62 protein-coding genes and 2 pseudogenes (1 of these 64 running past the window's edge) are annotated in these 56,612 nt (G+C 61.9%); 35 read left to right on the top strand and 29 right to left on the bottom strand.

From position 1 onward, the window contains the following. The 5 genes from V3W46_RS08560 to V3W46_RS08545 form a co-directional block, all read right to left on the bottom strand. Window positions 1-124 carry the start of a DUF6325 family protein gene (locus V3W46_RS08560; RefSeq protein WP_331782674.1) on the bottom strand. The gene continues 365 nt to the left of window position 1, outside the view, so 124 of the gene's 489 nt are visible here — the first part of the coding sequence; it begins with the start codon at window positions 122-124; the stop codon falls past the left edge of the window. A 118-nt stretch (window positions 125-242) separates the two neighbouring features. Continuing rightward, a complete protein-coding gene (locus tag V3W46_RS08555) occupies window positions 243-2,456 on the bottom strand; it encodes an arylsulfatase (protein ID WP_331782673.1) in 2,214 nt (737 codons plus the stop codon). Between the two features lie 303 nt (window positions 2,457-2,759). Then, the gene (locus tag V3W46_RS19630; RefSeq protein ID WP_443069958.1) at window positions 2,760-3,251 is read right to left on the bottom strand and encodes an RES domain-containing protein; all 492 of its coding nucleotides are present in this window, start codon (window positions 3,249-3,251) and stop codon (window positions 2,760-2,762) included. Window positions 3,252-3,357: 106 nt separating this feature from the next. Next, the gene (locus tag V3W46_RS08550; RefSeq protein ID WP_331782672.1) at window positions 3,358-3,618 is read right to left on the bottom strand and encodes a hypothetical protein; all 261 of its coding nucleotides are present in this window, start codon (window positions 3,616-3,618) and stop codon (window positions 3,358-3,360) included. 307 nt (window positions 3,619-3,925) lie between these two features. Next, the gene (locus tag V3W46_RS08545; RefSeq protein WP_331782671.1) at window positions 3,926-5,296 is read right to left on the bottom strand and encodes an arylsulfatase; all 1,371 of its coding nucleotides are present in this window, start codon (window positions 5,294-5,296) and stop codon (window positions 3,926-3,928) included. Between the two features lie 497 nt (window positions 5,297-5,793). On the opposite strand from V3W46_RS08545, the gene V3W46_RS08540 reads away from it, so the two are divergent. After that, window positions 5,794-6,051 (top strand): hypothetical protein, encoded by a 258-nt coding sequence (locus V3W46_RS08540; RefSeq protein ID WP_331782670.1) that lies wholly within the window; start codon window positions 5,794-5,796, stop codon window positions 6,049-6,051. A 50-nt stretch (window positions 6,052-6,101) separates the two neighbouring features. Here the strand turns inward: V3W46_RS08540 and V3W46_RS08535 are convergent, their stop codons facing one another. The 9 genes from V3W46_RS08535 to V3W46_RS08495 form a co-directional block, all read right to left on the bottom strand. Then, window positions 6,102-6,440, bottom strand: coding sequence for a DUF7882 family protein (locus V3W46_RS08535; RefSeq protein ID WP_331782669.1), 339 nt, complete (start codon window positions 6,438-6,440; stop codon window positions 6,102-6,104). 120 nt (window positions 6,441-6,560) lie between these two features. Further along, window positions 6,561-6,914 carry a hypothetical protein gene (locus V3W46_RS08530; protein WP_331782668.1) on the bottom strand — a complete coding sequence of 118 codons (354 nt, stop codon included), beginning with the start codon at window positions 6,912-6,914 and terminating at the stop codon, window positions 6,561-6,563. Next, entirely contained in the window at window positions 6,911-7,684 is a 774-nt protein-coding gene (locus tag V3W46_RS08525) for a glycosyltransferase family 2 protein (protein ID WP_331782667.1), read from the bottom strand. The genes V3W46_RS08530 and V3W46_RS08525 overlap by 4 nt, the downstream gene beginning before the upstream one ends. Before the next feature lie 130 nt (window positions 7,685-7,814). Continuing rightward, window positions 7,815-8,696: a manganese catalase family protein gene (locus V3W46_RS08520; RefSeq protein ID WP_331782666.1), complete on the bottom strand. Its 882-nt coding sequence runs from the start codon at window positions 8,694-8,696 to the stop codon at window positions 7,815-7,817. A 35-nt stretch (window positions 8,697-8,731) separates the two neighbouring features. After that, window positions 8,732-9,265, bottom strand: a complete 534-nt coding sequence (locus tag V3W46_RS08515) for a hypothetical protein (protein ID WP_331782665.1) — start codon at window positions 9,263-9,265, stop codon at window positions 8,732-8,734. A gap of 40 nt (window positions 9,266-9,305) precedes the next feature. Further along, window positions 9,306-9,632, bottom strand: coding sequence for a hypothetical protein (locus V3W46_RS08510; RefSeq protein WP_331782664.1), 327 nt, complete (start codon window positions 9,630-9,632; stop codon window positions 9,306-9,308). 112 nt (window positions 9,633-9,744) lie between these two features. Further along, window positions 9,745-10,602, bottom strand: coding sequence for an SDR family oxidoreductase (locus V3W46_RS08505; protein ID WP_331782663.1), 858 nt, complete (start codon window positions 10,600-10,602; stop codon window positions 9,745-9,747). An 80-nt stretch (window positions 10,603-10,682) separates the two neighbouring features. Further along, complete coding sequence (locus V3W46_RS08500; RefSeq protein ID WP_331782662.1) at window positions 10,683-10,829, bottom strand: hypothetical protein; 147 nt, start codon at window positions 10,827-10,829, stop codon at window positions 10,683-10,685. 221 nt (window positions 10,830-11,050) lie between these two features. After that, window positions 11,051-11,278, bottom strand: coding sequence for a hypothetical protein (locus V3W46_RS08495; protein WP_331782661.1), 228 nt, complete (start codon window positions 11,276-11,278; stop codon window positions 11,051-11,053). 270 nt (window positions 11,279-11,548) lie between these two features. Between V3W46_RS08495 and V3W46_RS08490 the strand changes: the two genes are divergently transcribed. From V3W46_RS08490 to V3W46_RS19625, 10 genes are all read left to right on the top strand, one after another. After that, entirely contained in the window at window positions 11,549-12,652 is a 1,104-nt protein-coding gene (locus V3W46_RS08490; protein WP_331782858.1) for a fatty acid desaturase family protein, read from the top strand. A 293-nt stretch (window positions 12,653-12,945) separates the two neighbouring features. After that, entirely contained in the window at window positions 12,946-13,260 is a 315-nt protein-coding gene (locus V3W46_RS08485) for a hypothetical protein (RefSeq protein WP_331782660.1), read from the top strand. Window positions 13,261-13,353: 93 nt separating this feature from the next. After that, complete coding sequence (locus tag V3W46_RS08480) at window positions 13,354-14,070, top strand: esterase/lipase family protein (RefSeq protein WP_331782659.1); 717 nt, start codon at window positions 13,354-13,356, stop codon at window positions 14,068-14,070. Between the two features lie 38 nt (window positions 14,071-14,108). Further along, window positions 14,109-14,408, top strand: a complete 300-nt coding sequence (locus tag V3W46_RS08475; RefSeq protein ID WP_331782658.1) for an alpha/beta fold hydrolase — start codon at window positions 14,109-14,111, stop codon at window positions 14,406-14,408. A 21-nt stretch (window positions 14,409-14,429) separates the two neighbouring features. After that, entirely contained in the window at window positions 14,430-14,852 is a 423-nt protein-coding gene (locus tag V3W46_RS08470; protein ID WP_331782657.1) for an alpha/beta fold hydrolase, read from the top strand. Continuing rightward, window positions 14,849-15,349: a hypothetical protein gene (locus tag V3W46_RS08465; RefSeq protein WP_331782656.1), complete on the top strand. Its 501-nt coding sequence runs from the start codon at window positions 14,849-14,851 to the stop codon at window positions 15,347-15,349. The genes V3W46_RS08470 and V3W46_RS08465 overlap by 4 nt, the downstream gene beginning before the upstream one ends. Continuing rightward, window positions 15,346-15,780, top strand: coding sequence for a hypothetical protein (locus V3W46_RS08460; protein ID WP_331782655.1), 435 nt, complete (start codon window positions 15,346-15,348; stop codon window positions 15,778-15,780). The genes V3W46_RS08465 and V3W46_RS08460 overlap by 4 nt, the downstream gene beginning before the upstream one ends. Further along, window positions 15,780-16,712: an SDR family NAD(P)-dependent oxidoreductase gene (locus V3W46_RS08455; protein ID WP_331782857.1), complete on the top strand. Its 933-nt coding sequence runs from the start codon at window positions 15,780-15,782 to the stop codon at window positions 16,710-16,712. The genes V3W46_RS08460 and V3W46_RS08455 overlap by 1 nt, the downstream gene beginning before the upstream one ends. A 45-nt stretch (window positions 16,713-16,757) precedes the next feature. After that, a complete protein-coding gene (locus V3W46_RS08450) occupies window positions 16,758-16,982 on the top strand; it encodes a hypothetical protein (protein WP_331782654.1) in 225 nt (74 codons plus the stop codon). A gap of 108 nt (window positions 16,983-17,090) precedes the next feature. Further along, window positions 17,091-17,339 carry a zinc-ribbon domain-containing protein gene (locus V3W46_RS19625; RefSeq protein WP_443069957.1) on the top strand — a complete coding sequence of 83 codons (249 nt, stop codon included), beginning with the start codon at window positions 17,091-17,093 and terminating at the stop codon, window positions 17,337-17,339. Window positions 17,340-18,015: 676 nt separating this feature from the next. Here V3W46_RS19625 and paaK read toward each other — a convergent pair. Further along, window positions 18,016-19,335, bottom strand: a complete 1,320-nt coding sequence (paaK, locus tag V3W46_RS08445) for a phenylacetate--CoA ligase PaaK (RefSeq protein ID WP_331782653.1) — start codon at window positions 19,333-19,335, stop codon at window positions 18,016-18,018. Between the two features lie 837 nt (window positions 19,336-20,172). Here paaK and V3W46_RS08440 point away from each other — a divergent pair. After that, complete coding sequence (locus tag V3W46_RS08440) at window positions 20,173-20,298, top strand: hypothetical protein (RefSeq protein ID WP_331782652.1); 126 nt, start codon at window positions 20,173-20,175, stop codon at window positions 20,296-20,298. Between the two features lie 91 nt (window positions 20,299-20,389). Next, window positions 20,390-21,886 carry a phenylacetaldehyde dehydrogenase StyD gene (styD, locus tag V3W46_RS08435; RefSeq protein ID WP_331782651.1) on the top strand — a complete coding sequence of 499 codons (1,497 nt, stop codon included), beginning with the start codon at window positions 20,390-20,392 and terminating at the stop codon, window positions 21,884-21,886. Window positions 21,887-21,923: 37 nt separating this feature from the next. Here styD and V3W46_RS08430 read toward each other — a convergent pair whose 3' ends face one another. Beyond that, the gene (locus V3W46_RS08430; RefSeq protein ID WP_331782650.1) at window positions 21,924-22,940 is read right to left on the bottom strand and encodes a helix-turn-helix domain-containing protein; all 1,017 of its coding nucleotides are present in this window, start codon (window positions 22,938-22,940) and stop codon (window positions 21,924-21,926) included. Window positions 22,941-23,299: 359 nt separating this feature from the next. Between V3W46_RS08430 and V3W46_RS08425 the strand changes: the two genes are divergently transcribed. The 7 genes from V3W46_RS08425 to V3W46_RS08395 all read left to right on the top strand — a co-directional run bounded on the left by V3W46_RS08425 (window position 23,300) and on the right by V3W46_RS08395 (window position 31,505). Continuing rightward, the gene (locus V3W46_RS08425) at window positions 23,300-24,166 is read left to right on the top strand and encodes a sugar ABC transporter substrate-binding protein (protein ID WP_331782649.1); all 867 of its coding nucleotides are present in this window, start codon (window positions 23,300-23,302) and stop codon (window positions 24,164-24,166) included. A 19-nt stretch (window positions 24,167-24,185) separates the two neighbouring features. Continuing rightward, complete coding sequence (locus V3W46_RS08420; RefSeq protein WP_331782648.1) at window positions 24,186-25,781, top strand: sugar ABC transporter ATP-binding protein; 1,596 nt, start codon at window positions 24,186-24,188, stop codon at window positions 25,779-25,781. Window positions 25,782-25,849: 68 nt separating this feature from the next. Then, the gene (locus tag V3W46_RS08415; protein ID WP_331782647.1) at window positions 25,850-26,830 is read left to right on the top strand and encodes an ABC transporter permease; all 981 of its coding nucleotides are present in this window, start codon (window positions 25,850-25,852) and stop codon (window positions 26,828-26,830) included. A 23-nt stretch (window positions 26,831-26,853) separates the two neighbouring features. Continuing rightward, entirely contained in the window at window positions 26,854-28,521 is a 1,668-nt protein-coding gene (locus V3W46_RS08410; protein ID WP_331782646.1) for an amidohydrolase, read from the top strand. Then, complete coding sequence (locus V3W46_RS08405; protein ID WP_331782645.1) at window positions 28,518-29,540, top strand: phosphotransferase enzyme family protein; 1,023 nt, start codon at window positions 28,518-28,520, stop codon at window positions 29,538-29,540. The genes V3W46_RS08410 and V3W46_RS08405 overlap by 4 nt, the downstream gene beginning before the upstream one ends. Beyond that, complete coding sequence (locus tag V3W46_RS08400) at window positions 29,537-30,856, top strand: aspartate aminotransferase family protein (RefSeq protein WP_331782644.1); 1,320 nt, start codon at window positions 29,537-29,539, stop codon at window positions 30,854-30,856. Before V3W46_RS08405 ends, V3W46_RS08400 begins: the two co-directional genes overlap by 4 nt. 28 nt (window positions 30,857-30,884) lie before the next feature. Beyond that, window positions 30,885-31,505: a TetR/AcrR family transcriptional regulator gene (locus V3W46_RS08395; protein WP_331782643.1), complete on the top strand. Its 621-nt coding sequence runs from the start codon at window positions 30,885-30,887 to the stop codon at window positions 31,503-31,505. Window positions 31,506-32,591: 1,086 nt separating this feature from the next. Here V3W46_RS08395 and V3W46_RS08390 read toward each other — a convergent pair. The 3 genes and pseudogenes from V3W46_RS08390 to V3W46_RS08380 form a co-directional block, all read right to left on the bottom strand. Further along, window positions 32,592-32,753 (bottom strand): annotated as a pseudogene (locus V3W46_RS08390) (translation initiation factor IF-2 N-terminal domain-containing protein); the annotation flags it as partial. Window positions 32,754-33,156: 403 nt separating this feature from the next. After that, window positions 33,157-33,618, bottom strand: coding sequence for a hypothetical protein (locus V3W46_RS08385; protein ID WP_331782642.1), 462 nt, complete (start codon window positions 33,616-33,618; stop codon window positions 33,157-33,159). Window positions 33,619-33,814: 196 nt separating this feature from the next. Further along, on the bottom strand, window positions 33,815-34,225 hold the full coding sequence (locus V3W46_RS08380) for a (deoxy)nucleoside triphosphate pyrophosphohydrolase (RefSeq protein WP_331782641.1): 411 nt from the start codon (window positions 34,223-34,225) through the stop codon (window positions 33,815-33,817). Between the two features lie 125 nt (window positions 34,226-34,350). Between V3W46_RS08380 and V3W46_RS08375 the strand changes: the two genes are divergently transcribed. Beyond that, the gene (locus V3W46_RS08375) at window positions 34,351-35,292 is read left to right on the top strand and encodes a thymidylate synthase (protein WP_331782640.1); all 942 of its coding nucleotides are present in this window, start codon (window positions 34,351-34,353) and stop codon (window positions 35,290-35,292) included. Continuing rightward, the gene (locus V3W46_RS08370; RefSeq protein ID WP_331782639.1) at window positions 35,282-36,214 is read left to right on the top strand and encodes an alpha-glutamyl/putrescinyl thymine pyrophosphorylase clade 3 protein; all 933 of its coding nucleotides are present in this window, start codon (window positions 35,282-35,284) and stop codon (window positions 36,212-36,214) included. The genes V3W46_RS08375 and V3W46_RS08370 overlap by 11 nt, the downstream gene beginning before the upstream one ends. Here V3W46_RS08370 and V3W46_RS08365 read toward each other — a convergent pair. Continuing rightward, a complete protein-coding gene (locus V3W46_RS08365; RefSeq protein WP_331782638.1) occupies window positions 36,198-37,298 on the bottom strand; it encodes an ImmA/IrrE family metallo-endopeptidase in 1,101 nt (366 codons plus the stop codon). The genes V3W46_RS08370 and V3W46_RS08365 overlap by 17 nt on opposite strands. After that, on the bottom strand, window positions 37,295-37,606 hold the full coding sequence (locus V3W46_RS08360; RefSeq protein WP_331782637.1) for a hypothetical protein: 312 nt from the start codon (window positions 37,604-37,606) through the stop codon (window positions 37,295-37,297). Before V3W46_RS08360 ends, V3W46_RS08365 begins: the two co-directional genes overlap by 4 nt. A gap of 796 nt (window positions 37,607-38,402) precedes the next feature. Here V3W46_RS08360 and V3W46_RS08355 point away from each other — a divergent pair. The 3 genes from V3W46_RS08355 to V3W46_RS08345 all read left to right on the top strand — a co-directional run bounded on the left by V3W46_RS08355 (window position 38,403) and on the right by V3W46_RS08345 (window position 40,770). Next, window positions 38,403-39,740: a DUF1214 domain-containing protein gene (locus V3W46_RS08355; RefSeq protein WP_331782636.1), complete on the top strand. Its 1,338-nt coding sequence runs from the start codon at window positions 38,403-38,405 to the stop codon at window positions 39,738-39,740. A 173-nt stretch (window positions 39,741-39,913) separates the two neighbouring features. Next, window positions 39,914-40,531, top strand: coding sequence for a recombinase family protein (locus tag V3W46_RS08350; protein ID WP_331782856.1), 618 nt, complete (start codon window positions 39,914-39,916; stop codon window positions 40,529-40,531). Window positions 40,532-40,539: 8 nt separating this feature from the next. Continuing rightward, window positions 40,540-40,770, top strand: a complete 231-nt coding sequence (locus V3W46_RS08345) for a hypothetical protein (RefSeq protein WP_331782635.1) — start codon at window positions 40,540-40,542, stop codon at window positions 40,768-40,770. A 433-nt stretch (window positions 40,771-41,203) separates the two neighbouring features. Here V3W46_RS08345 and V3W46_RS08340 read toward each other — a convergent pair whose 3' ends face one another. Continuing rightward, a complete protein-coding gene (locus tag V3W46_RS08340) occupies window positions 41,204-41,563 on the bottom strand; it encodes a DUF7882 family protein (protein ID WP_331782634.1) in 360 nt (119 codons plus the stop codon). Between the two features lie 736 nt (window positions 41,564-42,299). Between V3W46_RS08340 and V3W46_RS08335 the strand changes: the two genes are divergently transcribed. Then, a complete protein-coding gene (locus tag V3W46_RS08335) occupies window positions 42,300-42,575 on the top strand; it encodes a hypothetical protein (RefSeq protein WP_331782633.1) in 276 nt (91 codons plus the stop codon). An 85-nt stretch (window positions 42,576-42,660) separates the two neighbouring features. On the opposite strand, the gene V3W46_RS08330 is transcribed toward V3W46_RS08335, so the two are convergent. The 3 genes from V3W46_RS08330 to V3W46_RS08320 form a co-directional block, all read right to left on the bottom strand. Beyond that, complete coding sequence (locus V3W46_RS08330) at window positions 42,661-42,951, bottom strand: DUF7882 family protein (protein WP_331782632.1); 291 nt, start codon at window positions 42,949-42,951, stop codon at window positions 42,661-42,663. Window positions 42,952-43,107: 156 nt separating this feature from the next. Beyond that, on the bottom strand, window positions 43,108-43,827 hold the full coding sequence (locus tag V3W46_RS08325; protein WP_331782631.1) for a GAF and ANTAR domain-containing protein: 720 nt from the start codon (window positions 43,825-43,827) through the stop codon (window positions 43,108-43,110). A 39-nt stretch (window positions 43,828-43,866) separates the two neighbouring features. Continuing rightward, entirely contained in the window at window positions 43,867-44,565 is a 699-nt protein-coding gene (locus V3W46_RS08320; RefSeq protein ID WP_331782630.1) for an ANTAR domain-containing protein, read from the bottom strand. Between the two features lie 243 nt (window positions 44,566-44,808). On the opposite strand from V3W46_RS08320, the gene V3W46_RS08315 reads away from it, so the two are divergent. From V3W46_RS08315 to V3W46_RS08290, 6 genes and pseudogenes are all read left to right on the top strand, one after another. Further along, window positions 44,809-45,126, top strand: a complete 318-nt coding sequence (locus tag V3W46_RS08315; RefSeq protein ID WP_331782629.1) for a hypothetical protein — start codon at window positions 44,809-44,811, stop codon at window positions 45,124-45,126. Then, on the top strand, window positions 45,114-45,320 hold the full coding sequence (locus V3W46_RS08310) for a hypothetical protein (protein WP_331782628.1): 207 nt from the start codon (window positions 45,114-45,116) through the stop codon (window positions 45,318-45,320). The genes V3W46_RS08315 and V3W46_RS08310 overlap by 13 nt, the downstream gene beginning before the upstream one ends. 46 nt (window positions 45,321-45,366) lie before the next feature. Then, entirely contained in the window at window positions 45,367-45,870 is a 504-nt protein-coding gene (locus V3W46_RS08305; RefSeq protein ID WP_331782627.1) for a hypothetical protein, read from the top strand. A 103-nt stretch (window positions 45,871-45,973) separates the two neighbouring features. Then, window positions 45,974-46,648, top strand: a complete 675-nt coding sequence (locus V3W46_RS08300) for a hypothetical protein (RefSeq protein WP_331782626.1) — start codon at window positions 45,974-45,976, stop codon at window positions 46,646-46,648. 225 nt (window positions 46,649-46,873) lie between these two features. After that, complete coding sequence (locus tag V3W46_RS08295) at window positions 46,874-47,029, top strand: hypothetical protein (protein ID WP_331782625.1); 156 nt, start codon at window positions 46,874-46,876, stop codon at window positions 47,027-47,029. Window positions 47,030-47,458: 429 nt separating this feature from the next. Next, window positions 47,459-47,824, top strand: a pseudogene (locus V3W46_RS08290) (DUF1214 domain-containing protein). Between the two features lie 25 nt (window positions 47,825-47,849). Here the strand turns inward: V3W46_RS08290 and V3W46_RS08285 are convergent. The 3 genes from V3W46_RS08285 to V3W46_RS08275 all read right to left on the bottom strand — a co-directional run bounded on the left by V3W46_RS08285 (window position 47,850) and on the right by V3W46_RS08275 (window position 51,755). Next, entirely contained in the window at window positions 47,850-49,244 is a 1,395-nt protein-coding gene (locus V3W46_RS08285) for a DUF1254 domain-containing protein (protein ID WP_331782624.1), read from the bottom strand. Between the two features lie 75 nt (window positions 49,245-49,319). Then, complete coding sequence (locus V3W46_RS08280) at window positions 49,320-51,221, bottom strand: alkyl/aryl-sulfatase (RefSeq protein WP_331782623.1); 1,902 nt, start codon at window positions 51,219-51,221, stop codon at window positions 49,320-49,322. 42 nt (window positions 51,222-51,263) lie between these two features. After that, complete coding sequence (locus V3W46_RS08275) at window positions 51,264-51,755, bottom strand: DUF1269 domain-containing protein (RefSeq protein WP_331782622.1); 492 nt, start codon at window positions 51,753-51,755, stop codon at window positions 51,264-51,266. Between the two features lie 236 nt (window positions 51,756-51,991). Here V3W46_RS08275 and V3W46_RS08270 point away from each other — a divergent pair, with 236 nt between their 5' ends. The 3 genes from V3W46_RS08270 (at window position 51,992) to V3W46_RS08260 (ending at window position 55,211) form a co-directional block, all read left to right on the top strand. Then, the gene (locus V3W46_RS08270; protein WP_331782621.1) at window positions 51,992-53,650 is read left to right on the top strand and encodes a SulP family inorganic anion transporter; all 1,659 of its coding nucleotides are present in this window, start codon (window positions 51,992-51,994) and stop codon (window positions 53,648-53,650) included. Next, window positions 53,647-54,315 (top strand): GAP family protein, encoded by a 669-nt coding sequence (locus V3W46_RS08265; RefSeq protein WP_331782620.1) that lies wholly within the window; start codon window positions 53,647-53,649, stop codon window positions 54,313-54,315. The genes V3W46_RS08270 and V3W46_RS08265 overlap by 4 nt, the downstream gene beginning before the upstream one ends. A gap of 128 nt (window positions 54,316-54,443) precedes the next feature. Then, window positions 54,444-55,211 (top strand): alpha/beta fold hydrolase, encoded by a 768-nt coding sequence (locus V3W46_RS08260; RefSeq protein ID WP_331782619.1) that lies wholly within the window; start codon window positions 54,444-54,446, stop codon window positions 55,209-55,211. Between the two features lie 225 nt (window positions 55,212-55,436). Here V3W46_RS08260 and V3W46_RS08255 read toward each other — a convergent pair whose 3' ends face one another. Further along, window positions 55,437-56,117, bottom strand: coding sequence for a hypothetical protein (locus V3W46_RS08255; RefSeq protein ID WP_331782618.1), 681 nt, complete (start codon window positions 56,115-56,117; stop codon window positions 55,437-55,439). Window positions 56,118-56,612 lie beyond the last annotated feature (495 nt).

Here is a 56,612-nt window from a genome sequence, read left to right as displayed (position 1 = left end):
CTCCGGCCTTCACGAGTCTGACGAGTTCCGCAGCCATCTCGCCGGTGAAATTCTGCGCTCCAGCCGGGAATTCGACGATGAGAAAATCGACCGGGCCGAGTTCGTCGAGGGATGTTTCAGTCATTGTGCATCCATTCCATTCATTCTCACGAGCCTGGGGCCAGGGCGTGGTTCTGCGGTACCAAAATATTCATCATGCGGCGGGCCGACATCATCCGATCGGCATGAACTTTAGTGTCGCGCTACGAGGTGTACCGCACGTTGACGGTACTGATCTCGCCGGTGAAGGGAAACGGCGCCTTGTCGTAGTAGTCGAGCGACACGGGGGCGCCGAGGCAGATACCGATGTCGAGGCAATCGTTCGCCGTGAACAGCAGAGGTGCACTGATCGGCACCGTTCCCGACGCAACCTCTGACCCGTCGAGGCTCAACACGACGCTGAGCGGTCCGCCCGGTCGGGGCTCGAGGTAACTAGTCTCGACAACGATCTCGACATCACCGGCTGGCACCCTCTGCCCAGACCGGATCTTTGTGCGCTGAATGATGAACAGGTTGTACTCGTAACAGAGGTACCCGTCTTCCATATACAAAGTGAGGCCGCCGCCCGAGCCTCCCAGCGCATAGAGCACTCCGTCGGCGTTTTCGGGCACGGTCGCCGTGATGGTGACCCGGTTCGCCCGGTTGCCAAGCGCAGGGGCGATGAACTCGGGCATCCGTCGCAGGTCGCCAGTGAAGTCCCAGTTGCGGTACGGCGTCGAAATTCGAAGCTCCGGATGCAGCGCCGGCACCCACAGACCACCACCAACCGGGTAGACGCTGTTCTTCGCCGCCTCCATGGCAAACAGCTCTTTCAGCTGGGCGAGCTTCTCGGGATTCTCGGCGGCGAGGTCGTTCGCCTGCGACCAGTCCTCCGACAGGTTGTAGAGCTCCCACTCGTCGTGGTCGGGTGTCCACTCCTGGATACCCGCCGGCAACCCCGGCACCCACGGTGCCCTCGGGCCGAACGCCGACGCCATCCACCCTTCGTGATAGATCGCCCGGCTACCCATGATCTCGAAATACTGCGTGAGGTGCGTCTCTTTCGCGTCGCCGTCGTTCAGCGCCGTCGCGAAACTCGACCCGTCGATCGGCACCTGCTGAATTCCGTCGACCACACGCGGCGGGGTGATGCCGATGAGGTCGTAGATGGTGGGAACGATATCGGTGCAGTGCACGAACTGAGTTCGCGGCGTGGCATCCGGAGCGATCTTCGCCGGCCAGCGCACCGCCATCGGGTTCCGCGTACCCCCGAGGTGCGAAGCGAGCAGCTTCATGCCCTTGTAGGGAGTGCTGCCGGCCCAGGCCCAGCCCGCGTGATACTGGTTGTCGACCTTCGGGGTGCCCAGAACATCCAGGCCACCGATCTCATTCAGCGCGTTGATGTGCATCGGCACCGTCGTCGGGATGCCGTTCTGCGCGAGCAGTTCACTGATCGTGCCGTTCTGCCCCTCACCCGACGAACCGTTGTCACCCCAGATGTAGAGGATGAGCGTGTTCTCGCCATACCCGAGGTTGTCGATCTCGTCGATCACCCGACCGGCCTGCACGTCGGCATGCTCGGCGAACCCGGCGCACACCTCCATCAGACGCGTCTGAAATGCCCGCTCGTCTTCGGGCACGTCATCCCACGCCGGCATGCGCGGGTCGCGTTCGGTCAGCACGGTATCGCCGGGAATCCAACCCGTCTCCTTCGCTCTGGCGAAGACGCGGTCGCGGTACTCATCCCAGCCGCCATCGAACCGGCCAGCGTACTTGTCGGCCCACTCCTTCATGATGTGGTGCGGCCCATGGATCGCGCCGGTCGCCCAGTACATCAAGAACGGCTTCTCCGGCTGCAACGCCTTCTGGTTGCGCAGCCAGCCGATCGCGTCGTCAGCGAGATCCTCGCTCAGGTGGTAACCCTCCTCAGCCGACTTCGGCGGCAGCACACTCGTCGTATTGCGCACCAGGTTCGGTTCATACTGTGACGCCTCGCCGGCGAGGAAGCCGTAGAAGTACTCGAAACCCAGACCCGTCGGCCAATTGTGGAACGGGCCCGTGACGCCGGTCTCGAGGGCGGGAGTGTTGTGCCATTTACCGAACGCACTCGTCGCGTAGCCGTAGTCTTTCAGCACCTCAGCGACAAGAGCGCTCGACTTCGGGATCTCACCCGCGTAGCCGTCCCAGTCGTTCGCCAGCTCGGCGATCTGGCCATTTCCGATGCGGTGATGGTTGCGGCCCGACAACAGCGACGCGCGGGTCGGCGAACACATCGCGGTCGTATGGAAACGATTGAAACCGACGCCCTCGCCGATGACCTTCGACAGCGTGCCCGTGTGCACATCGCCGCCGAACGTGTCGGGCAACGCCGGCCCGGCATCGTCGATCAGAACGATCAGGATGTTCGGAGCATCCTCAGGCAGCCGCGGCGGTGTCACGCGCTGACCGTACACCGACTCCTGCATCGTACGACCCGCGATACTCGCGGTAGGCGTGGGCGGAAAGGGCAGAACATCCTGAGGATTCAACACGCGTCAGCTTTCGTGAGCAGCAGGCCCCATCGCTGCGACCAGAGGTTGATTGGGCCCCTGCCACGAACGCTAGCACTCAGCCCGACTACCTCCCGGTGTTCCCAGAGAAGTCACCCAAAACGTTTGTGGGTAGCCTGGCACAGCTCATCTTTCTCGTTGTCGATTCGATCGACTGCGGCGAGTGTTACCGCGCACGGCCCATCCGCTGAGCTAACCCGACCGCACACCGATAGCCCTGGTGAGAAGGCGGTCTGGGCCCCGGACGTGCGACGCATCCACGTTCTCTAGCCCTTGCTGGACGAGTACCTTCGCCGCGTTCTCGGTCAAGAAGGTATGTGTGGCGGGTGATTCGATATCGACGAAGGGTAGGGCGCCTGAGACGTGGAAGGTTCGAAGTCGCCTCGAGGAGAACCACTCCCCAGGGACCTGGCCGGGGAGTACGCGCCCCACATCGTTCTCACGCGCAGCGACCGAGCGTCGCATCGATGCTTTCGGGCGGAAACTCGCGAGGGTCTCGGCGTAGGCACCGGTGTCGGTCGTCGCCCCGTAGAGCACCCCCGCACCGGGAACATCAAACCGATTGCCCGCACGCGGGTTGAGCGCATCAATCGGATTCAGGCGAGAAAAACGAAGAGGAGGATCAACGCGCTCAACACGGCTCAACGAGAGAGGTGCGGCGACGACAGCGGGCTCAGCCAGCATTGACGAAGGCGCGAGCCGCGGCCATCACGTCGCGAACGTTCCCCGCGGCGATCTCCTCCGCCGGCGACTCGTCGTTCAACTGCGGGTTCATGCCCATGAACCATCCCTAGCCACTTCGGGCCCTTTCGACCTCGGCGAGGAGCTCAACAACTTGCAGCGTGTCACGGAGCAGCTGCTGGTCATGCGCCGTGGGCCGTGCGTCACCAGCGATCCACCGCGTCACCGTCCGCGGCTGCTTATCGGTGATGATCGAAACAAGGTCACGCCCAAGAACATCCTGCAAACGCGCGACCACAGCCGTCGACGCAGACCGCACCGAGCGGCCATGCGCCACCCTGTCAACCGGACGATCTCCCAGATCAGTCATGATCACCGTCTACGGCATGACATCACAGAGGCACCAAATACGTCACCTATTTTGTCACCCGAAACGGCAGTCATCGGCCCTCGGATCGGATATTTTGTGACGCGACGAAACATTCATTATCGGCGCAAATGCACCTCAGGCCTCTATGCGTTTCTTGCCGTCGTGCTCTATCAGAGCCGCGCGCTGAGGATTGACAACCGAGGTCGTCAATCCGCACCGTGTCCTGGAACGTGGTGAGAAGCATTCAGTCCACTGCTTTCGGTATCGCTAGTGGGCTGTGAGGTCACGATATTGTTCCGAGGCAGATTCAGTAGCCGGTGAATTCTCGTCCGGGTTCGATGTTGGGGTACTCAGCCATGCTGTGCGCGAGCGCGCCGAGTCGTCGGGCGATGGGGGCGATGACCCAAGCGCCCTGAAGCTGCTTTTGCACAAGATCCCATTCCTCGGACGGGTCATCGATGAGGTCGAAGATGAAGGGCCATTGCGGTTTGATGAAGGGACCGCTGGTGCTTTCGGTGTAACGGAATACGACCTTCATCGTGCGCCACTTCACCGACATCAGTTCGGCGTCGGAGCCGTAGTAGATGACGTGGTCTCGGCCCGAGGTCGGTTGTTCGCCGAGGAGGAACGCCGACGTGTCGACGCCGTCGATGGGGCGGTCGGCGGGGATCCGAGCGCTTTCATTGATGAGGTTCGCTAGTGTCGGGAACCATTCGACGGCGGTGACGATTTCGTCGGTGATGCCGGGTGCGATTCTGCCGGGCCAACGAACCATGCCGGGGGCTCGCATGCCACCTTCGAAGCCAGACCCGAAGTGACCTCGCCAGGGCCCGTTTGAGCCGCCGGCAGGTATCCCGCGCGCGGCGGGATTGTCGCTGGTCCAGACCACGATCGTGTTCTCGGCCACCCCGGCCCGTTCGAGGGCGTCAAGAATCTGGCCGGTACGGAAATCGAGTTCCGCGAGGGTATCGGAGTACACGCCTCCGCCAGATTTGCCGGTGAAGTCGGGGTGGTTCAGAACCGGCGGATGAATCTGTGTGAAACCGACGTAGGTGAAGAATGGGGTTCCCGTCGCAGCGTTTCGTTCGATGAACTCCACCGTCGCGTTGGTGATGTTCTCATCAAGGTACGGCCTCGTCTCGGTAGTGAAGTCAGACACCGGTGTCAGCTCGGAGCCCGCAACGCCTTCCCAGATCTGCGGAATCTCGAAGCCCGATTCTGCGAATAGCGGATGCTGCGTGTACAGGGCCTCGTCTGAGGTGTTTTTGATGCCGTATCGCCACTCGTCAAAGCCCTGATCGGTCGGGAGCCTGCCCGCGGTCTCCCCGACATGCCATTTGCCGTACGCGGCGGTCGCGTAGCCGGCATCGGAGAACAGATTCCCGAGGGTGTATTCCCATTGCACGAGCCCGTAGTCGCCCTGACCGGGGAGTGGGATGCTGCAGTTGCCGGTACGGATTGGCAACCGACCAGTCAGCAGCGCCGCCCGGGTCGGGGTGCACTGCGCCTCGGTGTTGTAATTCTTGAATCGCAGACCTTCGGCGGCGAGCTGGTCGATGCGGGGCGTGGGTGCTGTGCCGCCGTAGCAGCCGATGTCGCCCCACCCGATATTGTCGGCGACCAAGAAAACGACGTTGGGGTGCCCGGCCGGGCGGGCCGGCTCCGAGAGATCAGACATGGCTACCACCGTTCACTTCTCCGTGGTGTGCTCACTGTCTGGCCGGCACGACGGAAAAGACGACCGTGCTGTGAGTGCGAGGCCTAACGAAGTCCGGCTTCTTCGCTAACACTAGTGCCGTGCCGGTCGCAGGGTGCCGTGGTTCCAGGCTGAACGGTGTTCCCAGGCGCGACTCTCTCTGAATCAGACTCACTCGAGACGCCGGATTGTGACACTCGGACGCTAGGAACTGCGACCCCAGAGCCGCCCAGGCTTTGCGGGAACGACCCCGCGATTATTATCCCCAGCGGGCGATTCTGAATCCGATGTGACTCATGCGGGTGTCGATCGCCTGGCCGCACCGGGCGGCGGGCCGGTAGCGCTGGGGGTCGATCAGTGGTTGCGGTTGTGTGTTCGGCTTAGCTCATTCGGGGTGTTTGGAAAAGGGGCTTCGCGACGGGTCGCGGTCGTGGTTTGGTGTGATTGGAGGTTCGGTCGTGAAGCGAATAACAATTACTGTGAGTGACACCCCGCATCCGCTGGCCCAAGACCAGAACATTGACACGATTGAGGCGGCGGCACTTGATGCCGTGCGGGGTGGGGGCGACATTGTGCGGGTCACTCTTTATGGGAATCGCGAGCTGGCCATCCTTGTCTCGCCCGGTGTACCGATTACGTTCGAAGTCGCCGATGTGCCCGAAGAAACACGAGACGACGGTGACCTTGAGAGCCCGTTCGAGCCATACTCGGTCTTCGATAACGACTACCTCATGTAGCCAGCCACGGATGTGACCTCGGTAGGACTGGCGTTAGCGTGCCTTCTGTTTCATCGCGTCGCCTTGCTCTTGTTTGGTACGAGGTTCAGCGCTGGGGCTGGTTCTTCGAGTAGTTGCAGCCCGGAGCCGCTGTTTGCCGAGGTGTTCAATATTTCGATCCATGATCTGTTGATCGCTGGCATGGTGTCGGCTTCGTATTCGAACACGAGGCAGTGCGTGGAGTTCAGCCAGATTGTGGATCGGCGTCGGTTGTTTTCCGGGTCGGCTGGCCAGGTGAAGTAGAACGACTCGGCCCGGCGTAGCTTTGCACCGATGACGACCTGGAGATGAGCCAGGGTTCGGTCATCGAATTTCACGTCGACCTTGTCGGAATATGCGAACGTGCCCATCAGATGCTCCCCGCGCAGAATGTCACTTGGCTCAGAACGCCCGAGGTCTAGGGGTTATGCCTAGGGTACTAGCGGTCGCGGGAGGAAGCTACCGGCCCACGTCGATGTGGGCACCTCAGATCAGAGTGTGTCGAGATAGTCGAGGTCGTAATCGCTGAGGTTGGGGATGTCCGTCATCTCTTGGGGCCACGCTGGTCGTGATGGCTGCAGTTCCCTCGTGAGGCGTTCGAGTTCCGCGATCACTCCTGTGTCGACGGGTTCGTCTTGGCTCTCCTCGATCGGTGTGGAGAACAGTTGGCTGTTCGGCCCGAGAAGCAGGTGGGCCAGGGCTTGGCTGCCGCCTTCAGTGATCACTGGAATTGTGACGATATCCGCGGTGCCGTGGTTTGCAAGGGCCCGCGCGTACCGCAGTACCGCTTTACAGGTCAGGTCGGCGACCATCACGTAGCTGCTCGCGAAGTACAGACGTCTCATTGTGTGAACCTTGTTCCCTTGTAGTTGGTGCGAATAGTGCGCTGGCGGTTCAGGAGCTTTCGCCGCCACCGCAGGGTCGATGAGCTCCGTGGCCAGTTACGCAGCAGGGTCCAGAACCCGCGCTGCACTCGCAGCACGAAGCTGCTGGCGTGTGTGAACGGCCGGTATGAGATCCCGACCGTGATGGCCGGGTCGAATGCGATGCGGTGGTTGGGGGTGAGATGGATAGTGAGGTCGAGGTCGTCATGAATGTGCACGCCGGAGCGATGAACAGAAGTCGCGACCGACTGCCACGCTCGCCGTCGGATAAAGAAGTTCGAGCCGAAGAGGGGTGTCTCACCTAGCGTGAGCTTGAAGGTGCCGAAGTAGGCGCCCAGGTATAGGGCTGCAATCGTCCGGGAGCCGCGGCGTGGCCCGTCGTAGAAAGAGCCCGACCCAGTGAGGGCATCTATTCCCGGGTCGGCGGTGAGAATTCGGATGCCGTCTTCGATCCAGGTCGGTGGGGCGACAGAATCTGCGTCGAGCCGGCCGATGACGTCAAATCGTGCAGCGTCGTATCCGGCTGACGCGGCGGCCGGGATGCCGGGCACCGACTCGGTGATGACGCGCGCCCCGAGGCCGCGGGCGACCCGCACCGTCTCATCGCAACTCCCGTTGTAGACGACGATGATCTCGTCTGGAGGCACAGTCTGTACCGCTAGTGCCGCCATGCAGGCCCTCAACGCGACCGCGTCGTTCTTCACTGGAATGACGACCGAGATCGTCAACACCCCCCCGCTCGGCCGTTCGGCCTCATCACTGCTTGACTGCGGCTGCGGCACGCGCCTGTTGCGCGACCGAATCGGGTAAAACCATGGAACTACCTCATCGATCGTGAACAGGGCGTGCCCCTACCTCGAGTCACTCTTGGTTCTTTTTGTCTTTCTTCGCCGCGTCAGCGACTTCCTGCTTATTCGGCCGTGGAGTCGTGCCGAAGTAGCGCGGGTCAGGCACGGTCGGCGCGGGCATCGGTACTCCGGCAGGCGGTGTCTTCACGTAGCTGAACTCGCCCCGACCATCCGGTGTCGGCCCCTTCGCCCACGAACCCTCACCAGCGTGGGCGCCGTCAGAGAAGTTGATGAACTGGTACTCGACCTTCTCGAACTCCTTCTCCCGCGGTAGCTTGTTCGGTACGGGAATGTCTTCGATACCCTCGGCGCGCAGCTCGAGGGCGGCAGCGATCCACTGGTTCTGATGGGCAGTGTCCCGAGCCGTCAGAAAGCCGAGCATGTCGCGAACACCCGGGTCGTTCGTCTGATGCAAGATGCGCGCGACCTGTAGGCGGCCCTGCATCTCAGCGTTCGCATTCGACATGAAATCAGCGAGCAGATTACCGCTGGAGGTGATGTACGACCCCGACCAGGGGTTACCGTTGCTGTCGACCGGGCGCACTCCGGCGCCACCGACGATCGCCGCCTGCACGTCGGTGCCGCCGATGATCGCGGCGACCGCGGGGTCGTTCTGCACGGCCTCCTCGGTCAGGCCGAGCGGGGCTGTTTCGAGAAGTTGCGCGATCATGGTCGCGATCATCTCGACGTGACCCATCTCTTCGGCACCGATGCCGTAAAGCAGGTCACGATATTTGCCGGGCATGTGCGCGTTGATCGCCTGGAATCCGTATTGCATCGCAACGGTGATCTCGCCGTACTGACCACCAAGGATCTCCTGCATCTTGCGGGCATACACCGCGTCGGGTGCAGCGGGTGTCGCGTTGTACTGAAGCTCCTGCTTGTGAAAAAACATGTATCTCTCCTAGATCGTGTTCGGGCTGCGGGTGATTAGCGTTTGAGTAGACCAGCGAAGGGTCGCTGCTGCTCGCCTTGCTGAGCTCCGAGCACGATGAGTGTTCCGGTCAGCACGGGGAGCACCCATTGCAGGATTCGCTGCTTCTTCTGCGCCGCGCTCAGCTCTGCCGAAGCGGTGTTGGCCGGTTCGGTGACGGTTTCGCCGCCTTCGCTGGCATGCAGACCGATGGTGCGGCCGAGGAGCCCGGAATACAGTGACGCGCCACCGGCGATTACGGTGAGGGCGAGCTTGAGTTTCGTGTTGCTGCGGCTCTCAGGCTGGCTGGCGAGGCGTGCCTTGTTCCCGGCGATGAGTCCGACACCGCCGATTCCGTGTACGGCGATCGCTGCGAGTTGTACCGGCGCCCACTTCGCCCAACCCAACGCTGACAGGCTGAGCCGTTCGGTCGGGTCTTTCGCATGTGCGGCGGCACCATTCAGGCCGACGGCTCCCATCAGGGTGCCTCCGAACCAGGCAGCGAGACCAAGGTCGTGCATGCTACGAACGAGGGTGTTGCGTTCAGACATTTGTTTCCTTTCGAGGTGGATGAGGGACCAGCTGCGTCATTCAGGTGATCCATTGCAAGACGCTTCCGACTTGTCCGGCCTCCGTTTTGGCCGCTACGTCGTGAAGGTGGTGCAGGGCTTCGTGCAGGCTGTTGTGGATCGACCATTCGAAGGTGTCGCCGAGGTGCATCACTTCGAAGCCGTCAGCGCGTTCTTCGACGAATCCGAGCAGCAACGGCAATGGCACGTCCGAGCCCTCGGAGACCCGCCAGGCATGATCGGCGATCTGTTCCACGCGCAAACCGAACGTGTCAGCATCCGGGTGCTCGGATTCGGCGGTGATGCCGTGTGGTGCGGCGTGCATTTCGTTGAACATCGTGTCCTCCATGACTGGCGCGTGAATGAGCCGTCACCGCACAGTCCGGAGCAACAAGGCCCACGGTACGCATCGACGGAGAGACCCGGCTAGGCATTGACAGACCCGGCCTCAGGTGCGGGTGTCAGGGTGTGGGTTTCCCGCCGTTGACGCTAAGGGTTTCTCCGATGACGTAATTGGACTCGGGTGAGGCGAGAAAGACGTATGCGGGGGCGAGCTCGGCGGGCTGCCCGATCCGCCCGATGGGTGTGTCTTGGCCAAGCTCTGGGAGTTCTTCTACGACTTGGCCGCCGGCCGTTTGCAGCGGTGTCCAGATCGGGCCGGGCGCGACGATGTTGACGCGGATGCCTTTCGGGGCGAGCTGGCCGGCGAGAGCTTTGGAGAACGTGTTGACAGCTGCTTTGGTGGTCGCGTAGTCGACGAGGTTCTCTGACGGCGTGTAGGCCTGATTGGAGGACGTGTTGATGATCGTCGAACCAGCGCGCAGATGCGGGAGCGCGGTTTTCGTGATCCAGAACGCCGCGTAGATTTTCGTTTTCATCGTGTCGTCGAACTGTTCATCGCTGAGGTCCGTCAGGTTTTCGACGTGCTGCTGTTTCGCGGCGTTGTTGACCAGAATGTCCAACCCGCCAAGCTCCGCGACAGCCCGTTCCATAAGGATCCTGCACTGAGCGGAGTCGATGATGTCGCCGGGGATGCCCACTCCTTTCCGGCCGGCCTGTTCGATGAGGGCGAGGATGGCGTCGGCATCGGGTTGCTCGTCGGGGAGGTAGGAGATGACAACGTCTGCGCCCTCCCGGGGGAAGGCGATCGCTACGGCCGCACCGATGCCGGAGTCACCGCCGGTGATGAGGGCCTTCCTGCCGGTGAGCCGCCCGGTGCCGCGATAACTGGCCTCTCCGTGGTCAGCGCGGTTGTTCAGCTTCGCATCCAGGCCCGCGCCTTTTTGGTACTGCGCGGTCGTATCGATGCCTGAGTACATCGTGGTGGGGTCTTGAAAGTGGTATTGGTCGGACAACGAATCTACCTCGCTAACAAAATCGGAAAATGAGTGTGTGCCGTCTACTCGGGTGCTCCGCCGGAGGCGGTGTCAGCCTCCGAGTCGGATTCTTTGGATGCCCCGGTCGACCCTGAGCCGTCGGGGAGATCTTCGGCAGATGGCGCCGCCCCGTCCGGCTGAGTGATGTCCTCGCTGCTGTTTCTGGTCATGACGAATCCTTACTGTGAATGTCGGGCCGGTTGTGGCAGTAGTTCGTCGCCTATCCGGAGGGGTTCTCGGTGGGGGTGCCGTTAGGGTCGGTGCCTGTTTCCGGGTCGACATGATCAGGGTCGACCGGCTTCACAGTGTCGGGGATCGTTCGGGGATCGTTCATTTTTCGATTTCCTTTCCTGGCGTGCCTGATACTCGGGGCGCCGCGACCGTGCCGTGCTCAATGCGCGAAGGCAAGCGATTCGCCCCGCCGTGTTTGTGAATAATGCTGGAGCCCGGCGTCGGCCAATTTCTGATCCAGGTGCGGTTGCAGGTCATCCCAAGACAGGGTCGGGTGATGATCCTGCACGTCGCTCGTGATGCGGTCTATCGCCGTGTCACGCAGAGACTTCGACGCGGCGATCGCGGCGGCGAGGTCTTCTTCGAAGGTGCTGGTGCGTTTGCTCACGTGCCCCGCTCTCTGACCGGCCCGATGCGCGGTTCGGCAAGCTTACGAAGCCCCGACCGTCCCCGAACGGGGTTGACCTTCGCGAATTCGGGTGGCTACGCCTGCGCGAATAGGGGTTGTGCTGCAGTTGTCAACCACCCGGCGACCACAGCCTTTCAGGGGGTCAAACTCTTATGGTGTGTCGTGGTAGCCCCGGACCTCGGTCACCCCAGATCCGAGGACCCGCCGTGTGCGTTCGTGTTCTCGCCGACATCGCTGAAACGAGAAACCATGAGCGCCGCCACCCCTGCCGTCCCTACGGTCACCTTCACCCGAACGAGACCCGGCGGGAATCGCAGTAATCCGACGACGGAGTACTCGGCACTTCTTCGAACCGTCCGCGATGCCGGGCTACTCCGTCGACGAACCGGGTTCTACTACCTCGTCTTCGGGATACTCACCGCACTGCTGGGCGGAGTGGTCACCGGTTTCGTTCTGCTCGGCGACTCGTGGTACCAGCTCATAGTTGCCGCAGTGCTGGGCGTGATCTTGACCCAGTACGCGTTCCTCGCACACGAGGCATCCCACCGGCAAGTGTTCGAATCGGGCAAGCGAAACGATGCCGCCGGCCGGGTGCTCGCGAACCTGGTCGTTGGCATCAGCTACTCATGGTGGATGACGAAACACAGCCGGCACCACGCCAACCCGAACGTGCTCGGCAAAGACCCCGACATCGCTCGCGACTTCGTCTCATTCACTGAAGAAGACGCCGCATCCTCCCGCGGACTAAACGCCTGGTTCACGAAAAAGCAAGGCCGGCTTTTCTTCCCGATCCTGATCTTCGAAGGCCTGAACCTGCACATCCACGGCTTCCGCACCATCTTCGGGCGCGGCCCCGTAGACAGGCGGCTACTCGAAATGACCATGCTGCTCACTCGCGTCGTTCTCTACCTCGCCATCGTCTTCTTGACACTCCCCACAGGCATTGCGTTCGCGTTCGTCGGGGTGCAGCTCGCAGTGTTCGGGTTGTACATGGGGGCATCTTTCGCGCCGAACCACATCGGCATGCCGCTCCTCCCCCAAGGCTCAAAAGTCGATTTCCTTCGCCGCCAGGTGCTGACGTCTCGAAACATCTCCGGCGGCTGGTTCATCAACGCGTTCATGGGCGGCCTTAACTACCAAGTCGAACACCACCTCTTCCCGAACATGCCAAGACCCGCCCTTCGGAAAGCTCAAACGATCGCCCGCGAATACTGCCGCACCCACCAGGTGCTCTACACGGAGACGACGCTTCCGCAGGCATATCGGGCCATCGTGCTCCATATGAACACGGTCGGGCTCAGTGCCGGCCGGCAGGCGATGATCTGCCCCGCCGCGTCATCACTCGGCCGATAACCGGCCGGACCGGATCGCTCCAGAAGTCAATCCCCCCTCACCTTTCGTTCAAGCCCGCGTTGTGAAGGTAGGTTGATGACGTTGCCCTTGACCCTGGCAGGTATGCCAGCTTTGTCCCACCGAAGCGCTAACTACTAGCGCCGGGCCACATCCCTCGAACGTTCACTTTCGCGGTCTCGTCGTTTCTCACGCGACCGGCTTCCCACGCATTCGCGATGACCAGGCGCACCGGCGCCGCATCTCCCCGATCGCCATCCCGGCGATTTATCCACCCAAGACCTTCAGGAGAAATCATGACTACCTTCAACGAAACCGCAAGCCAGCAGCAGACGACCGCACCCGACCGCACCCGCCGGGTCAGCAACGAGACCAAGCCTGCTTTCAGAACGACCGAGTTCATCCTCTACATCGTCATCGTGGTCGCCGTCATCATCACGTCGATCGCCGTCAACGGAACCACCGTCACGAACAGCGACGGAACGCAAACCAACACGCCCGACCCGTTCGACGCCGCCCAGGCCGTGCAGTACATCGTGTTCCTCACGATCGGCTACATGATCGCCCGCGGCCTCGCCAAGTCGGGCAGCCGCAACAGCCACACCGAGTAACGAACCCCCGAAATACGACCACGAACACCAAACGATCACGGCCCACACCCATGCCGTGATCGTCTTGGCATTCCGCTGAGGTACGCCTTCACAATGAACCAGATCCCAGCGCCCGTAACGCGTAGACCGACCGCGCGCCGGTTAGCTAGGTACGCCCGGTGGTGGGCCGCGGACTACGTTTACGCCGTCTACTGGCAGGTACGATCGCTCGGCAGGTCGCATGCCGGACGATATCAAACGGGCCACCTCAACCCGGTCGTCGTGATTCCGGGCATCTGGGAGACGTGGGCGTTCATGCGCCCGCTTGTTGAGCGAGTGCATGCCGCCGGGCATCCGGTGTTCGTTCTCACCTCGCTGGGCTACAACAGTCGGCCCGTCGCGGCGTCAGCCGAGGTGGTGAGCCGGTTCATCGCCTCGAACGAGTTACGCGACGCACTGATCGTCGCGCACAGCAAAGGCGGACTCATCGGAAAGTACGCCATGGCCCGGCTCGACGATTCGCGCCTCATCTCCGGCATGGTCGCCATCTGCACACCGTTCTCCGGATCCCGGTATGCACCGTTTTTGCTGCTGCCGGCATTGCGTGCGTTCTCGCCGCGCGACAAAACGACCGTCATGCTCGCCCAGAACCTCGCCGTCAACTCGCGCATCGTGTCGGTGTACCCGGAGTTTGACCCACACATCCCGGGCAGCAGCGAACTACCCGGCGCCCGCAACATCCAACTCCCGACCGGAGGGCACTTTCGCATCCTCGCTCAACCGCAGACACTCGAAATTGTGCTCGGCCGATACGAATCCGCCGCGACGTGACGCGCGCACAGGGGCTCAGCACGGTGACAGGCTCGTCAGTGCCTGACGAATACCGCATGTTCCGGATGCCCGCCGGCGCGGGGAGAGGCCGGCCTCCGTATCTCCTGCTTCGCGGTGTCGGCCTCTCGCACCGGTCGTATACCCGAGCGGCGAAGTTGCTCTCCCGTTCGGCCGAGGTGATCGCCATCGACCTCCCCGGATTTGGCGGTACCCGCCGACCGGAACACCCCCGCTCGGTCGAGCAGTACGCGGGGGGTATCGCCGAGCTACTCGACCGGGCCGATGTCGGGCCGGTTGTCGTCGTCGGGCACTCGATGGGCGCCCAGTTCGCCCTGTAACTGGCCTTGACGCGCCCCGACTTGGTCGCCGGCGTGGTGATGATCGGGCCGGTCGTCGACCCTCGCGCGCGCACACTTCTACGGCAGGGCGCCGGCCTCATACGCGACGCGGCGCCGGAGCCGTTGCGCACGAACCTGATGGTCGCGTTCGACTACGCCCGGTGCGGCCCTTCCTGGTTCCTCGCCGAGACCCGCGCCATGCTGGCATACCCGACGCACGAACGAATCACCGCACTCACGCAGCCTCTGCTCGTGATCAGGGGCGCCCATGACTCGATTGCCCGGCCGAACTGGGCGGGCCGGCTCAGCAGCCAGGTCACCCGCGGGAGCGTGGAAACTACGGCCGGGCATCGCCACAACGTCGTTCACTCCCTCCCCTCGGAGGTTGCCCTGCGCATCGGCCGTTTCGCCGACACCCTGCCCGACATGGTGCGCCGCCCATGATCTGGAGGGCTTGGCGTGCGACCGAACCGATTCGCAGTCTGTCGCTGAGAACCGTGCTGAAAATAGACGCTGCCCATGTCACCGCACTGACTGGTCTCGCGGTGGCGGCGAGACTGAGCGGGCGCCAGACGTCGAGCCGTACGGCGGATGGGCTGCTCGGCTGCGCGATCGTCGCCGTACTGGGATTCGCACTTGCCGTGATCGCCGTGCAGGCAACTGAACGACGGCGCGACGGACGCGTGTCGTCGTCGACTTGGGCGGGATCAACATTGCCTGTGAAGCTGATCGTTGTCGGTGGTCTTATCAACACACTTGGGTCTGCGGGCGTTGTTGTCGTTCACCGGGGCGATCGGCTCGTCACCGTTACTGCAGCTGTTCTCCTTCTCGGCGGCGACGTGTTGACCGCCCTGTACCTCACACAGCTGCGAGGCGGCGGGCCTTCGCGCGAAGGCAAGCCCTTGAATGGCGAACGGGAACGGGGTCGAATCACCTTATGACGAAGCAATCATCCGAACAGACACACGAGCGTCCGGCCGGTGTCACCGATGAAACAGTGACGGCTCTGGGCAAGTTGTCGGAAGCGCTCGAAATAGTGGAACAGGCACGCGGTTACCTCTACGGCTATCACCGGCTCACGGGCATGGCCGATCTCGCGCTCGGCGAAGCGGTTGCACTTCTCCGGAAGGCAGGGCATACAGAAATTGCGGCGTCGATCGACGAAAACATCGTGGGTCGCAACGTGATTGAGGGCCGTTGGACCTTCCAAATCGTCGAAGACTACGACGCGAACTACTACGACAGCTTCAAACAGGCCGAGGCGGATGCCCGATCCGAGCTCGCCGAGGGCCGAAGCCACCTCTTCGAGGCCGAGATGAAAGAACAACGCCGCACCCACGGCCGCCGGCACCACGAAGAAGGGCCGCAGTGATGAGTGCAGAACAAAACGTCGCAGGGAAAACCGTCGTCATCACGGGCGCGACGAGCGGATTCGGCCGGGGCGCCGCGCATCGGCTCGCTGAACTTGGAGCGAACGTGGTCATCGCCGCACGAAGAATAGACGTGCTCGAGCAGTTCCAGGCAGACATCACAGCCGCAGGGGGCGTCGCCGTCGCCGTTGAAACCGATGTCAGCGACCCAGAAGCCATCGCCCATCTCGCAACTGTCGCGCTGGAGCGGTTCGGTCGCATCGACGTGTGGGTGAATAACGTCGGTATCGGCGCGCTGGGGCTGTTTTGGGACATCCCGATCGAAGTTCACGCCCGCGTGATCGATGTGAATCTGAAGGGACTCATCTACGGCGCTCACACGGCCCTTCGGCAATTTCTCGAGCAGGGAGCGGGGATTCTCGTGAACGTCGGTTCGGTCGACAGCGTTGTACCGCTCGCCTATCAAGCCTCCTACGCCGCATCGAAAGCAGGAGTGTTGAGCCTTGGCCGCTCGCTCAACGAAGAACTCCGCCTCGCCGGGATGGCCGACACCATCAAAGTCGGCACCATCATGCCGTGGGCCGTAGACACGCCGTGGTGGACACACGCAGCGAACTACAGCGGCCACACCGCCCGAATGGCAGCAATGGACGACCCCCAGATCGTCGTCGATGCCATCGTCGCCGCATGCACCCACCCCATTCAAGAGCAACCCGTCGGCGCAAAAGCACGCACCTCAGACGTCTCGCACCGCCTGTTTCCCGAACTCACCGAGCGACTCAGCGGAAAACTCGCCGACGCAGAGGTCAAGAAGGGCGCACGGCTACCCAACACCACCGGGTCGATCTACCAACCAATGTCTGACGGCACAGCGGTCGACGGGGGCATCCGTGCCCGCATGAAGCAAGAAGATATCGACACTAATCCCGCCTGAATTCGACCAAACCGCCCTGACACAACCCTCGTAAAGGAACATCAAGTGACCGAAGTACAGACCTATACCGCACAACTCGTCAACAACGACGGCACGCAAACCCACGAACTCGAGACCATCGCCGGCCTTCCACAGAAATCGTTCATCCTACCCACCGAACGCAACGGCACGACCGTCGACGTGGTCTGGGAACTCGACCCCGACAGCGAAGACAATACCTACCGCCCCACCTCCGGCGACGGCTACGGCGAAGGCGGCATCACCTCCTAGAAAGTGGAAGCCCGGCGCGAATCCTCCCTTCAGATCAGGGCACACCCGAGACGCCACATAGCGAACTTATGACGCCAACGCTGAAACTGTTACCAACAGAGGAACTCAATGCTCTTGATCTTCGGATCCACCCTGAGTGAAACACTCATCAACGTCGTCACTCTCATCTGCGGATACTGCAATGTCAACGCTCCACAGAATGTTCTAAAACGCCGAAACCGCCTCACCCTTTTCTTCGTCCCCTTATTCGCACTGTCAACGAAGTACGTGAACCAATGCACCAACTGCGGCGCCCAAACCAGCCTCAGCGCAGACCAGGCCCAACACTCCCTCGCCTGGTCGCAGACCCACCGCTGAGCAGTTCCCAACCGCCGGTCGGCTCTGCGCTGACGACGTAATTGTCGATAGCGGATCGCGCGTACGGACCTGGGGTCACGCAGGATGCCCTCCGGGCGACAAAAGTGGCACATCAACTCGAGACTATTGCGACAACCTCATGCGCACGTGGCGGCTCGACGCTTACGGGACATAGATTATCAGCGCACATATACCTCTGGCTTGTGGGCTTTGTTGAGATGCTTCGGGCTGCCTGAGACAACACACTCGTCATTCGTACAAGGGAGACCGTCCGACTAGCCACTTCTTTACCCCCCTACTCATGTTGTTTGCGCGCGAAGCGCCGAAAAAGAACGATGAAAAGTTCACGCCGTCCGCGATGGCGATTCGCCTGGCATGCGAACTCTTCAGCGTCTGAGGGCGCGGTATGCGAGGTGGACGGCGAGGAGTCATTCAGGGTTGCCAACCTCTAGGCCCAGAGATTTCCTAGCTCGTGCAACGCGCGTAAACCCGGTGTTGCGGTGGGCGCTCTACGTGTCGGCGTAGTTGCAATCCCGGACTCGTGGTCAAGTTGAGCGTGTCATGTAGTTCGGGTTGCGAATCCTTGCTGTTCTGTCTCCCGAGGACACCAGCGAGCGGCGGCAATTGGCGCAGGTGGAAGCGTTCGTCGAGCGGCTCTAGAAGCAGAGCTCTTGGGTCAGCGGTTGTCGTGGACGCGCTTCAGCTTGCCGCCAGAGCGTTCGAGCGAGCCGGGGGCGGCGAGCTCGACAGTGACGCTTGAGCCGATTCGGGTTTTAATATCGCGGATGAGGGTGGCTGAGGCGCGTTCGCCATCGGCGGCACTGAGGCCCGGGGTGGGTTCGATGCGCACGGTCATGCAGTCCATGCGGCCCTGCTTGGTCAGTTCGAGTTCGAAGTGCGGCGACAGCCCGTCGATCGTCAAGGCGATCTCTTCGATCTGGGTGGGAAAGAGGTTCACGCCGCGCAGGATGATCATGTCGTCGTTTCGGCCGGTGATTTTCATGATGCGGCGCATGTTGGGCCTCGCAGTGCCGGGCAGCAGGGTTGATATGTCGTGGGTTCGGTACCGGATGATCGGCAAGGCTTCTTTGATCAAAGTGGTGAAGACGAGCTCGCCTTGCTGACCATCCGGTACCGCCTGCCCTAAGGCGTCGACGATCTCGGGGCGGAAGTGGTCTTCCCAGATGTGCGGCCCGTCTTTGCTTTCGATGCATTCGCTGCCGACGCCCGGGCCCATGACCTCGCTGAGGCCGTAGATGTCGAGCGCGTCGATGCCGAAACTGGCCTCGATGGTGGTGCGCATCTTATTGGTCCAGGGTTCGGCGCCGAGTACACCGACCTTGACGGTGCTGTCGCGGGGGTCGATGCCGCTTTGCCGGAGGGCATCGATGAGGGTGAGGAGGTAGGTGGGGGTGCACATGATGGCGTCGGGTTCGAAGTCGCGGATGAGTTGTACTTGTTTGAGTGTATTTCCGCCTGACATGGGTACGACGGTGCAGCCGAGCTTCTCGATGCCGGCGTGCGCGCCGAGACCGCCGGTGAAGAGGCCGTAGCCGTAGGCGTTGTGCACCATCTGGCCGGGGCGGATACCGGCGGCCCTGAGGGAGCGGGCCACGAGCCCGGCCCACCGATCGAGGTCGCCCTGGGTGTAGCCCACGACGGTCGGTAGTCCGGTGGTTCCTGACGAAGCGTGGATGCGGGCGACATTGGCGCGGGGTACGGCGAACATGCCGAACGGGTAGGTCTCGCGGAGGTCGTCTTTCGTGGTGAACGGCAGTTTTTCAAGGTCAGCGAGTTCGCGGATGTCATCGGGATGCACCCCGGCGGCGTCGAACTTGCGGGTGTAGATCGGCACGTTCTCGTACGCGCGGCGCACGGTCTGCTGCAGACGCACGAGCTGCACGGCCTCGAGCTCATCACGCGACATCCGCTCTTCGGCGTCGAGCTCGGCGGCCGCGGGAGCGTGCGCGCGGACTTTGTTCGTGAGTGATGACATAAAGCCCTCCAGTTTGGTGTTTGAGCGGTTGTGGTGAAAGCGGTTGGTCAGTGCGTGCGCGCACGTTCGGGCAGGTTCGTCGTGCGGATCCTGCCACCAAACTCGGCGGTGACTTGCCTGTCAGATGTGCCGCGCCGGAGCTCGTGACCGCGCTTCTCGGCGGTGACGTTTGGCGCCTTGCCGAGCCGGGCAGCGCCAGGAACGAGGTCTCCGTGTCGGCCGTGACCGAGACCGCGTCGCATTCGTAGGAGATCGCGGAGGGGGTGTCGGCGACCGAGAGGTGTCCTCTGTGCACGAGGTCGACGCCATTGAGCATGACTTGGCGGCTAGCCATCGAGACCGTACCGCGACCAGGTGGAGCGAAGAACACACGTATTCCGAGAGCCGCTGACGCTCGGTCGCGGGCGAACATCGAGGTCGCTCCGAGGAGGCCCATGTGGGGCGGGGGCCGGTGCCGACCTTCTCACTAATGTTCCTATCCTCATCGAGACTGTCGTCGTTTCATCGAGACTGTCGTCGCTGACCCTACTACGCCGACTGAACGTACGGTAAGCGCGCACGGAGGTGTGCGCATTCGGCACAGTGTTGTGCGTTTGGAGCGATGCCGACAGCTGCGATGGGGCGGATGCTCGAACCACCGGCCTCACACCCACTGAATGGTCGGTCAGACATGTTCGTGAAGGAGCAAAATGCAAGTGGACTACATCGTCGGTGCAGACTCAGCCCGCAGTGTTGATGCCCGGTGGCTCATCGAGGCCGGACACCCGGGCACGTGATCGAGGCAGCGATGGCCGACACCGATCCGAAAACCCGCAGTCCGCCGACCCGAACCTCCGTGTGCACGGAATCGACGACTTCCGGATGGCCGCCTCGTCGATCACGCCGCGCAACTCAGGCGACAACACGAATGCTCGGTCCGCCGTGATTGACGCGACACTCGCCGACATCCTCGGCGGCAAATGAGTCGTAGAAAATTCCCTTCAAGCCGACATCCTCGGCGGCGCCCTCAACACACCACCAACTCCGATATCAACATCAACGCAAGGAAATCCACATGACAATCGACAGCAACATCAGCCGCACTGACAGCGAACACGGCAGCTCGGACGAGCCCGTCTTCACCACCGGTCTTCTCATCAATGGAATCTGGCGTCAAGCGGACTCGACCTTCACCGACCTCAACCCGGCGACCGGGCAGCCGCTCGCCGAGGTGTCCGACGGGTCCGCCGCCGACATCGACGAGGCGGTCGCGGCCGCTCGAGCCGCTTTGAACGGCGAGTGGAAGACCACCCCGGGAGCCGTTCGCGGGCAACTCCTGAACCGCATCGCCGATCTCATTGAACGCGATGGGGCCTACCTCGCCCGCCTCGAGGCCCTCGACATCGGCAAACCCCTCGCCCAGCCTGGAATGCTCGACGTCCCGAATGCCGCAGCGACGTTCCGGCATTTTGCGGGCTGGGCCGACAAGGTCCAGGGCACCACGATCCCGACCGGGGGCGCGATGGGCCGCCCGACGCTCTCATACACGGTGCGGGAGCCGGTGGGTGTCATCGGCGCAATCGTGCCGTGGAACACTCCGCTGATGATCGCAGCATGGAAGATCGCGCCCGCCCTCGCGACGGGCAACACGATGGTCGTGAAGCCGGCAGAGGATGCTCCGCTCTCGATCTTGCACCTGGCGACGCTGATCGTCGAAGCGGGCGTGCCCGCGGGAGTGTTCAACGTCGTGCCCGGTTCGGGCCGGGTGGCCGGCGCGTCGCTGGTCGAGCATCCCGATGTCGACAAGATCAGCTTCACCGGCAGCCCCGAGGTTGGCCGGCACATTCAGATCTCTGCGGCCCAGACCTTCAAGCGGGTCACGCTCGAGCTCGGTGGTAAAACCCCGCAGATCATCTTCGCCGACGCCAATCTGGATGCCGCGATCGGCGGCTCGGCGATGGGACTGTTTTTCAACCAGGGTGAGGTATGTGCCGCAGGCACGCGCATTTTGGCGCATCGATCGGTGTACGAGCAGGTCGTTGACGGACTCGCGGGAGCCGCCACCGCCCAGGTGCTCGGCGACCCCTTCGATGGCGCGACCACAGTCGGGGCGCTGATCAACGAGAAGCAGCAGAAGAGCGTGCAGGCCTACATCGAGAAGGGCAAGGCCGAGGGTGCCCGGTTGGTGGCGGGTGGAGAGACGGGCAAATCCGAGGGCTTCTTTGTGCGCCCAACGATCTTCGCCGACGTCGACAACAGCATGGCGATTGCTCAGGAGGAGATCTTCGGCCCAGTCGGTGTCGTTATCCCTTTCGACACCGAGGAGGAGGCGATCCGCATTGCGAACGCCACTCCCTATGGGCTTGCGGCGAGTATTTGGACGTCAGATGTATCCATCGCGCATCGCGTAGCGGCGGAGGTGCGCGCGGGTGCCGTCTGGATCAACGGCTGGGCGGCCATCGATCCTGCGTTGCCGTGGGGTGGCATGAAGACGTCCGGCATCGGCCGCGAACTCGGCTACGCCGGCATCCTCGCGAACACCGAGGAGAAGGTCATCACCGTCGTCATGTAGCTATGTCGCTCTGCCAGCAAAAGCTCACCCCGCCGGATCACCTGGCGGGGTGAGCTGCCGCCCGGAAGTCGCTCGGCGAGAGCCCAAACTCGCTCCGGAATGCGCGGGAGAACCCCGCGGCATCCGCGAATCCCCGGGAGGCGCCAATCGCTGAAACGGATCGCTCCAACTGCGCGGGGTTGCCGAGGTCGCGGCGGGCCTGGTCCAGCCGCCGATGCCGGATCCAGCCGCTCACCGTCTCGTGGCGTCGTTCGAACAGCTTTTGTAAGTAACGCACCGATACATGGTGCGCGTCGGCGATCGAAGAGACAGTGAGGCTGGCATCGCCCAGATGCTCGACGATGTAAGACTCGATCTGCATCAGCAGGGCGCGGCGGCGACTCGCCTCGTCGGTGGCGACTGCCAGGCCGAGACGTTCGGCCAGTGTGGCAGTGACTAGATCGAGCACCGCGTCCGACAAGGGTATGCCGCCCGAGAGCGGCTGCGAGTCCAGCTGCCGGCTCATCTCGCGGAGAAAGCTCGAGGTGACGGCGCCTAAGCCGCGGCGACCGGAGAAGCGGGAGGCGGTGAGGGTGGACAGCGTTCCCCGGTCCAATCGCAGCAGCTCGGCCGGGAACATTACGACGAACATCGCGAACGACTGGTCAAAGTCGAGCACGTAGGGGCGAGTGGTGTCGTAGATGGCGAAGTCCCCAGGTGCCAGCGCGGCATCCCGGTCATCTTGTGAAATCACGCTGTAGCCGCGCAATTGCAGACCCAGCTTGATGAACCCCGGGTTGTTGCGGGCGATCGAGCGTACCGTGCGGCGCACAGAGACGGCGGAACCTGCAACGGTGTTGATCTCCGCCTGACCGAGCGACTGCGAAACAAGAGAACCGGAAAAGCCCGGCCCATCAGCCGATTCCTTAAGTTCGACGGTGAGTGGTACAAAGCTTTGACTGACTGCCTCCGTCCAGGCGTCGAAGCGATCGGGAGCGGAAAGAACCGAGCAGTCGAGCACGGCGCGGGAATAGGCACCATGCCCCTCAAGGGAGACAACAACCTCGTTCGTCATGCCTCTCAGTAACGCACACTTCAGAGTTGGCGGCCACTCCCGGCCCGCGACGCTCATGCAGACCAACGATCACGTTGGGCTCCGCGTCACGAGAGCAGGTCACCGGTCGACGAATATTTCATGTATGTAAAACTACACACGGAGTGTAGATATTTTACAGCGTGAGTGCTTATATGAACTAACTCGGTGTCCGCCGGGCCTCATACCACTTCATAGCAAGGACGATTATGCGTACCGAATCTCGACGTACCGCACGACTGGCCGTCGTCGCCTCCGCGGTGGCTCTGGTCGCGACCACTGCACTCAGCGGATGTTCGATGGCAAGCAGCGCGAGCACCCAAACCACAGGAACGGCCACAGTGCCGAAGACGATCGTCTTCGACTACCCGTACACGACGCTCCCGGTCTACCCAGTAATCTTGGCGGCGGCCAAGGCAAAGGCCGAAAGCCTCGGCTATGAGGTTCTCACCACCGACGATGGTGGCTCACTCGACAACCAGGTGGCAAATCTGACGACGATGGTCAACAAGGGCGTCGGCGCCATCGTCACATTCCCCATTGAATCGAGCGCCCTGACCTCGGTGCAGCAATCCGCTCAGGCCGCCGGCACGAAGTGGATCACCTACGGAGCCAACATGGACGGCGAAGACGGGTCGATCGATCTCGCCAACCAGGCATCGGGTTCGCAGATCGCACAGGCCCTTGGCGCCTACCTATCCGCAAAGAACATCACGACTGGCACGGTTCTCGTTCTCGGCAACGACACGGTAGAACTCGGTCGACAGCGCACCAGCGGCATGATCTCGGGACTCAAACAGTACGCGCCAGGCCTCACCGTCGTGCAAGATCTCGCGCTGGGTTCCGACGAGGGCGCTTCGGTGACCCAAGCCAAACTGGTCAGCGATCCGAGCATCGACTATGTGCTGGCTGTGAACGACGACACTGCCCTCGGTGCCGCGATCGCGTTTCAAGAAGCAGGCAAGTCGCTCGACACGAGCTTCATCGGCGGCAATGACGGCACACCGACGGTGCTGGGCGATCTGAAGACGAACAACAGCTTTATTAAGGCGACGATCGCCCTCGATCTGACGGCCATTGGTCAAGCTGTAGCGACAACGTCGGCCGCTGCGATCGAGGGTTCGACGGCGACGACCTACGCGGCGAAACCTGTGACGGCAACGCCGGACAGCACTAATCTCGACGCTCTGATCGCCCAGTTCAACTAACTCGGAAGTGAGAGCCGAGATGTCTACCACCGCAATCGATTCAGCTCCGGTGCGACTCGACGTGCGCGGGGCGGTGAAGCGCTACGGCGACTTCACCGCCCTCGCGGGCGTGGATCTCAGCGTCAGAGGTGGCTCAGTGCACGCTCTGCTTGGCCACAACGGCGCCGGAAAGTCGACGCTTATCGGATTAGTGAGCGGAGCCACGGCCCCAACGGCCGGCACCCTCATCGTCGACGGCATCGAACGCAATTTTTCGGGGCCCCGAGACGCCACCGCGGCGGGAATCTCGGTCATCCACCAACATCTCAGTCTTGTCGACTCGCTGACCGTGTCAGACAACGTTTTTCTCGGCGACGAGCGCACTGGGGCCGGATTCCTGCGTCGGCGTTGGCAGGCGGAAGAGACTCGCAAACTTCTCGATCAGATCGGCGCAACGTGTTCGCCGCACGACAATGTCGGATCGTTACCGACGGCTCAACGACAGCTGATCGAGATAGCGAAGGCGCTAAGGGCCGATTCGGGCATCCTCATTCTCGACGAACCAACTGCGTCGCTCTCTGACGTCGAGTCCAGGCGGCTCGGTGGCCTGATCGCACAGCTGCGAAGTCGCGGGCTGGCCATCGTCTACGTGACCCATCTTCTACAAGAAGTGGAACGCCTTGCCGACGATGTAACGGTGCTCGAAGACGGCCGCGTCGCCCATTCCGGGCCAGCGTCAGAACTCGACCGTGCCGACTTGGTGCGACTGATCTCCGGCGACAAAGGCACAGTTAGCGGCGCAAACAGAAGCGCAGACGCAGTCACAGTATCGTCGGCATCACCGCTCTCGACAGGGCACGCGGATGCCCGCCAGGACGCGCTCGTCGTCACTGCCTTGCGCGGCCCCGACTTCGGCCCCGTTGATCTGCGCGTCGCCCGTGGTGAAATCGTCGGCTTGTTCGGCATGCTCGGATCTGGCCGAAGCGAACTTCTGGAGACGATCGCCGGAGCACGTCGCGCCACAGCCGGAACTGTAACCCTTGACGATACGAATGCCGTGTTTCGCTCGCCGTACGCTGCAACGCGGCGAGGCGTGAGTTTCGTGAGCGGTGAGCGCGCCAGAGACGGCCTGCTCCATGGCCTCAGCCTCGCAGAAAATCTGCTCGTGGGCTGCATGGGTCGTCTGGCAAAGCATGGATTTCGCAAATCCAGCGCCGAACTGTCCACTCTGAAGGAGGCAAAGCGCCAGTTCGATCTCACCGCCCCCGATAATGTGCTCATCGGCTCGCTCTCGGGTGGCAACCAACAGAAAGTGATGCTCGCCCGGGCGGGCTCAGCATCGGCCCGACCCCGGGTACTCGTGCTCGACGGCCCTTCGCAGGGTGTTGACGTCGGCAGCAGAGCCGACATTTACCAAAGTCTCAAACGGCTTGCGAGCGACCACGGAACGGCCATCTTGTTCTCGTCATCCGATCCCGAAGAAATGCGCGACCTCGCCGACCGCGTCCTGGTGTTTCAGCGCGGTGCGATCATCGCCGAGCTGCCTATCGAACTCGCAACAGACTCCACACTGATACGGCTCGCCTCTCACGGTGCCGATCCAGCCCCAGCTCGCCTCGCAAAGGATGTCGCCTGATGACTGATACACGTTTGAACCCCGCAACAGCTGTTCAGCGGCCGGAGCCATCTCTTCACCCTTGTGAAGTGACGAAGACGCCGCTGCTTCCCCGGCTGGGGCGCCGACTGCGTTCCGGCGCGCTTCAGAACGTTCTTCTGCTCGGCCTGCTCGTGCTGATCGTGCTCTTTCAGCTCACGACAGGCGTCTTTCTCAACCCGGCAAACATCAGGGGCATCCTGCTCGACAGCGCTGTTCTGCTGATCGTCGCCGTTCCCGCCTCACTCCTGCTCATCTCCGGATTCGTCGATCTCTCGATCGGGTCGGTCCTCGGATTGGGAGGTGTTACCACCGCACTTCTCCTGACCACGACAACCCTCCCTCCGCTCATCGCCGTGCTCGTCGGGGTGGCGGCGGGGGCGGCCATCGGGTTACTCAATGCGACCCTCATCACTGTCCTGAAGCTTTCGCCCCTGATCGTGACGCTTGGCACACTCTCGCTGGCCTATGGCGTCACCCGGGGCGTCAGCAGCCTCCCACTATCCGGCTTTCCCCCTGAGTTCCGGGTGCTGGGCGGAAGCCTAATCGCAGGCATTCCGCTACCGGTCATCATCGCCGTCGTTATCGCCATCGCAGGATGGATCTTTGCCACTCGAACCCCGGCAGGGCGCCACGTCTACGCCGTCGGTGCCAATCCCTCGGCGGCGTACCTCTCCGGGCTTCGGGTTCGGCTCATCCCGTTCACTCTGTATGTCGTCGTAGCGGCAGCGGCCGCATTCGGCGGCATCGTCAGCGCCAGTCGCCTCGGAAGCGCCTCGCCCGGCACCCTCGGTGTGGGCTTCGAGATCACCGTTCTCACGGCCCTTCTTCTCGGCGGCGTCAATTTCGCCGGCGGCAGCGGTAGCGTCATCGGCGTAGTCATCGGCGTGCTGTTTCTCGGGGTGCTCCGCAACGGGCTCACCCTCATCGGAATACCCGACTTCTGGCAGGACATCGCCACGGGCGCCGTACTGGTGTTCGCGGCAGGCCTGAACTATCTCAATGCACGTCGGCTTTCGGCCCGACACTGACAGCCACGCGAAAGGAAACGACAATGAACAAGCAGATCGTCAGCCCGGAGCTGATCTTCACGAATGCCGCTATCTACACCGCCGGAGCGTCTGCGGGGTGGGCGAACGCGATCGCTGTTCGCGATGGAATAATCACGGCTGTCGGCGAGGCCGATCAAGTCGCCGAACTCTCCGGGCCCGACACGACTACGATCGATTTGGGCGGAAAAATGATGATGCCTGGCATCATTGACGTTCACACGCACCTCATGCTCGGCGGCCAATCGGCGGCGTGGGAGCTCGCAATCGAACCGACCGCGAGCATAGACGAAGTGATCGAAATCATCGCCCGTGAGGCCACATCGAGCGTGGCGGGCGCCTGGATCATCGGCGGGCTCGTCGGCAGCCTCGCGATGAACGAGATCACCAATGCGTCGTTCCTCGCCCGTCTCGATGCGGCCAGCGCCGGTCACCCCGTTCTGCTGCGCGATGACACGCAACACAACCGCTGGGTCAACTCCGTCACCCTCGGTCTGATGGGGGTCGACGACGACACACCCGACCTGCCTGGCGGCGTGTACGTGCGCGACTCCGACGGCAACCTCACGGGTGTCATGTGGGAGCTCGCGTCGCGGCACGCAGAAGAGGTCGCGATTTCGGCGACGCCGAATCAGGATGCACGTAACGCCGTTTCGGCACGCCGAGCGATCGAGGTGCTCAACTCCTTCGGCATCACGGGCACACAAGAAGCCGCGACCTTCGAATCGGCTTTGCGGGCGTTCCGCGATCTCGATCAGGCAGCGCAACTGAACGCATGGGTCGTTTCGTCCCTGCCCGCACGCGACTTCGTGATCGGCGTCGGTGATGTCGGCGAACGACTTTTCGACAAAGCCGAACAGTACCGCACCGAACATGTGCGACCCGACTTCGTGAAGGCTGTGGTCGACGGCATCCCCATGTCGTATACGGCCGCCTTTCTCGAGCCGTACGCGGGCTCACACGATCACGGGCACGCCTACCGTGGCGAGACATACTTCACCCTTCCCGATCTCGTGAGGCTTCTCGACACCTGCCACAGCCGTGGACTGGGCTGCAAGCTCCATGCCACGGGAGACGGTGCCGTGCGCCAGATTCTCGACGCCGTCGAAATCATCCGTTCGCTTCGCGGGCCCGGGCCGACGTTCCAGATCGCCCACGTCGAGTTCGTCAGCCCTGACGACCTGCCTCGCTTCGCTGAACTCGGCGTCGTGGCCGACATGTCACCGGCCATGTGGTTTCCGAGCCCGATGTCGTTGGCGATCGATGCGGTGCTCCCGCCCGATGTAATGAAACGCATGTGGCCGCTTCGAGAGCTGGTCGACAGTACGGCCACCGTGGCGGCCGGATCGGACTGGCCCTGCGCAATGCCGGTGCCCGACCCCTGGATCGGAATCGAAACGATGGTGACGCGCACTAACCCTGACGGCGCCTACCCGGGCGTGCTGAACGCCGATCAGGCGCTCACGCTGGCCGAAGTCATTCAGACCTACACGATCAACCCGGCAAAGGCGATAGGGCTCGGGTCTGTCACCGGCTCGCTGGAAGTTGGCAAGTCGGCCGACCTGATCGTGCTCAATCAGAACATCTTCGACATCGATCCCGCATGCATTCATGACACCAAAGTCGAACAGACCTACTTCGCCGGCCGGCTGGTGTACGAGGGCTCACAGTGACGGCCGTCGTGCTCGACGCGAACCTCGCCGAGCGCATCGTTAGGTTGGCGCTCCCGTACTGGAAAATAGCCGACGACGCAGTGGTGGTGTTCGTCAAGCATCGCGAAAACGTCGTATTTCGCATCATCGACGCAGAACAGCAGTTCGCGGTGCGCCTTCATCGACCCGGCTACCGGTCAGACGCCGAGATTCTCACAGAGGTGCGCCATATCGCTGCCCTCGGTGAACACGGGATGAGTGTGCCGTTCATTCTCGTCGCCACCACCGGGTCGCCGCTCGTGCACGTTCTGCACGGCGGTATCGACTTCCAGCTGGATGCACAGCGTTGGCTGGTGGGCAGTGCCCCGATGGGCGACATCGACACCGCCTTCGCGGGTACGACCACGCTGACGACGACGGATTTCAGAGCGCTGGGACGCGTCGCGGCGCAGCTGCACGAGACGACGCAACAAGTCGGAAAAGTACCGGGCTATACGCGCGGAGCCTGGGATGCGGCCGGCCTCGTCGGACCCACGCCGCTATGGGGAGATCCCCTCGAGCTTCGCGATAATGACATGCACGACCGAGCCGTGCTGACCCAGACCATCACGGCGCTGCGCGTTTCGCTTGGACAAGCCAGTACCCGAGCAGCGGTCTACGGCCCGGTACACGCCGACTTCACGCCAGAGAACGTTCTCGTGGTCGACGGCCGTCTCGTGGTCATCGACTTCGACGACTTCGGCGACGGCTGGAACATGTTCGATCTCGCAACCATCCTGTTCTTTTATACGCCCGATCCGCGTTACCCGTCGTTCCGCTCGGCGATGCTCGCCGGCTACACCTCCGTACGGCCCTTACAGCACGACGAGCCAGCACTTCTCGACGACCTTCTGATCGCGCGTGGGCTCACATACCTCGGCTGGACAGGGCAGCGCCGCGACGAAGACGGCATGGAATTTCTCGCCACCGACGTGCGGAGGCACGTCATCGCACTCGCAACCGAGTACCTCGATTCGTCCGCTAGACAAACCAGAACGTGAGCACCAACATGATCAGCACGACCACCGAAACCCTGCGTGTCGAGTCTCTGCTCGCGAGACGAGCAAAGACCATCGGCCGCTACTCGCCTACCTTCTACGACCTCCCGCTCGAAATCGTGGCCGGAGACGGGGTGTGGCTCACCGCGGCCGACGGCACACGGTATCTCGATGCCTACAACAACGTGCCCTGCGTCGGGCACGCGAACCGGGAGGTGCGCGAAGCCATTTCCGCTCAGCTCGAGCTCGTCAACTTGCACACCCGCTACCTCAACGATCGGGTGGTCGAATACGCAGAGCGTCTGCTCGACACGTTCCGAGGGCGATTGCAACGGATCTTCTTCACGAACAGCGGGTCGGAATCCAACGAATTAGCCCTCCGTATTGCGAACCAGCACACCGGCGCCACCGGCCTCATCGTGACCGATTGGAGTTACCACGGCAATACCACCAGCCTCGCCGTGGCCACGACCGCCCTAGAGTTCCGCGAACCTCTTGGAGACCACGTCAGGCCGGTCCACGTGCCAGACGCGACAGGGGCAGAACCGGCAGACGTGAAGAGACTGCTCTCTGCCGGACTGGCCGAGGTCGATGCCGCGATTTCCTCCTTGATCGCCGCCGGCCATGGCGTGAGCGCAGCCCTGTTCGACCCGCTCTTCTCCACAGAAGGCCTTGTTCAGCCGCCGGCGGGCTATGTCGAGGGCCTCTGCGAACGGGTGCACGCGGCCGGCGGGCTCGTCATCGCGGATGAGGTGCAGAGCGGCTTCGGTCGAGTCGGGGCGGTGATGTGGGGGCACGAGATGTTCGACATCGGACCGGATCTCGTCACCCTTGGCAAACCGATGGGTAACGGGCATCCACTTGGCGCCGTCATCACCACGACAGCGCTGCTCGACGAGTTCGGCTCACGCAACATGTATTTCAACACCTTTGCCGGAAGCCCTGTCTCTTCGGTAGCGGGCCTGGCGGTGCTCGATGTCATTCGCGACAAGAAACTCGTTGAAAGCGCACACAATCTCGGGCTCGTCATCTCAGAAAGACTGCAGCAGATCTCCCTTTCGCCGCACATCGGTTCGGTACGAGGAAGAGGACTTTATTTCGGGGTCGATTTCGTCACACCCGACAACCGTGCTGATACCGCCACCGCCAAGGCCGTCGTCGAAGATATGAAGTCACGCGGCGTTCTCATCAGCAGAATCGGTCGGGAGGGAAACGTTCTCAAGATGCGGCCCCCCATGGTTATCACTCGCGACGAGGTCGACCTGCTGCTCGACACGCTCGCGTCGTCGGTGTCGGCCATCGATGACAGCGATAATTGAAGCCGTACTGCGCATCAGAAAGTCGGAGGTGACCGTGGAGGTTGACCGGGCTCCCGGCCTGCGCGAGCGCAACAGAATACGAACACGCGACGACATTCTCGATTCTGCTGCGGCTCTTCTCGGCGAATTCGGTTACAACGGAACCACCCTCGACGACGTCGCAAAACACGCCGGACTCTCTCGCAAGACGATTTATGCGTACTTCCCGAACGGCCGAGACGAAATGGTGCAGGCCGCTTATGTGCGGATCGCCAAACAGGTCGAACAGAGAGGAATGCTCGCTCGCGAGTCCCTAACCGATCCGGTCGATCGTATCGTGGCTCTTGCGGAGGCACTGATCCGCACAGCCATCACGCCGGAGGGTCGTTTCTATGGCATTCTCGGCCCAGACGTCACGCCGGTACTAACGTCGGTCATGGGCAGCACGTCTCGATCTTTCACGCAACTCATCCACGATGACCTTGCCGAGTCAATGGCACAGTCGAATCTACCGCCCGCGACACCGGTCGACGAACTAGCCCATCTCCTGACCGGAACGATCCGCGCCGCAGGAAATATCGCCGCTGTCGAGCCGCGGCGCGCGAAGCTCTTAACAGAAGCAGTTCGCATGATGGCAGCCGGACTCCTTTCGGGAAGCGCTGACGAATGACATCAATCTTCCGCGCGTATTTAATACCTGCCGCGGCTCGGAGAAGCGGAAGCGGCGCCGTTCAGTACCAATCCCCGTAGAGCGCGAGCAGTGCAGGTCACGAGATCGGTTCCTGACGTAAGGTCCGTTATCAGCGCAATTCGCCCGCGCAGCTGAAGGCCCGATACCAGCGATCATGTCAAGAGAAAAAGCTGACAAAATCACGCTACACATACGTCACACCGCTACGCGGTTGCCGAACGTAGTCTGAGCTCGTTCGACCTAGTTATCTTCTCGTTTGATGAGCGGCGCAATGAGGTAAACCTTGTCGCGATGCTTCAGCTCTCCCTCTGCGGCACCGGCGGTGTGTTCTTCAATCCAGATGCGCTTGTGGTCCTGAGTTGACGGCTGCCACTGATTTCGCGAATGCCCGCGCACGTTCCACCTTCCTGTTCGCGCACGCCCTTCACCATTTCTGGCGCCCGTACCTGCCCCGAAAATCACGCGGGTTGCGTAGATCACCTGGGTCTCTTCGCTCGGCACCCCCGCTGTTCGCGGCATCGCTGCTCGATTTCCCGTCTTAGCCGTTGATGGAATTCGTTCGGGCACCACAGACCATAAGGCGGCTAGGAGCTGCGCGCTGAGGTCTCCGCGGGCTGTGTATCCATCTGCTCCTTGGTCGAAGGTTTGAGGCCGCATCCGAGCCACCCCTAGACGATTACCCGCCCGATTTGCACTCAATGTCATAGACGCTATGAGCAATCTTGCTGGTTCAACCACCCACGCAATGAGGCGGGCGGGCGGCACAGCCGCCCCGATCAGAGGTTGTGTCATGATCACGATGCCACTGGGAGTTGGCAACGCTTCTTCGTTGAACGAGGTAATCAGGTGGGCTTTGCTTTTGATTGCCTCATGCGCCCGCCCGGGGACATAGAAGAACCACCGGTCGGCCGCGGCGTGGACCATGACGTCGGTGACCGGGCCAGGTCTGGCATCTTGCATAAGGAAGTCGATCAGGTTAGGTAACCGGCGAGGGAGTGCCGTAGCGAACCCGAGAGCTAGCTTCGCTCCGTCGCCCTCTAACGCCGGGAAGGGAGGGTGACTGTATCCGTTCGCGATGAGCGCTTCCCGGAGGCGACGCGCGACAGGAGGTTCGATTGAGCTGCTTGGCCCTTTCACGAACTGACCCATGCTCTTCAACGTCATCATCGCGAGCTTTGAATCGATGCCAAGCTCGGACGCTATCTCGTGTACGCGTGGTTTCGCCATGGGCCCTGCTTCTCACTGGTGGATGCGTCGGAGGAAGTTCGTCAACAATATGACAGCATCCGCGGCTATGCCTGCCTCTTGGCGGGTGACCGTAGCCCGCCTGTGCTTCACGGCTTGCGCGAACTCGATTGCGGCGCGAGCCAGCTTGCGCAGTTCGGCGTTGTCCGCTCCTACCAAAGTCACCTCGATGTACCGGTTCAAGCGATCCTTTGTGCTCTGCACGGAAGGTTCTGGCTCGCCTGCGCGACCGTGTCTGGCGTGTTCATATACGGTCGCTGAAAGCGCCTCAAGGAGTGCTACGCAGTCGTTACCCACGTTCGAATAGTCCTGCTGAGTTACGGCCGATTCAAAGTGCCGACGCAATTCGGACACCTCCTCGTCAACCCGCGGCCAGCCTGTCACCTTATGTGGCGAAAGGAGTCGCGAGGGCTGAAGCAATCGACCCTGCTTCGCGCTCATCAAGTAACTCGTGAACCGGTTCTAGATACTTGTCGAGGATGTCGCGTCGTGCTTGCCAGCTGCCCGTGGCACCATCTGAGCGCCAATGTTTGTAGAAGGTATCGAAGTCTCGGAAGGGCGGGCTGAAGGTTGTGATGCCGAGCCGAGCAAGCACAGCTTTCAAAGCCCGCATCGTTATCACCGACTGATCCTGGCTGATGTCTGCCCCGCTGGTTCCATGCCCCTCGAACTCTTGATGGGTGAACCGGGCTAATGCCACCGCGATCTCCAAGTCTGTACGAGGAGCAACTGGCCCACGAGCAATATCGAGAAGCAGCTGCTCATCCAGCTCACGTGAGGTGGTCGACTCTGCTCCTCCCCATGGGTCGGGAACCTCCCGATCGATCCAAAATTCCCAGGACTTCATAATTGCAAGGCTACCGATGGCTACCGCCTGAACCACTACCCCACCGTCTCCGCGAGAATCCCATCAGCCGATCGTCCACCGAATCTACCTGGCTTATTTCGACGGCCACGGAATCCCGCCATTCTTACTCTCTCGTAACACCCCTCCGGTGAATGTTCCGGTCAGGGGGTCTGGGAGACCACAGGTATTAGACCGGCTACGCTGTGGCACCATTTGCCAATAGACCTACAGCTGGCAAATCAGCGTCAGCCCAGTCCAGGCCTGGCAACTGCTCACGATCCACCCAGCGAAGAGCGTCGTGATCCGTGCTGTTCGTAGGTCGCGGGCCGAGCAACTCTGCTCTCAGGCAAATCAGCCTAATGATTTGATCTCCGACAATTGTGTCGTCGGTCGTGAGCTCACCAGTAACCACAACGTGAACTCCGAGCTCCTCACGAATCTCCCGAACGAGGGCTTGGCCCGGGGACTCGCCGGGCTCAAGCTTCCCGCCCGGAAACTCCCACTTTCCGCCAAGGACTCGATCATGGTTGCGCCGACATGCAAGTATCAGCCCATTCTGTTCAATGATCGCCGCGGCAACGTGAAGCGTGGCGAGATGATCAAGCATGCGGCCACTCTAATCGCATGCTAAGCCGACGCAGGCCCTGATGCACCGGCATAAAGGGCGCACCGCGCATCTCCGCTAGCGTAGGAGAAGGGTATTCATATTGGGGGAACATGACTATTTTATGTGTGAGCGAGGCTACGCTCGATGACGTCTTGCAAGAGACACTGGGGCATCTGCTTAGCCACGGCGCGACAATTCATCCGACGAAGGGTGAAGCCCTCGAGGTTGTTGGCGCTGTGATTGAACTCACGAATCCGCGCGCGCGAGTAAGCAGAAGCCACAAACGCAGCCGAATATTCAGCGCTCTTGGTGAATTGCTTTGGTATCTGGCTGGTTCGGACGATGTCGGATTTATCGCTTACTACATATCGGCCTATCCGAATTTTGCTGTCGCCGGCCGTGTCGAGGGGGCATATGGGCCGCGGTTGTTTGGCGATCAGCACCGGCTGGGTGACGTGATCGAGGTCCTGCGCCAGAAGCCAGATAGCCGCCAGGCTGTCGTGCAAATCTTCTCTCAGGACGATCTTGATAACGAGAAAGATGTGCCTTGCACTACTACTCTCCAGTTCTTCATCCGCGAGGGTCGACTGCATATGGTGACGCACATGCGGTCTAATGACGCCTACCTCGGCCTGCCGCACGACATGTTTGCGTTCACCATGATTCAAGAGATGGTCGCGATCCGCTTAGGTGTGGAATTAGGGGCTTACAAGCACTTCGTCGGTAGTCTCCACCTCTACACGCGAAGCGCTGCTGACGCTCGGGCCTTTCTCGACGAGGGCTGGCATCAGTCAACACCGATGCCATCGATGCCAAGTGCCAGCCTTGATGATGGTCTCTCACGGTTGCAGGCGGCAGAACTCGCCCTGCGAACTTCATCAGGCGCTGGCCCCCAGCTGGGCGATCTCGGCTCTGACTACTGGGACGATCTAATCCGCCTTCTTCTTGCGTTTCGCGTTACTACCGTCGACGAACTCAACGTCATTCGGGCATCAATAGCCGATGACTTCTTCAAGATCTACCTGACCGATCGACTGCCGAAGTTTGAGGACACAGGTGCGCGCTAACTACGTTGATGACGCCGAGCGAATCCATTCGCGACTGCGTGAGTTTGAATCCAAGAACAAACCCCTGCCCGGGATCGTTGATCCCGCGATGCGTGAGGCTCTGATCGACCAGATTGTTGACTCGGAACAGCGTGTGCGGTATTTCGCTGTCCTACAAGGACGTGCGCTTGACCCCGCGTCTACAGATCCGGCGATGCCGGGCTTTGATCCACTGCGAGCAGCCATTATTCATAATCAGGCCGGCAACTACGACGAGGCCGTCTGGCTTGTGTTCTTGTATGTCCATTTTGGGAAGCACCGTAGGGCGGGGTGGCGCTATGTCCGAGATGTTTACGGAAAGCTCGGGCAAGGAGGTCTTTGGGACTGGAACAGTACGTCAAACGACATCACCTCTTTTCGCTACTGGCTTGATGACCACCAAGATGCACTACGGGCACAACCCGGCAAGCACGGGTTTGGTAACCATCGGAAGTACGAAAGCCTCAAGGCCTGGACCGAAAACGGAACGGGAGAGGCATTCGAAAGCTATGTTGATTGGGTACACGCGGAGGGAGGCGAGCATATTCAACGCTTTGCGCCCTACGCGCCTCTAACGGCCGAGGATCGGTTCGATGCGCTCTATCGGTCGCTTAGCAACGTGACCCGGTTTGGGCGGATAGCGAAATTTGACTTTCTCACTACGCTCCATCGCCTAGGTCTGCTCGACGTCGTACCGCCCCATTCGTACATTGTCGGAGCCACGGGTCCCCTCGCCGGAGCAAAAATGTTGCTGCTTGAGGACGGTGCAACCGCTAGCGCCCGAGAGATCCAGTCGGCCCTACAAATACTGTCGGTAGCTACCCAGATCTCACCGGACGTGTTAGAGGATGCAGTTTGCAATTGGCAAAAAAGCCCCGACCGTTATGTCAGATTCTCAGGGTAGTACCATCCCACTTATATCGGCGCTTCAAGGCATTCAGCTGACTGAATTGCAAGACGCCCTCGTGCTGCAACTGGCCAACAACGGCTCCAGCAGAGACGTTCTCACGCGAAGCAAACCGCAGTACATCTCGCTTTGTTGGCCCTCGACCCGTGATACGCAGAGATTCGATACCGGCGGGTACAAGCGACTGTCGTGCAAAATCATCCGCTTCGGCTTCGAGGGAGCTAGCCTCGTCGGAATGTTCAGCCGTTTCAAAGTCATCTAAGAACGTCTCGTCCACCCCGTGCAGCAGAAGGTGGCCGATCTCATGAAAAACCGTGAACCATAGGTGATCGTCGCTTAGGTGACGAGCTGTTAGCCCGATCGCCGCCGCGCCGTTGGACGTCTTGAATGCTGCGCCACTGAGGACGCATCCTTTCGGAGCCCTGACAAGAACTATTGCAACCCCTGACTCAGCGCCGAGCTTCTGTAGAGCTGGAAGGAAATCAGCGGGATCTGGAACGCGAGTCAGGTCACGCATGGCTGCCAAATTATTCCGCAAACGCGAAGCGTCCCATTCGTCGACGCGCAGCGTGTTGACCTGCATCTCCGCCTGCCTTAGCCAAGCGGCCAACGTCACCTCGTCTGAGGAGAACGCCGTCGATGTTCGATAATGAGCTCCGCCCACTGCTGCGCGGATCTTATTGGCACCCTCCTCAGCATCAGAAGCGCCGAAGAAGTTCAGGCCGATCCTCGCTTGCGATCGCCAGCTGTCGCTCGAACCGATCCATCCAAGTTGGATCATCTGGCTCATAGGCATACGTTGAGCTAGCTCATCGGCCGTCAGCCACTCCAATGATTCGCGGTATTGGCGCTCTCTGGTGAGCCAGAACGAAGCGGAACCGCCCAATCGATCCGAAAGCAAAGCGGCAAGATCAGCGGTGATTTGATCAGTTCCGGCTAATAGCCGCCTGGTCGCCGGGTCACCGATACCGAGCCGGTCTGCTAGATCCTCGACCATCCAGCCTCGATGGTCGAGGAGCTTGCGAATTGCGTCGGAGGGCTTGGAGGCCCATTTAGGTTCAAAAGCAGTCGTAACGGTCATCCGTTGTTGTCCCTTCGGCGGAGCTCATCGATACGGACTCTGGTCGAAAGCATCCCACCATGATGTGAGGGCTGCGGCACATGGTCCAAACGCCCTGCAATCTTCCACCGATGGTTAACATCGATAAAGACCTTGCCGGGCATCGAATCCTCGATCGCTACACCCCAGGGTAGACCGCTGAGATTGTCAGCGGCCATCAAGTCCGCCAGCCTGACGACAAGGTCTTCGACGTCGTCTTGCGCCATAAAATCCACTTCGGGACGGATGCAGAACTTTCGAAGCTGCCGGGTGCGGAAGCTGAGTTCCAAAAACAGCTCCTTCGAATGTCGTCATTGGCTCCCCGCTCGCGCTCGAGCGCATCCAACTGTGAATGCATTGATTTGGATGCTATCTGTTACCAACGCGATCGTCGTGCTGAATTCGGCGCGTCGGATGCCCTCGAGAGGACTCCAGTCGCTCTGAGGCCGAACGAACGGGCGATGCTGGATAGCGCGAATTTCGTACGTGACCAGTATTCGGGATCTCCAGGACGAATTTATGGCAGCTCAAATCGCCAAACTTCTTGGGCAAGTCGGTCCGACTTGGGCTCCTCATGCGTCTTAGAAAAGTAAACGATTTCGAGACGTTGCATAGCCGAAATCTGCGGTCGTCTACGGAACGCGGATGCCCTCAACCGTTGTGATTCCCGTGTCTTGCTAACGCGATTGGCGCAGGGTTGATGAGACACGATTATCTGGCCCTCGTCATGGATTTTGAAACACTGGCGTTGGTCCTGCGCCTGCGCCGATGCGGCCTGGTCAGCTGCGGTCGCCGGTGAGTGCTCTAGCTGCAAGAGCGAGTCCGACTAGTGGAACCAGACAGTCCGCTACGCTGAGCCGAGGGCAGCATTTGGCGTAATACAGAGAGCTGAACCTGAGACCAAGACCACCGCCACCCAGCTCGCCCGCGGCTGTCCTAAAATCCAGAACAGGAACGCCGAACGGCATCACGCGCCGTCGCGAGAACGCACGTCGAACAGGAGACCCGACCATGACTTCCGAACCCTCCCCCCTCACTGTGACGGAACCCCTTGGCGGGCAGCCCGCGGCGGGCGAGCGCTCGTCCGTGACGGATTTTGATTATCAGGTGAAGTACCAGCGGGCGTTCGAGGCCGTGATGTGGGCTATACCTGCCGTGTCGATGTACCGGTTTCGCGCGGCGGCATTCGATGACCTCGGCGCGAACAACAACGATATTCTGGCGTATTCAGCTCCGGCGTCACCACGACTCGAAGCTCTGACGGCGAACAGCTCCATTCCGTACATCGCCGCGTACGCCGACCTCCGGAACGGACCGGTCGTGCTCGATCTCCCCGCAGCGTCTGACGGCGCCAGTCTGTATGGTCAGGTCGTCGATGCTTGGCAGTTGACGATCGCTGACGTCGGCCCGGCCGGCCTCGACGCGGGTAACGGTGCACGGTACCTGATCACTCCTCCCGGGTACGACGAGGCGATACCCGACGGCTTTCTGCACGTTCCGTCTCCGAACTTCCGGATCTCGTTCGCGTTCCGATCCGTTCCCGCTGCGGGCCGCACCCCAGCCGACGCGTACGGGTACGCTAAGACGCTTCGCGTGTACGACCTCGTCGACGCCGAAAACCCGCCCGAACAACGATTCCTCGACCCCTTCACGGAGCGGTACGCAACCCTGCCGTTCTACGACGAACGCTACTTCGATGACGTGCACGCGATCGTCAGCGTGGAGCCGGTGAAGACCGAAGACAAGATCATCATGGGGATGCTCGAAACCCTGGGCATCCGACACGGCCGAGACTTCACCCCCGACGAGACCGCCATCAAAGCGATGCGGCAGGCCGCGATCGACGTCTACTACTTCGCCGACGCCTGGTACGACGAGAACGCCCCCAAACGGCGAACCTGGGCCGACCGCAACTACTTCTCACTCTTCATGCCCGATGAAAACCGCCGGTTCACGTACACCTACGACGACCGCATCGACACCATTGCTCGTGTCATGCAGTACGCCCTCGGAACATACGTGCCCAAAGAACTCAGTACCACCCCGGTGAACGAATACCTATCAGCATTCGGAGACTCGACCGGCAAACTGTTGCAAGGCGGCAAGACCTACCGGATGGACATCCCGGCCGACATGCCGGTGCGCCAGTTCTGGTCGGTGACCGTCTACGACCGCGCCACCTTCAGCTTCATCTACTCCGAATCGGATCGCACCACGCTCTCCGCGTTCGACGTGCCCGGCATGACCAAGAACGGAGACGGAACAGTATCGCTTTACATCGGGCCTGTAGCACCTGACGGTTTGGAATCGAACTGGATCCCGACCTCAGGCAAACGCCCTCTTCCGACCATCCGGTTCTACGGCGCCGAACCCGCGCTATATGACGGCACATTCCGGATGCCTGACGTCGTCGCCATAAGCTAATTGGTTACCGGGGCGGTGTTCTAGAAACCTAAAGGATAGTAAGACACCCCGCTCCCCCGTGATCGTGATCAAAGAACGCCGGAATTTCGCCCGCGCCGTTGTCTTGGAAACTCATCTCACTGTGCCGTGTGTCTCAGTCGTGGTTTCAGGGGTTCTTGAGGCAGGATGGCGTCATGAGGTTACTGGGGTACACCCGCGTTAGCACCGCGGCGCAAGACGCACAGCTGCAGATCGACGCGCTCGTCAGAATTGGGGTGCAGCGGCGGGACATCTTCTCCGACGTCACATCCGGGACGAAGGCCGCCGCGAGTAGGCCTGCGATGAGTCGGCTGCTTGAGTACGCCGTCGAAGGCGACACCGTGGTGGTTTGGCGAATCGACAGGCTCGGGCGTTCGCTCATTGATGTGTTGAACACCGTCAAGTCGCTGCAGCAGGCTGGCATCAGCGTGCAGTCTGTGTCAGACGGTATCGACCCGTCGACGAAAACGGGCCGGATGATGCTCGGCATGCTCGCCACCCTGGCCGAGTACGAACGCGAACTCATCGTCGAACGTGTCAACGCCGGCATCGCCGTCGCCCAAGCTGCCGGCACACGGTTCGGCCGACCAGTCAGCGACCCGAAGGTGGTCGCGGAGAAACTTGAGATCGTCCGACGCGCCCGGAAAGCCGGCAAGACGGCCGCCGACGCTGCCCGGCTTGTCGGCTGGTCCAGAGCGACCTTATATAGGTACGAACAAACCGCAAATGGCGGAACCGGCATCGATGCGGCTGCATCGAGCGTGACCTCATGACGGAGCCGGTGAGCGCGGACAACATCCGCGAAGAGATACGTGCGTCGTTGCGGCGGCTACGTCGGCTCGGCGACGAGGGCCGGGTCGTGATGGCTGAAGACAGCTGGAACACGGAATGGCACGACTCCCGAGTCGCGGTCGAAATAGCAACAGCAGCTCTGGAACTAGCGGACGCCGCGATGCTCTGGATGCACACCCTCCCCCACCCCGACGGCGGATACCCACCGATCCCCGACTAGGCCACACACGCTGCCGAGACGTACGGCCCTTGAAAGGCCTCAGTAATGTTTCCGTCGATGCGTTGGAGGCCGAGATCGGTGAGAGCTGACCTGATGTGGGTGGTATCGGGTCGTGTTCTTGAACCATCAGCAGTCGTCCTAGGCTGCCGCAAGTTGGGCAGGCGGTATTCGGACCGCAACGCCGGAAGGTACGCGGCAATGAACCAGAGCAGCCCTGTGCGGGCGGAAAGTGTTTCGGTGTCACGCAAGGCGGGCATGTAGCCAAGGCCAGGCTTGCCGCTCGAGGCGATCACGAGCGCACCTGCGCGGCGGGCGAAGCAGTGGGACCGGGACGACCGTGTTCAGGCCAAATGAGTCCGAACGGCCAACGGGCAACGGCTTGGCAATCTTTCTTGAACATCGAGATCCTAGCAGGGTGCGTCGTGCGGTTTGGTTATGCCGGTTCGAGGTGGCGTTCGTGTTGGCCTTTAGCTGGCCGGATCTGGGCTGCGCCTATCAGGGATGGGTTTTCGGGTGTGACGATCAGGCCGTACGAACTGTTCGCTGATTCGGTGAGGGTGGCGAGCCAGGCGGGGTTGATGGCTGGTACTCGGGAGCCGTGGAAGCGGAAGTGGATCGGGATTGAGGGGTGTAACCAGATCGATGCCCGGCCGCTGCCAAGGTCTGTGGGGATCGGCCAGGACATCGCGAATGCTTCACATCGGCGTAGTTTTTGGATGATCACGATCTGTAGATGTGTGAGGGTACGGTCGTCGAGTTCGATTTCCGTACCGTCGTATGTCAAGGTTCCCATCAGTACTGCCCTCCACGTCACTAATGGCACGACCAGGCTGGTGGTCGCACGTGAGAGCACCTTCCTTCCCGGCCGGGGAGGTGCGAGATCTGACGTTCATATCGGCGCGGACGATGTCACGGCCGGGGTCAGGAGCAGTACTGCACACTGTACGCTGCTCCGACAGAATTGCACTAGTCTCCGCAGATCTTTCATCAGCCCGAAACACGAGTCGTCCCGAGACTCGGAAAACGTGGGGCGCCAGCGGATATTCAGTGACGAGTTGACAGGATAGGTGAGGTGCGCGGTGTGCTAAGTGGTGGCCGTCAATCCCCGCCATCGGCCCGGTCGGAAGCGTACTGTTTCGCAGGAGAGACCACTTCAGGAGACCGACGGATGTGGGATCTGACGCATCCTCACCCGACGGTGGTGAGAAAACCTGCTTGGAAGGCCACCATGATCATCCGTGAACCGGGGCCCGAGGACGACCCGGAGCCAGGCGAAAACCACCCGGAGACCGGGGCATCCCCACACGGAAAATCCGTCGGAAGGCGACGTCAGTCTCCTTTCTCGTGGCAGAGGCTTCGCACCCCGATCGACGGATTTGGGCGCTGCTCGACGCCGGGCAGCCGCAGGCCGTTACCGAGATCTACAGCAGGCGGTTCGTGTGGTCAACCCGGTTTTCGGTGACACCGCTAGGGCCGTAACGTGGCTGCACAGTCACTTGGAATGCCGTGTTCTTGATCGGAAGCGTGCAATGACGTACCTCGTCTACATCAATGACCATCGCCATGACGTCAGCGACGGTCATATCGCTGATCTCGAGGACCGAATCATGGACGCGGTACGGATTGGCGGGGCGTTCGTTGAGGTCTTCGATGGAGGCTCTCAGCCGGTCCGGGTACTGGTGACGCCTGCAACCGCGGTCCGGATCCAGCGCGCACCGCGCCCGATCATCGCGTCATCAGCAGATACTGAGTTCCCGGATTTCGCGTTCTATGACCTTGACGACTTCACCGGAACCACACCCTAGAACACGCCCTCACCCGCACGGCCGCGCTGGTGGGGGTGGTGTCTGGTCAGACGGCTGCAAGATCCGGCGCAGTTACGACGTCGGGTTAGGGGATGAGGCGGAGCCCGGTCGGGGATTGTGCGGCGGTGATCATCGCTTTCACCCAGGGCTTGTTGGTGAGCGGGGGGCGGTTGCCGTTGAACCGGAATCGAAGATCGGTCGTGGGGTTGATCCAAAGTGTTTCCCGGCCGCTGCCGGCGTCGGTTGCGCGTTCGAAGGAGAACGCGACGCTCTTCCCGGCACGCAGCAGACTCAGCAGTGCGATCTTCAGGTGCGCGAGCGGCCGGTCGTCGATCTCGACCGGGTACGCTTCGTTGCCGTAATACAGGAAACCCATAATCATGGTGCCTTTGTGGTTATGAGGAACCAAGGCGACGTTCGTCTCGACAACTCGGCGATTGCCTCAAACGAAATGAAGGAGAGGCTGGAATACCGGTACGGAAGTAACACTGCCGCTTAAAGGGCCAAAAGTAAAACCGGAAGAGGAAACCGGTCAGCGGGTAGAGGTGCGGAGGGTGAGGGTGCCGTTGAGGACGTTTTGTGCGTCGGTGAGCAGCCGGTTGTTGTTCGAGCGGGCGTGTGCGCGGATCAGATTGAACGCTTCGTCCGGGCTGATATGCAGTTGCCCGGCGAGCATGCCCTTGGCTTGCTCTATCAGCACCCGGTTATTCAGCGCAGTCTGGAGCTGATCCGCCAGGTCCGTCTTCGCGATGCTGCTTCGGTCCTGCAAGAGACTGATGGTGGCCATGTCCGCCAATGCCTGACCCAACGCAATATCGGCATGGGTCATCAGGGTAGTGTCGTCGGAGACGAGGTTCATCGCACCGACCACGTCGCCGCGGAGCCTCAGAGGGAGGGCATGCGTGGACTGCACGCCGGCGTCGGCCGCGACGGTTACGAAGAGCGGCCACCGGTCCTGCGCTTGCCGGATAGTTACGTTGGTCACGGGTTCGCCGCTGCGGAAGCAGTCCAGGCATGGGCCCTCGTCGATTTGCAGTTCGAACAGTTCCAAGTTGTGGATCCGTTCCGACGACGACGCCGCGAGCTTCAGGCCGCCACGGAGGTCAGAGAGCATGATCCCCGCGGCATCCACGTTCAACAATTCAACGCACGCGTCCGCGAGGTAGTGCAGCAGGTCGGTGGCGTCGAATTCTTCGGTGAGGGTATCGGCGAGAGTGATGAAAACTTCAGCGAGCCGTGTTTCTCGTGTCATGCGCGTTCCTTAGCGTCTGAGATCAGGATAGTCGTGCGGTCAGGTGATACGAAGGGTGCGGGCGATCACCGCGCGGGCGACCTCGGCGATCGGCTCCGACCGGCTGTACGCGTGTGCGCGCAGCAACGACAGCGCGGCGGCCAGATCAACATTCAGTTGGGCTGCGAGCATTCCGGTAGCTTGATGAACCTCGGCCTGCAAACTGAACGGGTCCTCCAATACCGCCGGGAGCCCGTCACCACCGTCCACCGGTGGTTGCAGAAGCAGCGCTGTTCCGGCGGCCGCATACGCCAGCGCCGCGCCGAGCTGCTCTTCCGGCAACGGCCCCGCGGTGTCCCGCCACACAGTGAGAACACCGACACTGATCGCGCCGAGACGCAACGGGAAAGCGAACACCGCCCGCACCCCCATGCTCATTGCCTCGGGTGTCAAGCCAGCCCATTCCGCGGTTGTATCGCCAAGGTACGGGCGGAGAGTGACCCGGTTCGTGACCGCGCAGGTCACCTGCGGACCCTCACCCAACACAAACGACACCTGCTCCATCGCCTCCCCCACACCAGGGGTCGCTGCGATCGTCAACGGGGCCGCGGTCGCGGAGGACCACCGAAGCGACACTCCCACCGCGGAAACCTCTTCGCAGCACGCATCAACCAGACGGTGAGCCGGCATTGGACCACGAAGAACCGCACCATCGCTCAGGCGCTTCAGAATACGCGCGGTGTGCTGCTCGATACTCACTGGGTCCACTCGTCTCGACACGATTTCGCAGCCGGGGTCCAGGGCAACTACTCCCGAGCCTAACCCACCGCCGTCAGATACCCGCGCCCCGGCTCAACTATCAACACGTCGCAGTTTCCGGACTGTTCCGAGTACACACTTATGTCAATGGGTGACCCACAACGATAGTCAAGGCATAACGTGACGGTGTTGCTCCTGACTGTGTGGCAGCGGTCCATGCCCGCGCCACGTTGGGAGAACGCCATGACTGGCACCACACTACCCGCAACGCACCTACAGCTTCATGCTGGTTCGGGCAAGGGCCACAGCATCCCCGGGTTGCAGGTGGAACGCATCGCCGACCATGCGTGGCGGGTCGCAGAATGTGACAGCTCAGACGGCATCACGACGCTTCTAGGTTTCGTTGAGAAACGTGCCGACCTGTATGAAGTGATGCAGCTCGGAGCCACATTCAACTGGACCTCGTTTCCTACTCTCGACGGCGCTTTAGAGCACATGAAAAGCATTGCTTCCGAGACGATGACCGGGCGCACAGGAAGCGATCTGCAATGGATCCGCTGAACAGCCTGACCGGCCCCACCACCAATGAGACAGTCGGCCTGCACGTGCATCGCGTGATCCACCCGCACCTGCCCGGAGCGCCGGAGCTTGTGCTCTTGCGCCGGTCACCACCACGACCCGCACTGCCTCCTACAACGGACGCGAATGCCCTCGTCATCATCCTTCACCAGTGGCTGAACGCAGTCATCGACTAATCGAAAGGCAACACCGATGTCACAACGCAATACGCTCGTAAGGAGCATGCACGACCTAGGGCTCGCCGCCTGGTTCGGCGGGACCCTGATGGGCGCTGTCGGCCTGAACGGGGCCGCCGCGAAAGCGAAGGACCCCGCCGAACGCCTCGCCCTATCCTCGGCCGGGTGGGCGAAATGGGCGCCCGTGCAACTCGCCGCGATCGTCGTGCATGGCATCGGCGGCATCGGCCTCATCGGAGGGAACAAGGCCCGGCTCGCCAGCCAACCCGGAAGCCGCAGCAACACCACCGTGAAACTGGTTATCACCGCCGCCGCCGGAGGTGCGTCCCTGTACTCCGGGCTCCTTGGCCGCACCATCGGCAAACACGTCAGCGAAGGCGCCAACACCGTCACCGACCCATCCGACAGCTCCTCCGTCGAACTCGCCACCGCCCAGAAAAAACAACGCATCCTGCAATGGGTACTCCCCACCCTCACCGGCGTCCTCATCGTTCTCGGTGCGCAACAAGGCGAACAACAACGCCCCCTCGCCGGCCTCCTCAAACACTGACCACCCGCAACAGCAGGTAGTTCTCGTCTCCTAACCCCTGATCACTACCGGCCACGCATCGCTACCTCCCCGCCACAATGACCATCCGATTGGACAGCACACCATGACCACCTCAGCACCCCCACCCAACCTGAACACGACCACACCAACGCACGCCCCGGTCGGCACGACCACGACCCCCGCAGCAACCGTGACGGAACCCCAGAACACCCGCCGTGAAGATGTCCTGGGGCGTGAGAAGGCGCAGTTCGGTGGAGTGAAGATCGGGTCCGCGTTTTTCGGCTGGCTCACCGCCACCGGGACCGCGGTCATCCTCGTCGCCTTACTGACCGCGGCAGGGGCGGCCGTTGGACTCGGCACAAGCAACGGGGACGCGAACCAGGCCGCGCAGGCCATCACCGACAACACCAACACCGCCGCCATCATCGGTGCCATCGCACTCCTGATCGTGCTGTTCATTGCGTACTTCGCCGGCGGTTGCGTCGCCGGCCGGATGGCACGCTTCAACGGCGCCAGACAAGGCATCGCCGTGTGGGTGTGGGCCGTCGTCATCGCCATCGTGATCGCCGTCTTAACAGCGATCGCTGGCAGCCAATACAACATCCTCGGCAACCTCAACAGCTTCCCCCGCATCCCCATCGACGAAGGCACCCTCACCGCAACCGGAATCATCACTCTGATCGTCGCCGCCCTCGCAAGCCTCACCGGAGCCATCCTCGGCGGCCTCACCGGGATGCGTTACCACCGCAAAGTCGATCGCGCCGGCCTCGGCCAGTAACCCACCCCCGGTGCGGATACACCCTGCGCCACTGCCAGAAACAGGAGCATTACAATGAGCGACCCGCAACAACTCCCCGATACCAGCAAACACGTCGACCCTGATCACATCGACCCCGACACCAAAACCGACCCCGACGGCACCCCCACAGAAAACCCCTCCGGCTAAACACCAACAACCACCTCCACCGGACAGCTCAGGCACCGGCGATTGAAAGGAAGCATCATGACCGATACCGAAGAACACGAAACCAGCCCCAACGAACACGCCGAAAAACATCCCCACGCGGAAGACCTTCCCGACGGTTCCGGAACCACCTCTCCCGGCGCAAACACCACCAGCGCTGACGACGACACCGCCTCCGGCGGCCCCGCGAAATAGCCACGAGCGCCCGGTTCACACCGACCAGACGAAAGGAACACGGTGAATGAAATTCCCAATGACCTTGCGTCAACCCCACCGAGAGCCAGCAAGCGTCTACTTCATGGAGCATCCGCAGGCGCGATCGCGACAGCAGCAATGAGTGTCGTGTTCGCTGCCGCCGATCGGACCGGAATAATCGACAAGACCCCACCACGGCTCATCATCGACCAACTCTGCTGATGGCGCAGGCCAATATCTTCGCCAAATGCTTCGCGCTGGGCTCCTACTGGCCTGACCGCACCTGGGAGCTCGCGATCGTCCTGGACAACTCCGCGCAGCGCGGAGATAACTATGACGAGCTGCTCGAGCGGGCGTCGTGGTTCTACGAGGCTGTCTCGTTCGCTGCGGCAATGAAAGAGCCAAACCCCCGGTGTCGGTCAGGCGTACCTGGGTGCCTACTTCGGTAGTGACGGCCAGTGGCTTGACGGTGGTCGGGAGTACACGCTGCATGTTCGGGCGAACGTGCCTGCGAAGCTATTCTGGTCAGCGACGGTTTACGACATCGACACCAGGTGCCTGATCGACAACGATCAGCAGCGCGGCGACCGCGGCTCCCGCGACCCTGACCTCGCTCTGAACGATGACGGATCGGTCGACCTGTGATTCGGTCCCACGGCCCCCGCGGCGGGTGAGTCGAACTGGGTGCAGACCATCCCGGGGCGGCACTGGTTCTCGTACTTCCGTTTCTACGGGCCGCTTGAGCCCTACTTTGATCGCAGCTGGAAACTCGGCGATATCACCCCGGTGGCCTGAGACTAACGGGCGGGTTTGGTGTGTTTCAGGCGGCGACTAGAGCGACGTCTCCTGGTGTCCAGGTGCGGTCGAAGAACCGTTGGGTGGGGCCGTAGAGCCTCAGCGCCACGAAGTAGCCGCGGCCTGGCACGGTCTGGATCCAGTTCGGCTCGCCCTCGGGTGGGTTGGGTCCGAAGTGCACGTCGGCTGAACCGTCCGCGTTGAGCTCAACAGCTGCGTTTGACGCCACCGAGGGTAGTGACGATCCGTTGTCGACGAGGCATCTCGTCTCGGCGTCGTAGAGCACGATGCTCCAGTAGTTCGCGACCGGAACGTCCGCTGGCAGGTGCAGGGTGTACGTGTTCGCCCCCGTGGGACGGTTCCCGTCGGAGTCGAAGAAGCCGCCAACGTACTGGGCGCCCTTGCCGGGCATGGCGATGAACATCGCGTTCGAGGTGGAAAACGCCGAGTAGAAGAACGTGATCAGGCCATCAAAATCCTGGTACGTCGCTGCCTTGAACTGCGGGTCAGAGATCACGTTCGGGCCGGGCACCATGTTGCTGGTCCACCGCCGGTCGGGCCACACCCGGATGTCGTCGCTCGGCGCGAACGCGATGGCTGCGGCGATCTTGTCGCCGATTGCGGCAGCGGCGTCGAGCAGCTCACGGGATTCCGGGGAGGTCTCGAACGGGGTGCCCTGAACGATGCCGATTGATGCGGCGAAGCCGCGCATGGTGAAGTGCTCAGGCTCCGCGGGTTCGTAATCGAAGATCTGCGCGAGCCGGTCGAAGTAGCTGCTGTCGACCGGGGGCAGACCATTCATCGGCACCCCGACCCCATCAACCAGGCTCACCGGCGCCGGGTCGGTAGCGCCCAATGGGTAGATGCGGGTTTGATCAATCTGAGCAAGACCCGCATCTGGATACTCTGCGCTGAAGAAGCCACGAAGGAAGACGAACACGCGGTTGGTGAGACTGTGGCAGACGAAGAATCCGTCCGGGATCGGGCCGTCGTAACCGGGCGGCACAATCAAGAAGCGACCACCGGCACCGCGATCCGGGCCCGCAGCACCGATGTCAGTGATGGGGCGCTGCCAGGCGTCATCGATCAAGCCCTGTAAATCTGGTGCGGCTTCGACCACGGTCGGCCCGTCGGTCTTCAGGTCGAGCCACGCGAAGGCGTAACTCACATCGGGGTTGGAGGTCACCGCGAGGGTCTCTGGGCCGATCCGGCGCCATCGCACGATCGTGTTCGAACCGCTCCCGAACGCCTCAGCACATGCGACACGCATTGATTCCAGCGCCACGGCCGGCAGCGCCCAGTCGTACAGCTGAACCGCCCGTTGGAACTGGGCCTCTTGCTTCAGTAGTTTCGTCGCCTCCGGCGTCGGATACCCACCTTCGAAGGGCGCGTTGACCAGATCGTTCCAACGAGCATTCATCTGACTACTTCCTGATTGTGTATGCCTGCGAGTAGCCCCCACCAGCCGCGCACTTTATGAGTGCCTTCGCTGCCGTCACGGGGTGACGATCGGGAATTGGGGGTTGAACTCATCGAGCAGCGTCGCGTACTCGGGCAGGATGGTGTCGTCACCCGTGACGGTGATCTTGCCTGCTTCTGCAAGTCGACCGGCGATGGCGGGTTGCAAGATGACGCCGACGAGGGCCGCCTTCGGACCGGTGACGGTCACGGGTGCACTACTCGCGCCGTGACGCGCGATGAGCACACCGCGATGTACACGGACACACCACGTCTGATCGAGGTCGGTGAATTCGAAGTCGAACGAAATGTCGGTCTCGGCGGCTCGTGCGCCATCGAGGTGCACGGCTGCGAAGTCGAAGAGGATGTCGATTGGCATCGCGTTGATCGAGTCCTGGCTCGCGGTACTGAACGCTGAGGGCTGTACGCCTTCACGTAGCTCGAGAGCCGCGGTCAGCAGGATGCCCCGCCACTGCGGCCCCTCCGCTTGGTAGCCCATCTGCTCGTACGCTTGGGCTTGCAGCTCGCGGGCATCAATGTTGTCAGGGTCGGCGAAGACGACGTGGTGCAGAATCTGAGCGGCCCACCGGTAGTCGGCATCGTCGAGGGCACGCTGCCCTTCGGCGATGATCTTGTCGGTGCCGATGAAGTCGACGTACCGCTTAGCCGTCTGTACCGGCGGGTGCGGGTGCAGCGAGACCGGGTCACCGTCCCACATCCCGAGTTCCTTCGTGTAGACAGCACGGATGTCGTGATGCAGCGTGCCGTGATAACCGCGGTTGAACCAGCGGCGCCCGAGCTCGTCAGGCAGTTCGATCTCCTCCGCGGCCTCCAACGGGGTATAACCGTTGTTGGCGTACCTCAGCGCCTGGTCGTGGATGAACTTATAGGTATCACGCTGCGACTCGATGAAGTCGACGATCGTCTCGTTGCCCCACACCGGCCAGGTGTGCGGCCCGAAATGCACCTGGGCGTCGTCGCCCCAGAGCTGCAGCGTCTCGTCGAGGTAGCGGGCGAAGTTGCGGGCGTCGCGGGTGCGGGCGCCACGGAGAGTCTGGATGTTGTGCAGCCCGTGGTTCGCGTTCTCGCCGCAGGTGAGAGCGCCAAGCTGGGGAATCCAGACGTGCATCTCTTCGGGCGCTTCGGTATCGGGCGCGTATAAAAACTGGAACTCGATTCCCGAGATGGTTCGCTTCTGCCCCGTCTCGGTGATCGGGTCCGTGGGTGAGATGTACGACACCTTCGGGCCGAGCGTCGTCGCGACACCAATCCCGCAGCTGACGAACCCATGGTCGCCGTACGGCAGCAGAGTTCCGAACGCGTACTGCGCACGGCGGGCCATCGCGTTACCGGCGACCACGTTCTCACCGATCGCGAATTTGTCGAACGAGGCAATCGTGCCCGGAGCGATGATCGGAACCTTGCCCGAGGCCACGTCGGCGGCGTCGATCACGCCCTTCACTCCGCCGTAGTGGTCTGCGTGGGTGTGAGTGTAGATGACGGCAACGACGGGCTTGTCGCTGACATGCTCACGAATTAGCGCCATGCCCGCTTGAGCGCTCTCGACCCCGGCCATGCAGTCGATGACGATCAGCCCGTCATCGCCCTCGACCACGGTCAGGTCACCGATGTCGTTGTTGCGCACCTGGTAGAGCCGATCGGTTCCCTTATACAGGCCACCCTTCTTGATGATCTGGGACTGCCGCCACAGGCTCGGGTTCACCGAGTCTGGCGCAGGCGCCCCGTCGGCGATGAAATCAAACCACGCCGGGTCAAAGATCACGTGCCCGTCAGAACGCACGACGGGCCCGTTGAACCGGGCGATCAGCCCCTTCTCGGCATCCTCGAAGTCTTGAACATCATCCATCGCATAACGCTCGAGTGCGTCGTGATTGATCTTCGCGCTGGCGGCGGATGCGGGCCGGTGTGAGTGAGTCATAACGTTTCCTGTCGCTTGGCCGTAGACCCTGAGTAAGAGGGACTATTTCGCGTCGAGGTCGTGAATGAGGGTTTTTTCGTCGTCAGCGGAGAGCGAGGTCTGCACCACGGTGCCCTGGTACGGCGCGAGAGCGGCGGCGAATTTGTCTTCGGTGAGCTTGGTGGCGTACACGACCACGGCGGATTTGCCCGCGGTGACGGTGTTCTTCACACGCTCCCGGAACTCGGCGTCAAGACCGGTCTTATCGATGCCGGCGAAGAGTGCACCGAATAGGCCACCGAAGACCAGGCCCACGAACGGTACGAAGAAGAGGATTCCGATTAACGTGCCAAACAGCGCTCCACCAGCCGCACCGAGCCCGACCTTGCCGACAGCGCCGGGGTATTCGACCTTCGTCTTTCCTTCACCGTCAACTTTAACCAGCGCCAGGCCGGCGAGCTCAACGACGAGGTCGTTCTGCAGCGATTGAATCTCGTTGTACGCCGCTTCCGCTTGGGGTTCGGAATCGAAAGCGATGACGATCAGGTCGGCCATGACAGCTCCTCCATAGTGGGGCGGAGGCCAACTGCTCCCCAGCCAGTTTTCACCCCAGCACTGGGGTCGATCTGTTCAGCATATTAGGGTCCAGACGCAAATAAACCGCGAATAATGCGTGCGTGACAAGCCTGTTCATGTGCTCCACACTAGGGAGACACCTGGGGCGAAAAGAACGGGGCCGAAATGATCAAATCTCTGCCGCATCTCGGCCCGCCCCGAAGTGAGCTCGCCCGGTGAGGAGCGGACTGCTCGCCGGGCTGAGTTGGCGAAACGCTGCCACCGAGGTCGTCGCCGGCGTGACACTGTTGGCGATCGCCGTGCCGCTGAACATCGGCTACGCCCAGATCGCGGGGTTGCCGCCGACAGCCGGCCTTTACGCACTCGTGCTGCCGGCTATCGTCTACGCGCTCGTCGTGTCGTCGCGGCAGGTCGTCGCGTCACCGGACGCGGCAGCGGCCGCCCTCGTTGCATCGTCTGTCGGCGGGCTCGCCATCGCGGGCAGCGCAAACTACCTCACCATGGCGCTCGCACAGGCGATCATCTCTGGAGCACTCTTCGTGCTCGCCGCCGTGTTCAAGCTCGGGTTTCTCGCGAACTTTCTCTCCAAACCAATCCTCGTCGGTTTCGTCGGCGGGCTCGCCCTCGACATCCTCGTCAGCCAGCTCGCGAAAATGCTCGGCATCAAAATCGACTCCGGTGGCGAATTCACCGACAAAGTCGCAGGACTCGTCGCCGGACTTCCTACGCTCAACGGATGGTCGGTCCTGATCGCTGCGGCATCCGTGGTGGTACTTCTGCTCGGCAGGCGGATCGCGCGCGCGGTTCCCTGGGCATTGGTCGTGCTCATCGTCGCCACCGTCGTTGTGGTGACGACGAGCCTGGAGCTGCACGGCGTCTCGGTGCTCGGCCCCGTCGACGCCGGGCCCCCGAACTTCACATGGCCCATCCTCGGCTGGGGCACCTGGCTTGCCCTCGTCCCCTCGGCAATCGCGCTCACGATGGTCACCATGGCCGAGGGCCTGCTCGTGGCCCGTAGCTACGGCGAGAAGCGCGGTTACAACACGAGCCCGAACCGCGACCTCTTCGCCTTCGGGCTCGCCAACGTCGCCTCCGGAGCCACCGGCGGCTTCGCTGTCGGGTCATCCACGTCCCGCACCGCCGCCATGGACCAGGCCGGTTCACGCACCCAGCTCCCCAGCCTCGTCGCCGCCGCCGGCACCCTTCTCCTCCTGTTGTTCGGTACAGGCCTGCTCGAACATATCCCCTCCCCAGCAATCGGCGCGATCGTGGGCGTCGCGATCCTCCCCATGCTCGGCATCGCCGACTTCCGACAGCTGTGGCGACAGGACCGTTTCGAATTCGCCGTCGGAGCGGTCTGCTTTCTTGTGACTCTGTTCGTCGGCGCTATTCCCGGAATCGGCGTCGCCTTCGTGCTCGCCCTCATCAACCTCGCCAAGCGCGCCTCTGCCCCCGCGATCGACGTACTCGCCACAAACGGCGAACCAGATTCCTCCCTCCTGAACCCGGCAGTCGCCGGCACGGCAACAGCACCGGGGGTGGTCGTCATCCGGATTGCCGCTCCCCTGTTCTTCGCCAACGCATCGGTCTTCGCCGACGCCGTCAAACACGCCGTCACCTCAGCCCCAGACGTACGACACGTCGTGCTCGACCTTGAAGCCGTCACCGACATCGACGTCACCGGCGCCGAAGCGTTCGAATCCCTGAAGTCCTGGCTCGCAGCACAACCTGTCACCGTGTCGTTCAGCCGACCCCGGCAACAGATCATCGAACGGATGCACGCCCTCGAACTCCTCGACGACGAAACCGTCTACCCCACTAACCGGGCAGCGATCGCTGCTCTCGCCACCACAAAGAAGGAGCAACCCCAGTGAACTCGGTCGTTGGAGAGATCCTCCCCCTCGCACTCGGCGTCGCGATCAGCCCCATCCCAATCATCGCCGCGATCCTGATGCTGCTCTCACCAAAAGCGAGAGGTACGAACCTCGGGTTTCTGACCGGCTGGCTGCTCGGCATCATCGTCGCGGTCGTCGTGTTCACCCTGCTCGCCGCCGTCATCCCGGCCGGCTCAGACGGCTCCAAACCCGTCGCCGGGGTGATCAAGATCGTCCTCGGCGCACTCCTGCTCCTGCTGGCCATCAGACAGTGGCGCTCACGCCCGCACGGCGACACCGAACCCGCGCTGCCCAAGTGGATGTCCGCGATCGACACCATGACCCCCGTCCGCGGCCTCGTGCTCGGCTTCCTCCTCTCCGGCCTCAACCCGAAGAACCTCTTGATGGGAGTTGCCGCGGGAGTCGCCATCGGCTCCGGTGGCCTCACTGTTGGTAGCGACGTCGTCGCGATCGTCATTTTCACCGTCATCGCTGCATCGACTGTTGCGGTACCAGTGTTCGGCTACCTCGTCGCCTCCACCAGACTCGCGGGCCCGCTCGAGGCGCTCCGCACCTGGCTGGTGCACAACAATTCGACCGTCATGGCGGTCCTGCTCCTCGTCATCGGCGTCGTCATGATCGGCAAAGGCATCGGCAGCTTCTAATGCCCGCCCGCCCGAACGTACGCCGACTCCCGCGCCGCCCCGCATCAGCGCTGGCTGAACACTGGACACGGGTCGACGGCGTGGACGTTTTTTATCGGGAATCACCTCAGCCGCCGGCGGCGCCGGTGATGGTTCACGTGCACGGCTTCGGCCTCTCTGGACGATACCTGCTCCCCACCGCCGAACTCCTCAAAGACGACTTCCACACCTACGTCCCAGACCTACCAGGCTTCGGCAGAAGCGGCAAGCCCCCAAAGTCACTCGACGTTGCAGGCCTCGCCGACGCAGCAGTGCGATTCTTCGACGACCGGGAAATCGAGAAGGCGACACTGGTCGGCAACTCCATGGGATGCCCGGTCATCTGGGAAATCGCCTACCGTTACCCCGAACGCGTGCACCGCGCCGTTCTCGTCTCCCCCGCCGGCGGCATACACAACCAACCCCTCCGACGCGCCATCCGCCAACTTGCCCAAGACGGCACCCGCGAACCCGGCAAGATGATGCAGGTCGCAGCCCCGGACTATCTCCGATTCGGCGTCCCCAGCACGATGCGACTCTTCCAAGCCCTCACCCGGTATCCGATGCTCGAACGTATGCACACCCTCCGCGTCCCCACCCTCGCCGTGATCGGCAGCCGCGATCCCCTCATGCCACCACCGTCACGAGTCCGAGAACTCTCACGCGCCTCCGAGCACCACGTTCTACTTGTCGTAATTCAGGGCGCCGCCCACGCCATCAACTTCAGCAACCCCGGCGAACTCGCCAACGTCATCCGACTCTTCATGGCAGACAAACCCATCACCGACGACCCCACAACACCAGGCCTCGCCCGCACCTTCGAAATCTACCGCGGCACCCTCCACCCACAAGCACACCCACCGTCCCCGTCTGCCTAAGAATGAGAATTTGCTGTCCTATGCGTCCCTGCCGGGGCGGTTCTCACCGTCGGCGGAATCGTGAGCATGGTTCCGCTCATTAGTACTACGCGTATCATCGCGGAGACCGATAGATGCGGGAGTCGTTCGATTCGCTCAAATGCAGTGCGGACCCGAAAAGGAATGCTCCAATGCGCATCAAGTCTTGATCGTTTTGCACACATGATTGTTCGTCTCATCGGCTCGTCAGAGTTTCGACGGCTCTTTGCTTTGAGCGAGTTCGATGCCGTCGTCTCCCGAAATCCAGTGGCCTTGAACATCGAACGCGGCCACCGCAAGGAGTCGGTGGCGTTCTGTTCGGAAGACGTATTTGTCTGCTTCGCGGTTGACGATCCTTTCGGCGTCTGCGGTGCAGTAGTACGAGATCTGGGTGATGCCTTCGCGGTCGAGTCGGTAGATGTGGTTGTCGAAGATTTGCTTGTATCGTTGCCACGTTTTCGGGGTGAGTTCCACCTCGACGAGTTCGACGTGTTCGCCTTTTTGGGCGACGCCGTCGGCTTGGTGCTCGAGTATTCCTGATGGTTTGCGGTCGCGTTTCCAGGTGAAGCCTGCTGCGAGGTACCGAGCTGAGACGGTGGAGACGGCGACTTCGTGGCGTGTGGTTTGCCGGAACAGGTTGGGGGCGGGTTTGCCGATGGCCTGGTGGGTGGCCCACACGATGGAGCTGTCGCGGAACGTGGGCCGTGCCCGGTCAACAAGGCCGGCCTGGGCAAGTCGGCTGACCCAGTGATTCGCACGCCGAACCGCTACCGGCTGGCCTGTGCCGAGGTACGCGCCGAGCGCCCACCGGATGGCGTCGATGTCTGCGATTCTGACGGTCGATAGCCAGTCCACCATCTGCTCGTCGCGGTCTGTGATCTGAACCACGTCACACGCCCTCTGTCACCATCAGCTTGCCTACTCGTTCCGCCTTACCTGCTTCTGGTTCTGCCCTATTTCCCATTTCTTCTCTTCTTTCCACTCCAACTCAAACTTCAGTTTCTGTTTCTGTTTTTCCCTGTCCCACTGCCTTTCCTTTACTTCCCAACCTCCCTCACCGATAACGCAGTGGTGGGTGTGGGAGGTTGGGAAGCGCGCTGTGCGCGGGGAGGGCAGTGGGACAGGGAAAAACAGGCCTTACCCCGGCCATTGCTACGGCCACCTTCGGGCCGGGTCAACGGAAGTAGGCGCGAACGTTCACCGATCCCTCGGTGACCAGATTCATGGCTGCCCGCTGGAGTCAGCTCCGACATTTCTCCGAGTTGTCCACAGGCGCGCTTGTCGCCTTACGCGTACTGTTCCGGTTTTGTTCTGTACTGGTTCTTCCTGTTAGGGGGGTCACTTTCTGACCCCCTGCTCGTTCAGAAAGGGGACTGCTGACGG

This window comes from Subtercola sp. YIM 133946, from assembly GCF_036553535.1.
In the GTDB taxonomy this organism is placed as follows: domain Bacteria; phylum Actinomycetota; class Actinomycetes; order Actinomycetales; family Microbacteriaceae; genus Subtercola.
This window is presented reverse-complemented; position numbering and strand designations above follow the sequence as displayed.

Coding starts and splice junctions, on each gene's coding strand:
- V3W46_RS19630 (WP_443069958.1), bottom strand. CDS start 3,251: ATGCTGGCTGAGCCCGCTGTCGTCGCCGCACCTCTCTCGTTGAGCCGT.
- V3W46_RS08550 (WP_331782672.1), bottom strand. CDS start 3,618: ATGACTGATCTGGGAGATCGTCCGGTTGACAGGGTGGCGCATGGCCGC.
- V3W46_RS08545 (WP_331782671.1), bottom strand. CDS start 5,296: ATGTCTGATCTCTCGGAGCCGGCCCGCCCGGCCGGGCACCCCAACGTC.
- V3W46_RS08535 (WP_331782669.1), bottom strand. CDS start 6,440: ATGGGCACGTTCGCATATTCCGACAAGGTCGACGTGAAATTCGATGAC.
- V3W46_RS08530 (WP_331782668.1), bottom strand. CDS start 6,914: ATGAGACGTCTGTACTTCGCGAGCAGCTACGTGATGGTCGCCGACCTG.
- V3W46_RS08520 (WP_331782666.1), bottom strand. CDS start 8,696: ATGTTTTTTCACAAGCAGGAGCTTCAGTACAACGCGACACCCGCTGCA.
- V3W46_RS08515 (WP_331782665.1), bottom strand. CDS start 9,265: ATGTCTGAACGCAACACCCTCGTTCGTAGCATGCACGACCTTGGTCTC.
- V3W46_RS08510 (WP_331782664.1), bottom strand. CDS start 9,632: ATGGAGGACACGATGTTCAACGAAATGCACGCCGCACCACACGGCATC.
- V3W46_RS08505 (WP_331782663.1), bottom strand. CDS start 10,602: ATGTACTCAGGCATCGATACGACCGCGCAGTACCAAAAAGGCGCGGGC.
- V3W46_RS08500 (WP_331782662.1), bottom strand. CDS start 10,829: ATGACCAGAAACAGCAGCGAGGACATCACTCAGCCGGACGGGGCGGCG.
- V3W46_RS08490 (WP_331782858.1), top strand. CDS start 11,549: ATGAGCGCCGCCACCCCTGCCGTCCCTACGGTCACCTTCACCCGAACG.
- V3W46_RS08485 (WP_331782660.1), top strand. CDS start 12,946: ATGACTACCTTCAACGAAACCGCAAGCCAGCAGCAGACGACCGCACCC.
- V3W46_RS08480 (WP_331782659.1), top strand. CDS start 13,354: ATGAACCAGATCCCAGCGCCCGTAACGCGTAGACCGACCGCGCGCCGG.
- V3W46_RS08465 (WP_331782656.1), top strand. CDS start 14,849: ATGATCTGGAGGGCTTGGCGTGCGACCGAACCGATTCGCAGTCTGTCG.
- V3W46_RS08460 (WP_331782655.1), top strand. CDS start 15,346: ATGACGAAGCAATCATCCGAACAGACACACGAGCGTCCGGCCGGTGTC.
- V3W46_RS08455 (WP_331782857.1), top strand. CDS start 15,780: ATGAGTGCAGAACAAAACGTCGCAGGGAAAACCGTCGTCATCACGGGC.
- V3W46_RS19625 (WP_443069957.1), top strand. CDS start 17,091: ATGCTCTTGATCTTCGGATCCACCCTGAGTGAAACACTCATCAACGTC.
- paaK (WP_331782653.1), bottom strand. CDS start 19,335: ATGTCATCACTCACGAACAAAGTCCGCGCGCACGCTCCCGCGGCCGCC.
- styD (WP_331782651.1), top strand. CDS start 20,390: ATGACAATCGACAGCAACATCAGCCGCACTGACAGCGAACACGGCAGC.
- V3W46_RS08430 (WP_331782650.1), bottom strand. CDS start 22,940: ATGACGAACGAGGTTGTTGTCTCCCTTGAGGGGCATGGTGCCTATTCC.
- V3W46_RS08420 (WP_331782648.1), top strand. CDS start 24,186: ATGTCTACCACCGCAATCGATTCAGCTCCGGTGCGACTCGACGTGCGC.
- V3W46_RS08410 (WP_331782646.1), top strand. CDS start 26,854: ATGAACAAGCAGATCGTCAGCCCGGAGCTGATCTTCACGAATGCCGCT.
- V3W46_RS08385 (WP_331782642.1), bottom strand. CDS start 33,618: ATGAAGTCCTGGGAATTTTGGATCGATCGGGAGGTTCCCGACCCATGG.
- V3W46_RS08380 (WP_331782641.1), bottom strand. CDS start 34,225: ATGCTTGATCATCTCGCCACGCTTCACGTTGCCGCGGCGATCATTGAA.
- V3W46_RS08365 (WP_331782638.1), bottom strand. CDS start 37,298: ATGACCGTTACGACTGCTTTTGAACCTAAATGGGCCTCCAAGCCCTCC.
- V3W46_RS08350 (WP_331782856.1), top strand. CDS start 39,914: ATGAGGTTACTGGGGTACACCCGCGTTAGCACCGCGGCGCAAGACGCA.
- V3W46_RS08340 (WP_331782634.1), bottom strand. CDS start 41,563: ATGGGAACCTTGACATACGACGGTACGGAAATCGAACTCGACGACCGT.
- V3W46_RS08335 (WP_331782633.1), top strand. CDS start 42,300: ATGACGTACCTCGTCTACATCAATGACCATCGCCATGACGTCAGCGAC.
- V3W46_RS08330 (WP_331782632.1), bottom strand. CDS start 42,951: ATGGGTTTCCTGTATTACGGCAACGAAGCGTACCCGGTCGAGATCGAC.
- V3W46_RS08325 (WP_331782631.1), bottom strand. CDS start 43,827: ATGACACGAGAAACACGGCTCGCTGAAGTTTTCATCACTCTCGCCGAT.
- V3W46_RS08315 (WP_331782629.1), top strand. CDS start 44,809: ATGACTGGCACCACACTACCCGCAACGCACCTACAGCTTCATGCTGGT.
- V3W46_RS08310 (WP_331782628.1), top strand. CDS start 45,114: ATGGATCCGCTGAACAGCCTGACCGGCCCCACCACCAATGAGACAGTC.
- V3W46_RS08305 (WP_331782627.1), top strand. CDS start 45,367: ATGCACGACCTAGGGCTCGCCGCCTGGTTCGGCGGGACCCTGATGGGC.
- V3W46_RS08300 (WP_331782626.1), top strand. CDS start 45,974: ATGACCACCTCAGCACCCCCACCCAACCTGAACACGACCACACCAACG.
- V3W46_RS08295 (WP_331782625.1), top strand. CDS start 46,874: ATGACCGATACCGAAGAACACGAAACCAGCCCCAACGAACACGCCGAA.
- V3W46_RS08285 (WP_331782624.1), bottom strand. CDS start 49,244: ATGAATGCTCGTTGGAACGATCTGGTCAACGCGCCCTTCGAAGGTGGG.
- V3W46_RS08280 (WP_331782623.1), bottom strand. CDS start 51,221: ATGACTCACTCACACCGGCCCGCATCCGCCGCCAGCGCGAAGATCAAT.
- V3W46_RS08275 (WP_331782622.1), bottom strand. CDS start 51,755: ATGGCCGACCTGATCGTCATCGCTTTCGATTCCGAACCCCAAGCGGAA.
- V3W46_RS08260 (WP_331782619.1), top strand. CDS start 54,444: ATGGTTCACGTGCACGGCTTCGGCCTCTCTGGACGATACCTGCTCCCC.